Here is a 57,671-nt window from a genome sequence, read left to right on the forward strand (position 1 = left end):
TTCGCAATCTCTTATCTTATAATCATAAGTATAATGGTTATGATTAGCTGAAGTGGTTTTAAATCCATCTATCTCAATTGCTTTTGTGGTTGTTCTAACATCAAGATTTGTATCAAAAATATTTAAATATACATTAGCTTTGCTTGTTCCTATAACTGATTGAGATTTAGGGTTTATTTCTATTTTATAATTATGTCCATTAAACGAATATAAATTCTTTTTAATTAATATGCTTCCACTACATAACAAGTATTCAAAATTGAATTGTTCAAGCTTATTATTTTCAGAATTACCATTAATAAATTTATCTTTTGAAATATCTATTTTAATTATTTCACTATTGAAATAACTAAAATTTTCTTCAATATAATTTTTATATTTATAAAGTGATTCAGTTGCTTCTCTCCTATCATTATTGCATGATGAAGATAATACAATTGTTGAAAAAGTTAATAAGATTGGTGTAGCAAAATAAAATATTTTTTTAAGTTTTTTTATCATTCTTCCTACTTTTACTTTAATAATTTTACTATATTCTAATAAAGGATATTAATAAAAATAGCAAGTTAAATTCAGCTATTACACGAAATTTAACTTGCTATTTTAACTTTTATGGTGGCCCCGGCAGGAATCGAACCAGCGACACACAGAGCTTCAATCTGTTGCTCTACCAACTGAGCTACAGGGCCAATAATGGCGGTCCAGACGGGAATTGAACCCGCGATCTCCTCCGTGACAGGGAGGCGTATTAAACCACTTTACCACTGGACCATGGTTGCGGAGATAGGATTTGAACCTATGACCTTCGGGTTATGAGCCCGACGAGCTACCAACTGCTCCACTCCGCTATGTAATGTGTAAACAGATGGCGGGTGATGAGGGATTTGAACCCCCGCGGGACTTGCATCCCCTGCTAGTTTTCAAGACTAGTCCCTTCAGCCAGACTTGGGTAATCACCCGTGGTGGACCTAACTGGATTCGAACCGGTAACCGACCGGTTATGAGCCGGTTGCTCTAACCGTTGAGCTATAGGTCCATTTATTTTAACAGTTAAGCTTCCGTATGGTAGCACCGATGAGATTCGAACTCATGACCTTCCGGGTATGAACCGGATGCTCTAACCAACTGAGCTACAGTGCCGAATGGTGGAGAGTATGGGATTCGAACCCACCGCCTCCTGCGTGCAAGGCAGGCGCTCTAGCCAAATGAGCTAACCCCCCAAAAAATGGTGAAGAAGACAGGATTTGAACCTGCGACCACTACGTCCCAAACGTAGCGCTCTGCCAAGCTGAGCTACTTCTCCAAACCAATTAATTTATTTTGCATATATATTTTAACTTATTTTTTTAAAAATCAAAATATTTTTTCAAAGATTTTTATAAAAAAATATCCTTACTGGATACAATCTTTGAAAACTGAATAGTTGTTTAATAGTTTATTAAAAAGTCTATAAATTCATCCACTTTTAAACCAATCAATTTATTAGTAATGGTCAGCTGAATGTATTGCTACACTTACACTTCCATCCTATCAACCTCGTCGTCTACAAGGAATTTCAAGGGAATACTTATCTCTGAGGAGGCTTCCCACTTAGATGCTTTCAGCGGTTATCCTTTCCACACTTGGCTACCCTGCTATGCTTCTGGCGAAACAACAGGAACACCAGTGGTGTGTCCACTCCGGTCCTCTCGTACTAAGAGCAGCTCTCATCAATATTCCAACGCCCACATCAGATAGGGACCGAACTGTCTCACGACGTTCTGAACCCAGCTCGCGTACCGCTTTAATTGGCGAACAGCCAAACCCTTGGAACCGACTCCAGCTCCAGGATGCGATGAGCCGACATCGAGGTGCCAAACCTTGCCGTCGATGTGATCTCTTGGGCAAGATAAGCCTGTTATCCCCAGGGTAACTTTTATCCGTTGAGCGACTGCCGTTCCATGACGTACAGCCGGATCACTAAGTCCTGCTTTCGCACCTGCTCGACTTGTAGGTCTCGCAGTCAAGCACACTTCTACCTTTGCGCTCTACATACGGTTTCTGACCGTATTGAGTGTACCTTTGAACGCCTCCGTTACCTTTTAGGAGGCGACCGCCCCAGTCAAACTACCCACCACGCACTGTCCTCCCACCGGATAACGGCGGCAAGTTAGAAACTCAACATACCAAGGGTGGTATTTCAACGGCGACTCCATTAGGGCTAGCGCCCTAATATCACAGTCTCCCACCTATCCTACACATGTTAGGCCAAGTTCCAATACGAAGTTGTAGTAAAGCTCCATGGGGTCTTTTCGTCTTGATGCGGGTACCCAGCGTTTTCACTGGGACCATAATTTCACCGAGTCCAATGTTGAGACAGTTGAGAGATCATTGCGCCTTTCGTGCAGGTCAGTATTTAGCCGACAAGGAATTTCGCTACCTTAGGACCGTTATAGTTACGGCCGCCGTTCACCCGGGCTTCACTTCAACGCTTCGCTTAAAGCTAACGCATCCGCTTAACCTTCGGGCACTGGGCAGGCTTCACCCCCTATACATCACCTTGCGGTTTAGCAGAGAGCTGTGTTTTTGATAAACAGTTGCCCCTCAAAATTTACTGTGGCCCATTTACATGGGCGCCCCTTCTTGCGAACTTACGGGGTCAATTTGCAGAGTTCCTTAACATTGGTTTTCTCGCTCGCCTTAGAATACTCATCTAGGGGACGTGTGTCCGTTCTCGGTACAGGTGATAAGTAGATTAAAGTTTAGAAGCTTTTCTTGGAAGCATGAAATCACAGAATTCGTTACTTGTTGCCGTTCACTATGCATCATAACTCCCGGTTATACAGTGCGCATTTAACTACACTGACCAGTTGCTATTTACCCCCAAATCCAATAATGGGTACTGCTATCCTTCTCCGTCACTCCATCACACTACTCTCAGTACAGGAATATTAACCTGTTGTCCATCGAATACGCTTTTCAGCCTCTCCTTAGGTCCTGACTAACCCTGGGTGGACGAACCTTGCCCAGGAAACCTTCCCCAATAGGCGTCGTGGATTCTCACCACGAATCGTTACTCATACCGGCATTCTCACTTCTTAACGCTCCACATGTCCTCACGGTCATGCTTCAATGCTGATAAGAACGCTCCTCTAACGTACAAATGTACCCGTAGCTTCGGTATCGTGTTTTAGTCCCGTTAAATTATTGGCGCAAGATCTCTTGACTAGTGAGCTATTACGCACTCTTTAAAAGATGGCTGCTTCTAAGCCAACTTCCTAGTTGTTTATGAAATCTCACAACCTTTCTCACTTAACACGATTTTGGGACCTTAGCTGACGATCTGGGTTGTTTCCCTCGCGAGCCGGGACGTTAGCACCCCGGTTCCGACTGCATGATAATACATAATGGTATTCGGAGTTTGATTATAGTCAGTACCGCTAGGCGCGGCCATTCCATATTCAGTGCTCTACCACCAAAATTTAACATCACACGCTAGCCCTAAAGCTATTTCGAGGAGAACCAGCTATCTCCAAGTTCGATTGGAATTTCTCCACTATTCACAAGTCATCCGGGCACTTTTCAGCGTACTACGGTTCGGTCCTCCACTTGGGATTAGCCAAGCTTCAACCTGCTCATGAATAGATCACATGGTTTCGGGTATATATCAACATACTAAACGCCCTATTAAGACTCGATTTCTCTACGGCTCCGCTTTTTTCCACTTAACCTCGCATGTTAACATAACTCGCCGGTCCATACTGCAAGATGTACGCCATCACCCATTAACGGGCTCTGACTAATTGTAAGTAAATGGTTTCAGAATCTATTTCACTCCCCTCCCGGGGTTCTTTTCACCTTTCCCTCACGGTACTAGTTCACTATCGGTGTCTGGTTAGTATTTAGCCTTACCGGATGGTCCCGGCAGATTCAGACAGGGTTTCACGTGCCCCGCCCTACTCAGGATACAGCCATAAGATTATAATATTTCGCATACAGGAGTTTCACCTTCTATGCTAAACTTTTCCAAGTTTTTCTGCTATATTATAATTTTGTAACTTAAAGAGGCTGTCCTACAACCCCAACATGCGTTGGTTTGGGCTCTTCCATTTTCGCTCGCCGCTACTAATAGAATCATTATTTATTTTCTCTTCCTGTTGCTACTAAGATGTTTCAGTTCACAACGTGTCTCGTCTATCTGACTATTTTATTCATCAGAAAGCAACTAGACTTTACTCTAGTTAGGTTCCCCCATTCGGAAATCCCCGTTTCATAGCGCATTTCCAGCTCCACGAGGCTTATCGCAGGTTATCACGTCCTTCATCGACTTCCAGACCCAAGGCATCCACCATAAACTCTTACTTATTTAAAAGTACAATATTTACCTATTGTTGATGTATTTTAAGACATTTTAATAAATTAAATTTATTAACTCGGTATCAAAACAAATAAGACATAATCTTTATTTTGTTTAATGATGTCGTTGTTATATTAAAAATGTATAACTATTCAGTTTTCAAAGATCATGAGAGAAAGTTCTCTCAAAACTAGATATACGCTAGTGGACTAAAAACATTAGCACATAACATAAAATATTTAGTCATTGTTATCAGTACTTGTTGTACTAAGGTGTACTCCGTAGAAAGGAGGTAATCCATCCCCACGTTCTCGTAGGGATACCTTGTTACGACTTCACCCCAGTCACCAGTCCTGCCTTAGGCAGTTGTCTCCGTAGTTAACAAAACCGACTTCGGGCATTACCAGCTCCCATGGTGTGACGGGCGGTGTGTACAAGACCCGAGAACGTATTCACCGTAGCGTAGCTGATCTACGATTACTAGCGATTCCGACTTCATGTAGTCGAGTTGCAGACTACAATCCGAACTGAGAACGGTTTTTTGAGATTTGCTCCACGTCGCCGTATTGCGTCTCTTTGTACCGTCCATTGTAGCACGTGTGTTGCCCCACTCGTAAGAGGCATGATGATTTGACGTCGTCCCCACCTTCCTCCCAATTACTCGGGCAGTCTCCTTAGAACATTTAACTAAGGACAAGGGTTGCGCTCGTTGCAGGACTTAACCGAACATCTCACGACACGAGCTGACGACAACCATGCACCATCTGTCATTCCGTTGACCTCCACTATATCTCTATAGCTTTGCGGAAGATGTCAAGAGTGGGTAAGGTTCTACGCGTAGAATCAAATTAAACCACATGCTCCACCGCTTGTGCGGATCCCCGTCAATTCCTTTAAGTTTCACTCTTGCGAGCATACTACTCAGGCGGATGATTTAATGCGTTAGCTGTGCCGATGAGTTCCCCATCAGCTAATCATCATCGTTTACAGCGTGGACTACCAGGGTATCTAATCCTGTTTGCTCCCCACGCTTTCGTCTCTCAGTGTCAGTGTATGCCCAGTTAGCTGCCTTCGCCAAATTGGTGTTCTTCCTTATATCTACGCATTTCACCGCTTCACAAGGAATTCCGCTAACCTCTTCATAACTCTAGTTCGCCAGTATCCAACGCAATTTGGGGTTGAGCCCCAAGTTTTCACGTCAGACTTAACAAACAACCTACAGACGCTTTACGCCCAATAATTCCGGATAACGCTTGCAACCTATGTATTACCGCGGCTGCTGGCACATAGTTAGCCGTTGCTTTCTGACAAGGTACCGTCAAGATAAAGTCATTTCCTACTTTATTTTTTCTTCCCTTATAACAGCAGTTTACAACCCGAAGGCCGTCATCCTGCACGCTGTGTCGCTCCATCAGACTTTCGTCCATTGTGGAAAATTCCCTACTGCTGCCTCCCGTAGGAGTCTGGGCCGTATCTCAGTCCCAGTGTGGCGGATCAGTCTCTCAACCCCGCTAAACATCATAGCCTTGGTAGGCCATTACCCTACCAACTAGCTAATGTTACGCACCCCAATCCTCTAGCGAAGCAAACGCTCCTTTTATATATTTTTCATGCGATAAATATAAGTATCCGGCATTAGCGATCATTTCTAATCGTTATTCCAATCTAAAGGGTATGTTAAGTACGTGTTACTCACCCATTCGCCGCTAAGTTCCGAAGAACTCCGCTCGACATGCATGTATTAGGCACACAGCCAGCGTTCATCCTGAGCCAGGATCAAACTCTCGAAAAAATTGACTGTCATGTTTGTATATCTAGTTTTCAAAGAACTTTAATTAAGTTGTGCGAAACAATTATAACATAAAAAATTTTTTATTTAATATTTTTTTATTTTTTATTTTAACAATAAATTTGTTGATTTGTTTGCTATGAAAGTATAGCATAAAAATAAAAAAACAAAATTATTTAATTAATTTTTTTTATTTTTTTATGAATATCTCTAATTATCTTATGATAACTGATATTTTCTTTAATTGAATTTAGTTTAATCGGTTTATATGAATTAAATAAAAAGTTGAATATTTCATTATTTCGATAGTTTTCTATATTTTCTATATATGTTTTATCTATTTTATTATTAATAATTATTTGAATAATATCTGTTAAGTATGTATTATTGAATTCAATTTTTTCAATAATTTTTGCTAGGATATATTTATTAATATGTTCATTACTTTTTTCGGACTCAAAAACAGTGTCCATAATTATTTTATTTAATTCAATTTTAATTTCTTCTATTTTATTAATAAAATTATCTAATTTCCCTGAATCATATATTTTATTTAACAATGTTAATGAGTCAATTACCAATTTTTTATCATTCAAATATTCATTGTTAAGAGTTTGAAATCTAATGAATAAATTATATTGCATGAATATATATTTTATTAATGAATCATCTTCATCATCATTTAACATACCAATTGAAAAATCAGGTATTCTAAAATCAGCTCTTTCTTCGCAAAATTCAACAAAATTTTTTCATTGAAGTTCTAATATGTCTAAATTACTTATATCCTTTTCACTACTAAAAAATATTTTGTTGTTTTTTATAAAATAATTTTTAATAATAAATTCATTATAGTTAAAGAAAACGTTACTTTTTTCATAAGATAAAATTGAATTTATGAAACTAATAAATGTATTTCAAAGTCCAAATTGAATAAGTTCTTTATAAATTTCTTCTTTTTTCTTAGTGTTAGGGCTATATTCGTCTCATAAATCAGACAAATATTTATATTTTTTATTCCTTGCTTTAAAATCATTAAAATCTTTAATAAATTTTTCTGGACTGAAATCAACTATATTATCCCTAATTAGTTCAAGAAACCAAGTATATAGATTTTCAACTATATCATAAAAATCAATATGTGGTTTATTAGAACGTTTTACAATAAACTTGGAAGTTTTGATATATGGTTCACTGTATAAATACCATTTTCTTTTTGTAGTATAAATTGTGGAATATTCATCATCTCTTAAATTCATATAATTAGATAAATAATTGTTTCAACTATGATTTTTTATTTCGTCAATTGTTAAGTAGACCTTTTTAAGTATGGTATTCTTATATTTATAAATAATATTTATTTGATATTTTTCATTTGTTTGTTTTGGTATTGAAGAATTAAAATTCATTTCTAATAATAAAGAATTAAATTTCTCAATCAGTTCATCAATTTCTTTATTGATTTTAATTTCAATTTTCTCATATGTAAAACCTTCATTTTTAAGAAGGTGTTGTTTTTCTTTTAATATTAAATTATTATTTTCAAATCTAGGCACTTCTACATTTTTAAAGTTACATGCGAAATATTTTAGAAATTTCATATAATCTTTATCTTCTAGTAATACAGAGCTAGTATTTAAAAAATTATTAAAAGTTTTGTCATCTAATTTATTAATTTTTATCTCCTTTGTAAAATTTATAAAATAAAAAAAGTCCATGACGGACGAAATCTTTGAAAACTGAATAGTTGTTTAATAGTTTATTAAAAAGTCTATAAATTCATCCACTTTTAAACCAATCAATTTATTAGTAATGGTCAGCTGAATGTATTGCTACACTTACACTTCCATCCTATCAACCTCGTCGTCTACAAGGAATTTCAAGGGAATACTTATCTCTGAGGAGGCTTCCCACTTAGATGCTTTCAGCGGTTATCCTTTCCACACTTGGCTACCCTGCTATGCTTCTGGCGAAACAACAAGAACACCAGTGGTGTGTCCACTCCGGTCCTCTCGTACTAAGAGCAGCTCTCATCAATATTCCAACGCCCACATCAGATAGGGACCGAACTGTCTCACGACGTTCTGAACCCAGCTCGCGTACCGCTTTAATTGGCGAACAGCCAAACCCTTGGAACCGACTCCAGCTCCAGGATGCGATGAGCCGACATCGAGGTGCCAAACCTTGCCGTCGATGTGATCTCTTGGGCAAGATAAGCCTGTTATCCCCAGGGTAACTTTTATCCGTTGAGCGACTGCCGTTCCATGACGTACAGCCGGATCACTAAGTCCTGCTTTCGCACCTGCTCGACTTGTAGGTCTCGCAGTCAAGCACACTTCTACCTTTGCGCTCTACATACGGTTTCTGACCGTATTGAGTGTACCTTTGAACGCCTCCGTTACCTTTTAGGAGGCGACCGCCCCAGTCAAACTACCCACCACGCACTGTCCTCCCACCGGATAACGGCGGCAAGTTAGAAACTCAACATACCAAGGGTGGTATTTCAACGGCGACTCCATTAGGGCTAGCGCCCTAATATCACAGTCTCCCACCTATCCTACACATGTTAGGCCAAGTTCCAATACGAAGTTGTAGTAAAGCTCCATGGGGTCTTTTCGTCTTGATGCGGGTACCCAGCGTTTTCACTGGGACCATAATTTCACCGAGTCCAATGTTGAGACAGTTGAGAGATCATTGCGCCTTTCGTGCAGGTCAGTATTTAGCCGACAAGGAATTTCGCTACCTTAGGACCGTTATAGTTACGGCCGCCGTTCACCCGGGCTTCACTTCAACGCTTCGCTTAAAGCTAACGCATCCGCTTAACCTTCGGGCACTGGGCAGGCTTCACCCCCTATACATCACCTTGCGGTTTAGCAGAGAGCTGTGTTTTTGATAAACAGTTGCCCCTCAAAATTTACTGTGGCCCATTTACATGGGCGCCCCTTCTTGCGAACTTACGGGGTCAATTTGCAGAGTTCCTTAACATTGGTTTTCTCGCTCGCCTTAGAATACTCATCTAGGGGACGTGTGTCCGTTCTCGGTACAGGTGATAAGTAGATTAAAGTTTAGAAGCTTTTCTTGGAAGCATGAAATCACAGAATTCGTTACTTGTTGCCGTTCACTATGCATCATAACTCCCGGTTATACAGTGCGCATTTAACTACACTGACCAGTTGCTATTTACCCCCAAATCCAATAATGGGTACTGCTATCCTTCTCCGTCACTCCATCACACTACTCTCAGTACAGGAATATTAACCTGTTGTCCATCGAATACGCTTTTCAGCCTCTCCTTAGGTCCTGACTAACCCTGGGTGGACGAACCTTGCCCAGGAAACCTTCCCCAATAGGCGTCGTGGATTCTCACCACGAATCGTTACTCATACCGGCATTCTCACTTCTTAACGCTCCACATGTCCTCACGGTCATGCTTCAATGCTGATAAGAACGCTCCTCTAACGTACAAATGTACCCGTAGCTTCGGTATCGTGTTTTAGTCCCGTTAAATTATTGGCGCAAGATCTCTTGACTAGTGAGCTATTACGCACTCTTTAAAAGATGGCTGCTTCTAAGCCAACTTCCTAGTTGTTTATGAAATCTCACAACCTTTCTCACTTAACACGATTTTGGGACCTTAGCTGACGATCTGGGTTGTTTCCCTCGCGAGCCGGGACGTTAGCACCCCGGTTCCGACTGCATGATAATACATAATGGTATTCGGAGTTTGATTATAGTCAGTACCGCTAGGCGCGGCCATTCCATATTCAGTGCTCTACCACCAAAATTTAACATCACACGCTAGCCCTAAAGCTATTTCGAGGAGAACCAGCTATCTCCAAGTTCGATTGGAATTTCTCCACTATTCACAAGTCATCCGGGCACTTTTCAGCGTACTACGGTTCGGTCCTCCACTTGGGATTAGCCAAGCTTCAACCTGCTCATGAATAGATCACATGGTTTCGGGTATATATCAACATACTAAACGCCCTATTAAGACTCGATTTCTCTACGGCTCCGCTTTTTTCCACTTAACCTCGCATGTTAACATAACTCGCCGGTCCATACTGCAAGATGTACGCCATCACCCATTAACGGGCTCTGACTAATTGTAAGTAAATGGTTTCAGAATCTATTTCACTCCCCTCCCGGGGTTCTTTTCACCTTTCCCTCACGGTACTAGTTCACTATCGGTGTCTGGTTAGTATTTAGCCTTACCGGATGGTCCCGGCAGATTCAGACAGGGTTTCACGTGCCCCGCCCTACTCAGGATACAGCCATAAGATTATAATATTTCGCATACAGGAGTTTCACCTTCTATGCTAAACTTTTCCAAGTTTTTCTGCTATATTATAATTTTGTAACTTAAAGAGGCTGTCCTACAACCCCAACATGCGTTGGTTTGGGCTCTTCCATTTTCGCTCGCCGCTACTAATAGAATCATTATTTATTTTCTCTTCCTGTTGCTACTAAGATGTTTCAGTTCACAACGTGTCTCGTCTATCTGACTATTTTATTCATCAGAAAGCAACTAGACTTTACTCTAGTTAGGTTCCCCCATTCGGAAATCCCCGTTTCATAGCGCATTTCCAGCTCCACGAGGCTTATCGCAGGTTATCACGTCCTTCATCGACTTCCAGACCCAAGGCATCCACCATAAACTCTTACTTATTTAAAAGTACAATATTTACCTATTGTTGATGTATTTTAAGACATTTTAATAAATTAAATTTATTAACTCGGTATCAAAACAAATAAGACATAATCTTTATTTTGTTTAATGATGTCGTTGTTATATTAAAAATGTATAACTATTCAGTTTTCAAAGATCATGAGAGAAAGTTCTCTCAAAACTAGATATACGCTAGTGGACTAAAAACATTAGCACATAACATAAAATATTTAGTCATTGTTATCAGTACTTGTTGTACTAAGGTGTACTCCGTAGAAAGGAGGTAATCCATCCCCACGTTCTCGTAGGGATACCTTGTTACGACTTCACCCCAGTCACCAGTCCTGCCTTAGGCAGTTGTCTCCGTAGTTAACAAAACCGACTTCGGGCATTACCAGCTCCCATGGTGTGACGGGCGGTGTGTACAAGACCCGAGAACGTATTCACCGTAGCGTAGCTGATCTACGATTACTAGCGATTCCGACTTCATGTAGTCGAGTTGCAGACTACAATCCGAACTGAGAACGGTTTTTTGAGATTTGCTCCACGTCGCCGTATTGCGTCTCTTTGTACCGTCCATTGTAGCACGTGTGTTGCCCCACTCGTAAGAGGCATGATGATTTGACGTCGTCCCCACCTTCCTCCCAATTACTCGGGCAGTCTCCTTAGAACATTTAACTAAGGACAAGGGTTGCGCTCGTTGCAGGACTTAACCGAACATCTCACGACACGAGCTGACGACAACCATGCACCATCTGTCATTCCGTTGACCTCCACTATATCTCTATAGCTTTGCGGAAGATGTCAAGAGTGGGTAAGGTTCTACGCGTAGAATCAAATTAAACCACATGCTCCACCGCTTGTGCGGATCCCCGTCAATTCCTTTAAGTTTCACTCTTGCGAGCATACTACTCAGGCGGATGATTTAATGCGTTAGCTGTGCCGATGAGTTCCCCATCAGCTAATCATCATCGTTTACAGCGTGGACTACCAGGGTATCTAATCCTGTTTGCTCCCCACGCTTTCGTCTCTCAGTGTCAGTGTATGCCCAGTTAGCTGCCTTCGCCAAATTGGTGTTCTTCCTTATATCTACGCATTTCACCGCTTCACAAGGAATTCCGCTAACCTCTTCATAACTCTAGTTCGCCAGTATCCAACGCAATTTGGGGTTGAGCCCCAAGTTTTCACGTCAGACTTAACAAACAACCTACAGACGCTTTACGCCCAATAATTCCGGATAACGCTTGCAACCTATGTATTACCGCGGCTGCTGGCACATAGTTAGCCGTTGCTTTCTGATAAGGTACCGTCAAGATAAAGTCATTTCCTACTTTATTTTTTCTTCCCTTATAACAGCAGTTTACAACCCGAAGGCCGTCATCCTGCACGCTGTGTCGCTCCATCAGACTTTCGTCCATTGTGGAAAATTCCCTACTGCTGCCTCCCGTAGGAGTCTGGGCCGTATCTCAGTCCCAGTGTGGCGGATCAGTCTCTCAACCCCGCTAAACATCATAGCCTTGGTAGGCCATTACCCTACCAACTAGCTAATGTTACGCACCCCAATCCTCTAGCGAAGCAAACGCTCCTTTTATATATTTTTCATGCGATAAATATAAGTATCCGGCATTAGCGATCATTTCTAATCGTTATTCCAATCTAAAGGGTATGTTAAGTACGTGTTACTCACCCATTCGCCGCTAAGTTCCGAAGAACTCCGCTCGACATGCATGTATTAGGCACACAGCCAGCGTTCATCCTGAGCCAGGATCAAACTCTCGAAAAAATTGACTGTCATGTTTGTATATCTAGTTTTCAAAGAACTTTAACACGTTGTTTATTCGTGTGTCTAAACTATTATAGCAAAGATTTTTTTTAAACAAAGAAAAAAAAAAAAAAAAAAAAAAAATAATAGTTTTATTAAATTAATCTTTTACCATATTTAATTTAATAATTTTATTATTTTCTTTATATATAGTATTTAGTTCCATCACAACACCGTTAAACTGTTGTTTGTTTTTTGAAACTTCGAATTTTGACGGTTTATCAAATCTCATTTTTTCATATACTGATTCAAAATCTGCACCAATCGCAGAATTACTTGGGCCAGTCATCCCGACGTCTGTAATATATAATGTAAAATTCGGTAATTTTTTATCGTCATTTGTTTGAACATGCGTGTGTGTGCCACAAACTGCATCTACTTTACCATCAAGATATAATCCTAGTACATTTTTTTCGCTAGTTGTTTCTGCGTGAAAATCAATAAAATGAAAATCACACTTTTCCTTAAATTTAATAATGTTATCTATTGAATCAAAAAAGTTATCAGCATACTCTTCGTTTCAAGGAGGTGATAATTTATTAAAAGTAATGCCCATTAATTGAGTTACTCTTAAACTTTTACCATCCACGTCAAAAACTCTCGAACCTTCGCCAGCATATTGAGGATTAATATTTGCAGGTCTTATAACATCATCATTGTGTATTATTTCTAATATTTCTTTTTTTGCTCAAACATGATTACCTAATGTGAATGCATTGATTCCTGATTTTTTTAATCTTAAATAATCTTCTTTTACAAATCCTTTTCTCCCAGAAACGTTTTCTGCTTGTGCGATCACAAAATCTATTAAATATTCTTTCTTAATGAGAGGAAGAATTTCTTCTACGAATTCAACGCCAGGTTCACCAAAGATATCTCCAATGAATAATAATTTAATTTTTTGATTTGTCATTTTCCCGTTTTCTACACATAAATACAAGTTAATTAAATTATATATTTATTTATACTATTTTGTTTTCGATTTCATTTAATAAATTTTGATCCGATATCAACAATTCTCTTAATGTTTTTTTGCCTTGAGCTAAATTTTTGCCTTCGTATGAATACCAGGAACCTTTTTTGATTAGAATATCTTTTTCAACGGCTTCATCAATAATTTCTCCAACTTTGTCTATTCCACATGAAAAAATTAATTCAGTATCCATCTTTTTGTATGGAGCTGCTAATTTGTTTTTAACTACTTTAATTTTTAACTCATTACCAACAGTATCTTTACCATCAACTATAGGTTGCCCTTTTCTAACATCTAATCTTATCGAAGCATAAAATTTTAATGCTCTACCACCCGTTGTTGTTTCTGGATTTCCATAACACACACCGACTTTTTCTCTTATTTGGTTAATAAATATAATTGTTGTCTTGTTTTTGTTTGATACTGAAGTTATCTTTCTTAATGCTTTTGACATTAATCTTGCCTGTGAACCAATTTGTTGCTCTCTCATATCTCCGTTTAGTTCTGACTCAGGCACCAAAGCTGCTACTGAATCAACAACTATTAAATCAATATTTCCTGTCTTGGATAATGTATCAACTATTTCCAATGCTTGCTCTCCAGAATCAGGTTGACTAATTAATAATTTTTCAACATCTACACCAATTTTTCTTGCATATACGGGATCTATCGAATGCTCAGCGTCAATAAATGCAGCAATTCCACCTTTCTTTTGTATTTCAGCAACCGCATGAAGACATATAGTTGTTTTTCCTGAACTTTCAGGACCATAAATTTCAATAATCCTTCCTTTTGGTCAACCTCCAATACCTAAGATATTATTTAGTTTAAAACTACCTGTTGAAAATGTGTCAATATCTGCTTGAGGTACATCACCCAAATACATAATTGACTCATTACCGAATTTCTTACTAATTTCTGATATAGCTTCATCAATAATTTTTTTCTTATCGTTCATATAAACCTCCATAATAATATGAATGTCTATTTAGAAGTGAACAAAAAACAAACAAAATTAATAAAAAAGCCTTTCGGCTTTTATTATTTACGTAAATTAAGTTCTTTAATACATCTATTGTATTCTTCTAAATTTTTTGACTTTAAGTGATCAAGTAATACACGACGTTTGTTAATCTTAGCCATAAATCCACGACGTGAGTGTTTGTCTTTTGGATTCTTTAAGAAATGTGGTTTTAATGATTCGATATCTTCGGTTAAAATAGCAATTTGTACAAAAGTGTTCCCTGTATCTTTTGCGTTTTTTCCGTATTTCTTAACTAATCCTAATTTTGTTTCATTAGAAATCATAATTTTTCTCCTATTTATATAAATTATGTTTTATCCAAGCAGTAAACTTATTTACCACCTAGTATAAAATTGCAATTAAGAAAATGCTTATAAATTATATACTATTATCATCAATAATGAAATTTTTTGATTTGACTATATCTTCTTCAGTTAATTTGTCGTTTTGCGATGTTGTAATTAATCTAATTTCAGAATATATTTTTATTTTGGCTGATAAATTTTTAATGTCTAATACATCAATATCAATTAATTTGAAGTAATTTGTTTTATTTTGACTTATATGTAAAACACAATAATATTGAATTCTATTTACAATTAATGAAGCAACATAAATTCCTGGATGGATTTGGGTGATATCGTTATTAATTTTTATTTCTTTTTCAGAAACTATTTCACAACTTAAAAGATACTCCCTTGTTAAAAATGAATTAAGAAATTTTAATTGTCCATAATTAAGTAATTCTTTTAATTTTCTTGTTCCTATTTTAATATTTTTATATTTAAATAAGTTAATGTCAATAACCTTGATACTTTGAAAATTATTTTTTAATTTTATAACATCTCACTTCGCAAATTTTCCAAACTTAAAGTCTTGTCCACAAACAATAGATATATTTTGAGAGTTACCAACTAACTTATTTATAAATTCATCACCTTCAAGTAATGAAATTTTGCTAAAGTCTAGTTCTACAGCTTTATCAATCTCATTAAATGTACTAAAAATGTACCTCTTTGCCTCATTATCAGTAAATAGACCATCTTTCATTTTTGCCATATTCATGTCATTTTTGAAATATACAAAAACTATTTCTTGATTATTGCTTATTTCTATTGCTTTCTTTAATAGTTGATAATGTCCTAAATGAAAAGATTCAAAGGCACCAATTACATAAATTATGTTATTTCTTGGTTGTCAATTATTTAAATCATAAATTTCTAATGGTTTCATTTTATATTAATTTTAATTCTTTAAGTTTTAAATATGCACCATCATATTCACAATCTAGCGTTATATCGGTTGCTATATTTTTAATTCTTCAACTAGCTCTCTCCATCGCAACACCATAAACCGCATCTCGAATCATTTCAAAATCATTTGAAGAATCACCAAAAGCAATTAAATTATCATTTGAAAATCCAATTTTTCTAGTTAATAACTTCAATGTTGAACTTTTCGTAATTTTTTTGGGACCTATAAAAATTCCTCTGCTTCATGTTGAATTGATTTCCATATCTAAATCATTATCTTTAATAAATTTATCAATTAAATCAGCTTTTTTAGAAATTTCATTTCCACTAAGAGTAATTACATATATTCTATTATCAATTATTTTGTTAAAGTCTAATTTATCATATTTGCTTATATTTGGTCTAATAAATCAAGTGTCTAAATTAGTATTTTCTGAATAATAAGATTTATTAATGTCTGTAATTATAAAATTACAATCATCACTATAAAATTCATCATATAGCTTTTTAACTTCATTTAATTTCATACCAATTTCATAAATCATTTCATTCTTATTACAATCTAAAATAAATGATCCATTAGCTCCTATGAAATAATCAGGTTTAAGTTGTTCTAGAAAATCACCTATTGTAGAAAATTCTCTTGCTGTAGCTAAAATTGAAACGATATTATTTTTTTTAAGTAATGAAAATAGTTCAATAGTTTTCTCGCTAAATTTTGTGTTACCGTTCGGAAGAATAGTTCCATCAATGTCAAAAGCTGCACATTTTATAATATCTTTTAGATTTTTCATAACACCTCACTTTGGGATATAAATTATATCCTATTAGGAAAGATCTTTTTAACAATAAGAGTATTATTCTCAATTTTTCCCACACCACCGATTTGGCTAGTGTCTATGTTAATAAGTAAAACGATTTCTTGATCATCTAGTTTTATATCTTTTAATGGATTACCATTCATTAAATATTTTCTCTGATTTTGATTATATTTGAAAATTGGTAATTTTAGTATTTCGGTATAGTCAATTTTTAAATATTCTAAATTTTGAAGCATTTCTAACTTTAAATCACCTATTCCTATTCTATTTAGTGATGTCATGGTTGAAAAACTACCGCACATTATACCTAAATCATATATTAAACTTCTAATATAACAACCTTCAGATACATTAAAATATATTTTATATGTTTGTTTTTCCAAATTAAAATCTATCAATTTATAGTCTAAAATTTTTATTTCCTGATCATTTATTTCAAAATTTACATCTTTTCTAGCCAATTCATATGCTCTAACACCATTAATTTTCTTTGCTGAAAATTTTGGGGGAATTTGTTTAGTGGTTTTGGATAGTTTTTTTAAGTTTTCCTTTAAAACTTCTTCTGTTACTTTAATGCCTGACTTATTTATAATTTTTCCTAGAATATCATATGTGTCAGTCTCAAACCCGAATGTTGCTTCGACAATATATTCTTTTGTTTTATTTGGAATATATTCCAAAAGCTTAGTATCATCATCAGTAGCCACAAGCAATAAACCTTCAGCAAGTGGGTCTAAAGTACCATTGTGTCCAATTTTTTTAATTTTGTTTTCTTTTTTAAAATTGCTAATTGCACCAAATGAGCTTATCCCACTTTTTTTATGTAGTAAAAAAAACATATTCTCCTTTTAATTATATATATTATAAAGAAAACCACCAGATTTGGTGGTTAGCATTTCTATAAAATTTATAAAATTTTTAATTAAACTAATTCAATGATTGCCATACGTGTATTATCACCTAAACGTGTAGGTAATTTGATAATTCTTGTGTATCCACCATTTCTTTCTTGGTATTTAGGTGCGATATTTGAAAATAAATGTGTAAGGACTTCGACGTTTTCTTTTGTTTTAATTGGACGTAAATAAGCAGCAACTGCACGACGATTTGCTAATGTTGGGTTTTTAGCTTTTTGGATCATTTTTTCAGCGTGTTTACGTAATTCTTTTGCTCTTGTTAAAGTTGTTGTTATTCTTCCATTAGCAAATAATTCACTTGTTAATGAACGCATAACTCCATTTCTTCATTTAGTATCACGTGAGTAAATTTGTTTTGGGTTAGCCATTATTCATCTCCTTTTTTAAGTGTAAATCCAAACTCTTGAAGTTTTTGTACTATTTCTTCTAATGATTTTTTACCTAAGTTCTTTGTTTGTTCCAATTCATCATATGTCATTTCGATAATATCTGAAACTTTTGTTTTGTTTATTCTTCTTAATGCATTTAATGAACGTACAGAAAGATTTAGTTGGTTAATATCAAGATCTGTTTCGTTTTCTTGTGGTTCTTCTTCAACTTCATCAGCAAAAACATCTACTTTCATTTCATCAGTATTTCCAATAACCATAAAATGTGCTATTAAAATTTCTGACGCTTGTTTAATAGCTTGTTCTGCTTTTACAGTACCATCAGTAATCAATGTAAAATCAAGTCTTTCTTCAACTTTAGCACTAGATGAGTTTAATTCTTCAACTTTATAGTTAACAAGTTTGATTGGTGAGAATTTAGAATCAACAGCAATAAATTTACCTTTTTTAATTTTAGAATTAGCTGCTAATTCTCCTTCTAATTTATTAACAATTAATTTATTTTCTTCACTAGATAAGAAACCACGACCTGGTCTAATAAACATTTCAATTTTTAATGAGTTAGCTGCACTAACATCAGCAATATGAATATTATGGTCGATGATTTCAACATTTGGATTATCAACTACTGTTAAATATCTAGATGTAATTTCTCCAACTTCATCTGCTTTAAGCTCAACTTTAATAATTTCATCGTCATTAACTAATTCTGAATCATATTTGAATCTAACTTCTCTTAAATTCATGATTAATGATGGAACATCTTCTACAACACCAGGAATACCTTGGAACTCATGATTAACACCTTCGATTTTAATACAAAATGGTGCTAATGAAGTAATATTAGATAATAATACTCTTCTTAACGCCACTCCAAGGGTATTACCAAATCCTCTTTCCAATGGTTGTAAACTAAATGTAGTTTCAAAGTCGCTTACTTTGTTTAATGAAGGAACTTTAAGATAATCTAATCTTTTCATCTTTTCCATTTAAGATACCTACTTTCTTATCATTAATAATAGTACTTTTTACTTCTTAGCACGTTTTAGAATACGTTTAGGAGGTCTTGTCCCGTTGTGTGGAACAGGTGTAACATCCTTGATCTCTGTAACAGTGATACCTGAAACTTCTATTTGTTTTCTTGCAGCATCTTTACCTGCTCCAAGACCTTTAAGTTCAACTTTAACAGATTTAACACCATGTTCTTTAGCTGCTTCGGCTGCTGCTTGGGCTGCTAATCCCGCTGCATAAGGTGTCTTTTTCTTTGTTCCTTTGTAACCAATAGCACCAGCTGATGATCATGCTATAACATTACCTTGTTCATCTGAAAAGGTAACAATTGTGTTTTGGTTAGTTGAATGAATATGTGCAATACCTGTTGTAATATTCTTTTTCTTAGTTTTACGAGCCATATATTATTTACCTTTCTTTCCAGCAACTGTTTTTCTAGGTCCCTTACGTGTACGAGCATTCTTTTGAGTTGATTGTCCACGTACTGGTAATCCTTTACGGTGTCTAATTCCACGATAACATTTAATTTCCATTAAACGTTTGATGTTTAAGTTAACTTCTCTACGTAAATCACCTTCTGTTGTATAGTGTTTTGCTGCTTCACGAATTTTTGATAATTCATCTTCTGATAAATTTTTTACACGAGCATCTTCGCTTATCCCTGCTTCGGCACAAATCTTTTTAGCCAAGCTTGGTCCGATACCATAAATATATGTTAATGACACAACAACACGTTTGTCATTAGGAATTTCAACGTTTAAAATTCTGGCCATATTGTCTCCTATCCTTGTCTTTGTTTGTGTTTAGGTAATTCACAAATTACTCTAATAACACCTTTACGTTTAATAATTTTGCAATCTTTACACATTCTTTTAACACTAGCTCTAACTTTCATTTTAGCTCCTTTAATTATTTGTGTCTATATACAATACGCCCTTGTGTTAAGTCATAAGGACTAATATCTACATCAACTTTATCACCAGGTAAAATTCTAATGTGATTTACTCTCATCTTACCTGAAATATAAACTTTCATAGTCATGCCGTTTTCTAATTCTACTTCGTATGAATCTGTAGAGTAAACAGTTTTAACCACTCCAGTCATCTTTATTGCATCTTTAGCCAATTTAGATTCCTTTCGTTAAAACTACACCTTTTCCATTTTTGATTAAAACAGTATGTTCATAATGTGCTGTATTAGAACCATCTGTAGAAACTACTGTTCAACCATCTTTTAGAATTTTGATTTTTTTTGTTTGTGTAATCATAGGTTCAATACAAATTACCATCCCATCTTTGAGTAATGGTCCAGTATTTTTTTTACCTCTATTTGGAATATTGGGATCTTCATGTAATTTAAGACCTATTCCATGTCCACAAAAATCATCAGGTGTGAAAAAATTATTTTTTTTAATTACCTCTCAAATGGCAGCTGAAATATCACCTACCCTTGCACCAGGTTTTATTGCGTTGAGACCTGCTTCAAAAGATTGTTTAGCAACTAAGATTAATTTTTTATCAATTTCGCTAATCTCTCCTACACCTTTTGTAAAAGCACTGTCACTGTTGTATCCTTCTCAGATACAACCTAAATCAACACTTACTAGGTCTCCTTCTTTGATAACATAATCTGAAGGAATACCGTGGATCAATTCATCATTAACAGATATACAGGCAGTTGCAGGAAACCCATATAATCCTTTAAATGCCGGAATGGCACCTCTTTTTACTATTTCTTTAAAAGCTAATTGATCAACTTCTTTTAAAGAAACCCCTGGTCTTACGAAATCTCAAACAATTTGTTTGACTTCTGCCAAGATTTTGCATGATTTGGTAATTTTGTCTATTGCACTTTTATCTTTTATCAAACTAATAATGAAATCCTAAAATATGTTAGTAATTATGTTTTAAATTGTATTACTATTTTATTTTTTTTAAAACACTATCTGCAACATTTTCAGGAGTATCAATAGCTTCAACCACAATCAATTTATCCTTGTTTTTGAAATATTCAATTAAAGGATTAGTTTGCTCATTATAAATTTCTAATCTTTTGATAATAGAACTAGGTTCATCATCTTTACGTTGTTCTAAAATTCCATCACAATTTTCACATTTATCACCTTTAGAACTAGGTTTAAATTTGATGTGATATCCTGCTGCACACTTCGAACATGTTCTTCTACCAGATAATCTTTCTAAAATTATTGATTCTGGAGCATATAATTCAACAACTTTATATTCAAAGTTTTCTATTGTTTCTAAAAATTTTGCTTGGTCAATTGTTCTAGGAAATCCATCAAGAATAATTTTTGTATTAGTTTTGATTGTCTCGTCAATTTTATTCTTAACAATTTTATTTGTAATTTCATCAGGAACATATCCACCAGTTGTAACAATTTCCTGTACTTTTATACCTAATTCAGTTTTATTCTTGATTTCATTTCTAAAAATATTACCAGTAGATACATGCTCTAAATTCGTTAGATTAGCAATTATTGAAGCCACTGTACCTTTTCCAACACCAGGAGCTCCTAAAAAAATTAAATTACAATTTTGTTTTATCATAGTAAACCATCTCCATTTACATTCTTAGAGTTAAAGTTAGCTTTAGTAACCCTTTTTGCTTTAGCTAACTTAACAGTTTTATTTCTTGCTTTTAACTGAGTAATTGTTTCAATCGCAACAGAGACTAAAATCATTAACCCTGTTCCACCAAAAGCAATTTGTGCAGGAAGAATGCCCAAAATAACTTGAATATGCTGCATACTTGCTAAAATAACAAGATAAAATGCACTAAACAAACTTAATCTAAAAACAACTCCAATTAAATAATCTTGAGTTTCCTCACCTGGTCTAACACCTGGTATAAATGTAGAATTTTTTGCAAAATCTTCTGCTATCTTATCCACTCTAGATTGTTGAATCCCCATTAAAAGAGAAAATACAAATGTAATAGCAACTAATAACGACAATCCGAATGGTTGAGTAAATTGTAAATTATGTTTAATTCATCAAGCTCCATAATTATCTTTAGGTAAAATATTTGCAATCATTGTAGGGAACGAAATTACCATCATCGCAAAAATAACAGGCATAATTCCACCAGGATTTAATTTTATAGGCAATTTCCCCATTTCTTTTGTATTTTTTGACCTTCCTGCTCCAACTTGCTGAATTGGAACATGTCTTTCACTATTATATACAATCGAAATAATCAAAATAACTAAGAAATAACAAATTACATAGAAGCTAAAATTGATTAAACCTATTAGTGAACCACTTACTAAAAAATCGTTAGATAATTCCTTAAACGCAGATTGAAATTGAATAGGCAATCTCATAGCAATACCTGTAAAAATAATTAAACTAGTTCCATTACCAATTCCTTTATTTGTTATTTCTTCAGATAAGAATAAACAAAATAATGTTGCTCCAACCAAAATCATTGGAAGTATAAAATATACTATGACATTTTCGTTCATTCCGGTTGGGGAAACTATATTGATAAACGCACTTGATATACCACCAGCAGTTAATGATTTTGTTAAGAAAATTGCTTGTGGAATAGCTATTACTAAAGTTATACCTCTAGTTATAATATTAATTTTTTTTCTTCCATGAGGGCCACTCTGACTCAATTTATAAATTGGTGGAAATAGTTTAGATTGAAGAATCATCATTATAAGTGAAGCATTAATAAATGGACTAATTCCTAATGCAAAAATTGAGAATCTTGATAACCCACCACCACCTACAAGGTTTAGAGTATCAAAAAATGAATCACTATTGATACTTCTTGATGAATTTATTTTAACAAATGGGGCGGTTATTGTTGTACCAATTATGTAGATACTTAATAAAAGTAAAGTAAATAAAACTTTTTTAGTAATATCTTTGGTGCTTCAAAAATTTATAAAGTTTCTTTTTATATATTTCAATAATAAAAAAAGCTTATTTGATTTCCTTCTAAAAAAACTCATTTACCCTCACTTTTTATTAAATATAAATTGTATTTTAATTATATTAAATTTAGTGTTTTTTTAAAGCAATTATGCTTGGGTTATTATTTAACTTAAAATAAGGGATATTAATTAAAAAATTAATCAATGTCAGTCTTGTATTTCAGAAAAAGTCTTACCATAATCTTCTAAATTTCTTTTTTCAAAATCGAAGCTATTTAATAATTGTAATGCAGGAATTATATATCCACATTTATTATGCACAAACATTTTTTGACTTTTATAGTAGTTAAATTTTGGATTTTTTTGTGTACATTGTTTACATACATCAACTTCCTCAATTATAAATTTAAATAACATTGTTTCAAGTTCATCCATCAACTTTTCTCTCTTGTTAAAGGGTGTGCTATTAAAATTTTCATTGATAAATTTGATCTTATCATTTATTTGTTCTAACTTGTAAATATTCATATAAACCTCCATACTAAAAATGAATATTTACTTTTAGTTGAACTAAAAAAGAACAAATAAAAAAAGTTGGTGAACTATCACCAACAATTTGTATTATTCTAAAATTTTTCCACCAGCAGCTTCAACAGCTTTTCTAGCTGATTCAGATACTTTGTGAATATTAATTGTTAAAGTTTTAGTTAATTGACCATTTCCTAATAATTTAATAGGTAATGTTCTCTTAATTAAACCTTTTTCAAATAATGTTTCTACTGACACTTCATCATTATTTTCAAAACATCTTTCAAGATCTTTAAGATTGATTACTTGATATTCAACATGGTTAACATTGTTAAATCCACGTTTTCCAATACGACGGAATCATGGTGTTTGACCCCCTTCGAATCCTAATCTATGTCCTTTACGTTTGTTTTGTCCTGATTGACCTTTACCTGCTTGTTTACCTTTACCAGCTGCATGACCACGACCTTTACGGTGTTTTTCTGGTCTTGAATCTTCGGTATATTTAAGATTGTGTAATTTAATTCTATCCATTATAATAGTTCCTTTACATCTTTATCTCTAATTTCGGCAATTTTTTCAGGTGTTCTTAATGTCTTAAGTGCTTTTACAGTAGCTTTAACAATGTTTGTTTTTGAACGCGATCCGTATGTTTTAGTAACGATGTTATTATATCCTGCTAACTCAGCAACAGCACGAACAGATCCTGAAGCAATAAGTCCTTTACCTTCAGGAGCTGGTTTTAACATAACTTTTGATGCTAAAAACTTAGCGTTTGTTTCATGTGGAATAGTACCATTGTATAATGGAACATCAACAAGGTTGTTTTGAGCATCCTTAATAGCTTTTTTAATTGCATCAGGAACTTCGTTTGCTTTACCATGTCCATAACCAACACGACCTTTTTTATTTCCAACCACAACAAAAGCTGAGAAGCTAAATCTTCTTCCACCTTTTACAACTTTTGTTACACGAGCAATGTCAACAACTTTTTCTGAAAATTCAGAAAATGCATCATTAACTTTTTTATCCTTTAAATTATTTCTTCTAGGTTTTTCTGAGTTAATTTTACTTTTTTCATTATTGTTTTCAGCATTTTTAGCAGCAAGTTTTGTATTTCTTTTCTTAAGAGTTACATTTTTGTTCCTGTTTCTTCAACAGTTTTTTCGATTTTCTTTTGGTTTTCCATTAGAATTTAACTCCTTTTTCTCTTACAGCCTCAGCGAATGCTTTAACACGACCATGATAAATATATCCACCACGGTCAAACACAACTTCTTTTATTCCTAAATCAACAATTTTTTGTCCCATAACTGCACCTAATTCACCAGCAGCTTTAATGTTACCGCTATATTCTTTATTTGATAATGTTGAAGCACTTGTTAATGTAACTCCTTTAGAGTCATCAATTAATTGAGCATATAAATTTTGGTGAGACTTAAAAACATTTAAACGAGGTTTAGAACTAGTTCCAACGATGTGTTGACGTAAACGAACATGTTTAACTTTTCTAGCTTGATTTCTTGATAATTTTGACATATTTTATACCTTATACTTCTGTTATTTAGAAGCTGTTTTCCCTTCTTTACGTCTAATTTTTTCACCTTTATATGAGATTCCTTTTCCTGAGTATGGATTAGGTTTTCTGATTGCTCTAACATTAGCTGCAAATTCTCCAACAGATTGTTTGTTGATTCCTGAAACAATAACTATAGTAGGTTTAGGAACTTCAACTTTAACATCAGATGGAACATTTAAAATTACATCATGTGAATAACCAGCAGAAACATGAAGTTGATTATCTTTGTAAACTGCTTTATACCCAACACCATTAATTGCTAATTCTTTTTGGAATCCTTTTGAAACACCAATAATCATATTTGATATATGAGCATTGGTTGTTCCGTGTAATTGTTTTGTGTGTTTTTCTTCATTAGCACGAACTGTTGTAACTTGATTATCTTCAACTTTTACTGAAATTAATGGACTGAATTGTCTTTCTAATTTTCCTAATTTTCCATTTACTGTAACTAATGTTCCATTTACAGCAACTGTTGTTCCAGCTGGAATATTAAGAACTCTATTTCCAACACGAGACATAGAATTTACCTATCAAATGTAGGCGATAACTTCACCACCAACATTTTCCTTTCTAGCTGTTTTATCAGTCATAATTCCTTTTGAAGTTGAAATGATTGCTGTTCCATAACCTGACAATACTTTAGGTAGCTCGTCAGCTTTAACATATACTCTTAATCCAGGTTTTGAAATACGTTTAATCCCTACAATAGCTGATTGTGAACCTTTATATTTTAATGTAACTACTAATGATTTTTCAACACCTTCACCTTCCACTGCATAAGATGAAATGTATCCTTCGGCTAAAATTAAGTCTAGAATTTTTGCTTTTTTATTTGAGTAAGGAATTGAAACAGTTTTATGTTTTCTTTGATTAGAATTTTTGATACGAACGATCATATCTGAAATAGGATCTGTAATAAACATTATCAACTCGCTTTCTTCATACCTGGAATTTTACCTTCGTTAGCTAAGCCTCTGAAGCAGATACGACAAATTTTATATTTTCTTAAAACTGAATGTGGACGTCCACATAATTCACAACGTGTATATGCACGTGTTGAGAATTTAGGGTGACGTTTAGCTTTTTCAATTAATGCTTTTCTAGCCATTATTTATCTCCTTTTTTCTCAAATGGTACACCAACTAATTCTAGTAATGTTCTAGCTTCATTGTTTGTTTTTGCAGTAGTTACAATTAATACATCAAGCCCCTTAATACGACGAATTTTATCAAACTCAATTTCAGGGAAAATAATTTCTTCTTTAATTCCTAAAGCAAAGTTACCTCTACCATCAAATGCTTTAGGGTTTGCTCCACGGAAATCACGGATACGTGGCATTGCAACGTTGATTAACTTTTCTAAGAAATCTCACATTCTTTCTCTACGTAAAGTTACTTTTCCACCCATAGGCATTCCTTCACGTAATTTTCATGATGCGTTAGATTTTTTAGCTTTTGTTTGGAATGGTTTTTGACTTGTGATTTGTGTTAATTCATTTAAAACTTCTTCAATAGCTTTTGAGTTAGAAACTTCTTTACCAGCTGTCATGTTAATAACAATTTTTTCGATTCTTGGAACTTCCATAATAGATGAGTAATTATATTTTTCTTTTAAAGCAGGAACTGCTTTTTCTAAATAAACTTGTTTTAAATTCATAATTAAATTTCCTTTTGAGTTTTCTTAGCGATTCTTACTTTTTTACCATCTTTATTTACTTGGAATCCAATTTTTGAGTATTGAGCATTTGAGTTTTTACCAGCTTTTTTAACTAAATACGCTACATTTGAAACATGGATTGGAGCTTCGATATTTGTGATTGAACCTTCTGTGTTCATTTGTGATGGTTTGTTGTGTTTTGTAACCATATTTAAATCTTTAATAATAACTGCTTGTTTTTTAGAATCTATTTTTTCAATTCTACCTGTTTTACCTTTTTCTTTACCAGCAATTACAATAACTTCATCACCTTTTTTAAATTTAATTTTATTCATGAATGACTCCTTATTATAATACTTCAGGTGCTAGTGAAACGATTTTTGGGAATCTTTCACGTATTTCACGAGCAACTGGTCCGAACACACGTGTTCCACGTGGTGATAAGTCTTCTTTTAGTAAAACAACAGCATTATCATCAAAACGAATATATGAACCGTTTGAACGTTTGATTCCATAACGACTTCTTACAACAACAGCTTTAACAACTTGTCCTGCTTTAACTCCACCATTAGGAATTGCTTTTTTAACAGAACATACAACAATATCACCAATTTTTGCCACTTTCTTTTTACTTCCACCTAAAATACGAATAACACCGATTTCTTTTGCACCAGAGTTATCTGCAACATTAGCTCTTGATAATTCTATTAACATTAATTATCTCCTTGAGAAGTTTGGGCTTTTTCTTTGATTGAAACTAATCTAAAGTGTTTTGTTTTTGAAAGTGGTCTAGTTTCCATGATTACAACAATATCGTTTAATCCAGCTTCTTGTTTTTCATCGTGTACCGCAAAACGTTTTGTAGATTTATAACGTTTTGAATATAAAGTATTTTTCTTGTAAGTATCAACTGCAACAATAATTGTTTTTTGACTTTTACCTGCAGAAACTACTTTACCAACACGTACTTTTCTTGCGTTTCTTTCCATAATTATTTAGCTCCTTTTTCATTTAAAGCTGTCAACACTTTAGCTATGTCTTTTCTCATAGCATTAATTTTGTGTGTTTGATCTAAACTTCCAGTAGCATTTTTGAATTTTAATGTTCATAATTCAGCTTTTAAATCATTAACTAATTTTTGTAATTCTTCAACTGACTTATCTTTAATATCTTTGTATAACATTATTCTTCTCCTTGTGTTTTAGCTACTATTCTTCATTTAACTGGTAATTTGTGTCCTCCAAGACGAAGAGCTTCACGAGCTATTTCTTCTTTAACTCCACTTACTTCAAACATCATTGTATTAACTTTAACTGCTGTATATCATTTTTCTGGTGATCCTTTTCCTGATCCCATACGTAACCCAATAGGTTTAGAAGTTTTAGCAAAGTGAGGGAAAATTCTAATAATAACTTGCCCTTCACGTCCCATACGTCTTGTAATAGCAATACGAGCACTTTCGATTTGACGTGCATCTACTCAAGCACTTGTAACTGCTTGTAAACCAAATTCTCCAAAAGCAACTGTGTTACCTTTTTGAGCACGTCTTTTATCGTGTTTTTGTAAGAATGGTTTACGATATTTAGTTCTCTTTGGTTGAAGCATTATTTGTTATCTCCTTCCAAAATTTCTCCTAATGAAACTCAAACTTTAACACCAATAGCTCCGTATGTTGTACGAGCTGTTGCTGTAGCATAATCAACATTTTGTCTTAATGTATGAAGTTTCATTTCTCCCTCTGAATATCCTTCAGTACGGGCCATGTCAACACCATTTAAACGACCACTAACAGCGGTTTTTATTCCTTTCGCTCCTGAACGCATTGCATTTCTAATAGCCATTTTTTGTGCTGTACGGAATGATTCACGATTTTCTAACTTAATTGCAATTGACTCAGCAAGTAATCTAGCATTTAAATCAGGTTTTTTAAGTTCTACAACTTGAATATTTACATTTAGGTTTTTGTTTTTAATTGATTTTGTTAATTTAACTGTTAACTCAGCAATATTTTTACCTTCTTGTCCTAACATTGCTGCTGGTTTAGCTGTATGTACAATAACAGTTACTTTGTTGTCTTGAGTTCTTCTAACTTCTACTTGTCCAATTTGGTATTGACGCACTAAAGCATCAAAGAAATTGTAAATTTTAGCATCTTCAACAAGTTTTGAACCGAAGTCTTTTTTGTCTTCATATCATGTTGTGTTGTGTGCTTTAGTAACTCCATAACGGAATCCGTTTGGATTAACTTTTTGTCCCATTAGTTTCTCTCCTCTAATTTAACTGTTAAGTGTGATGTACGTTTGAAAATAGAATATGCTCTTCCTTGAGATCTAGGTTGAAATCTCTTTAGAGTTGGCCCTTCATTAACTAAAACTTCTTTAACAAATAATTTTGATGCGTCCATTCCATGATTGTTAGTTGCATTAGCAATTGCTGATTGGATTAATTTAATAAATAAAGGAGATGCTTTTTTATTTGTATTATATAAAATACCAAGTGCTTCTCTTACGTCTTTTCCTCTGAATAAATCAGCAACTAAACGAGCTTTACGAGCACTTACACGTTGCATTTTAACGTGTGCTACTGCTTGTACTTTATCCATTATTTTTTCTTCCCTTTATCTGCACCATGTCCGGTGTATGTACGAGTTGGTGAAAACTCTCCCAATTTGTGTCCAACCATATCATCTGTTACGTACACATCAATAAATTGTTTACCGTTATGTACTTGGAATGTTAACCCTACAAAATGTGGGAAAATTGTAGAACGTCTTGATCAAGTTTTAATAGGTTTTTTAGGTGCTTTACCTTCAACTATAGCATCTACTTTTTTAAGTAAATGATCATCAGCGAAAGGTCCTTTTTTAAGACTACGTGCCATTATTTAGCATCCTTTCTTCTTCTAATAATTAATTTGTTTGAAGATTTCTTAGTTTTTCTAGTTTTAACTCCAAGAGCTTTTTTACCTCAAGGTGTAAGAGGAGCTTTACGTCCAACAGGTTGTTTTCCTTCTCCCCCTCCATGTGGGTGGTCTACAGGGTTCATTACTGATCCACGAACTGTAGGTCTAACCCCCATGTGTCTATTTTTACCAGCTTTACCAATATTTACTAATAAGTGTTCTTCATTACCAACAAAACCAATTGTTGCACGACAACGAGCTAAAACACGTCTTGTTTCACCAGATTTCAATCTTAAAACTACGTATTTACCATCATCATCTTTACCTAAAATTTGTGCAGAAGTACCAGCACTACGAGCGATGATACCTCCACCTCCTGGTTGCATTTCAATGTTATGAATAAATGTACCTTCAGGAATATTACTTAATGGAAGTGAATTACCAATAATAATATCAGCATTTTCACCCGAGACAACTGTTTGTCCTACTTTAATCCCTTTAGGTGCTAATATATATCTTTTTTCTCCATCAGCATACGCTAATAAACAAATATTTGCTGATCTGTTTGGATCGTATTCAATTGTTTTAACAATAGCTGGGATATTGTCTTTATTACGTTTAAAATCAATGATTCTGTAATATCTTTTTACACGACCACCATGGTGACGAACTGTAATTTTACCTTGGTTATTACGTCCTGCATTATTTTTTAAAATCACCATTAATGATTTTTCAGGCGCATGACCACTTAAGTTTTGTCTGTAGTCGAGAATTGACATATTACGACGACCATTGGTTGTTGGCTTATAGTATTTAATAGCCATGTCTTTTCTCCTTTGCTTAAAAATAGTTGCGGATCTTTCTTTTAAGCATGATTATTCCGCTTATATATCATTTAATTAATAAGTTGTGGTATAACTATTCACCACCAACTTTTCTAGTTGTTGTTGTTTTTTTAACATTAGATTTTGTAGCTGTTTTTGTTGCGTTTTTAACATTAGCGTTTGCTTTTTTAGCAGCGATTTTTTCTGCAGCTCTTTTTTCAACATCAGAAACTTCTTTTTTATTTGCTTTTTTAGCTTTTTCTTCTTTATCTTCTGTCTTAACTTCATCAGTTGGATAGAAGTTAATTGAATAACCTTCAGCCAATTTTACAATCGCTTTTTTGTAACGGTTTGTAAATCCGTGGTAACGTCCAATGTTTTTTGGTTGTTTTTCAAATTTCATTGTGTTAACTTTTTCAACTTTTACTTGAAAAATAATTTCGATTGCTCTAGCAATTTGAAATTTATTTGCATTATATGCAACTTCAAATGAATATGAATTATTTGCAAATGTTTGAGCATTACTTTTTTCAGTAATTATAGGTCTTCTAATAATATCTGTTAATTGCATTATTTAAATTTCCCTTCTAAAATTGAAAGTGATTCATTTGAAATAACCATTAAATCAGCTAAAAGTAATAATTCAACTGAAATTGAATTTGCTTTAACTGTGTAAACATATGGAATGTTTGCTGTAGATTTGAATACTGTAGCATCTTCAGTAACAACTAAAACACGTCTGTATTCTTTTTCGTTTACTAATGAATCTAATTTTGTAACAAATTCTTTTGTTGAAACTTTAGATAATTTTAAATCATCAACTAAAACTGCTTGATCTTGTGCTAAAAGTGTTAATGCAGATTTGAATGCTGCTAATCTAACTTTTTTATTAACCTTTAATGAGTAATTCTTTTCCGATTGAGGACCAAAAGCTCTTCCCCCGCCTACAAATTGCGGTGATCTTAGAGAACCTTGACGTGCTCTACCTGTTCCTTTTTGTCTTCAAGGTTTTTTACCTGTACCACTTACTTCAGCTCTATTTTTAACTTGGTGTGTACCTTGTCTTCTAGATGCTCTTTCTGATAAAACTGTATCAAAAATTGCTTGTTCGTAAATTTTTTCACTAGCAAAAAGATTTTCAGGAAGTTTTACATTAGCGGTATTTAATTTTTTATCAGCCATGATTATTTATCTCCTTCTTTTGCTTCAGCTTCTTCAGCAGCTTTAATTAAAGGTAATAATTCTGAAGAGTGCATACCTGCCTTAACTTCGATACCGTATTTTTTAGATTTTTCAACTAATTCATTCATTAACATAACTTCTTTAACATCAACTAATTTAATAGCTTCATGGTTTGGAAGTCCTTTTACAGCTTGTTTAATCATAACGAATGATTTTTTAGGTCCAGGAATTGATCCTTTAACTAAAATCATATTGTTTTCAACATCAACTTTAACAATTTCTAAGTTTTGAACTGTTGTTTTAGTATTTCCTAATTGTCCAGGCATTGTCATACCTTTAACAACTTTATTTCCACTAATGTCCCCTAAAGAACCAGTTTGACGGATAGGTTGAGACCCTCCACCTCCACCATGTGATTTAGGTCCAATGTGTTGGTTTCATCTTTTGATTGTACCAGCGAAACCTTTACCTTTAGAAATACCTGTTACATCAACAAGTTCTCCAGATGCAAATATACTTGCATCAACTTTTTGTCCAAGTTCATAACCAACCATGTCACGAACTTCTTTAACGTAGCGCTTAGGTGTTGTATTAGCTTTTGAAAAGTGTCCAATTTCAGGTTTGTTTGAACGTTTTTCTTTTTTGTCAAAAACAGATAATTGTGTTGCTTCATATCCGTTTTTTTCTTTTGTTAAAACGCTTGTTACAACATTTGGTTCAACTTCAATAACAGTAACTGGAACTGATAATCCAAATTCTGTATAAATTTGAGTCATACCAATTTTACGTCCTAAGATTCCTTTCATAAATTCTCCTTAAATTTAACTATTTGATTTTTATTTGAATTGCAACTCCACTTGGCAATTCTAATCTTTTAATCTTGTCTTGTGTTTCTACTGTTGGATTAGTAATAACAACAAGTCTTTGGCTTGTTCTAGATTCGTATTGTTCACGACTTTTTTTGTTAACATGAACTGATCTTAAGATAGTGATTTCTTCTCTTTTTGTAGGGAGAGGAACTGGTCCACTAACTTTAGAACCTGATTTTTCAGCTAAAAGATAAATTTTTTTAGCTGCATCATCAACCAAAGCATGATCAAAACCTTTGATTTTAATGCTTAATTTGCTCATCGTTGTCTCCTTTGTTCATTTTTCGAACACAGCTCTATATGAAAACCCGTTTCAACCTCAACAACTAATTTTGCTGTAACGACAACCTCATATGTCTTCGCTGTAGTTTCTAATATATTATATAGATGTTTTAAAATTAACAAAACGAATAATAAGGATTTTTTAGGTAGTGAAATTTCTAACAACTAATTTTGGTGTATCATAACAAATTTTGATTAAATTTTGGTTGTTTTTTATGGATGTTTATAATATATAATTTTATTAATGGAGTTTTATGACAGAAAATAATATTTATAAAAAATGAATAAAAAAAGTTTGAAATAAAGAATTTTGAAACAAGTTTCATAGCTTTTTTTCTACACTTAGTGAAAGTCAAATAAATTCTTATTTTAACGAAAAGATCAAAATTGATAAAAGTAATATTATTTTAGAATTGGGTATTGGAACTCATTTGGCTAATGAGTTTACGATCACAGCAATTTCAGAAGCTTTTTCGAAATTTATAAGTGTAAACAATAAAACAAATAAGAATAAAATTTTGGTAAGTTGCCCTGATAGTGATGACTTACTTGTTATATCAAACATTTTTTCTCGTGTGCTTTATAAAAATAAAAATGATATTTTATTTTATGAGCAAAAAGAGAATACTCCACTAAATCTAATTAGTTATTTTGCTCAAGAAAATAATTTTGATTATATTATTGACATTACAAACTATAATAACTCTAAAAAATTTATTCAAATTCGTCTTACCGATTCTAAAGGAGTAAGTTTTTGCGAAAATGATATTAATAAATTAAATAAATATTTACAAGATATCGATCTTACAGATATCGAGGTTCCTATTTCACCAATAGAATTTATTGATTTAAACATTGAAAATAATAACTATATTGATATTTTTAGTAAACAACGCTTTAATAATGAAACCACTAGTAAACTTAAATATAACATTTCTTTCCAAGAACCAAAAAATATTGAATTTTATAAAGAAGTTTTTAAAAAAGCAAATTCTAATCTTGAACTTTTAACTAATACAAAAATAGGAAAGAACTTAACTATTAGTGATAATAGTTCTTTTAGAAAAATGAATGTTATTTCTATATTTAAGAGAAATGATATAAATTTCATTATATCAGAGTTTGGAGATTCATTTAATATCTCAGTTAAACACAAAGGAACATTTAAATACTTTAAGCCAGATGAAATAGCTGGATTATACTTAGATTACTTGTTAAATAACTTTAATATCAATGAAAAATATTACATCGCTAAATCTAAATTGACTGGAGAATTCATTAAGTCAATTGCAAGTTTAAAAAACATTGATGTTTTAGAGTTTAATAATTGGGATGAGTTGAATCAAATCATAAATGCTTCACCCAATAAAAAATTACTTTTTGCATATGATGAATTTAATAGGTTTATTCCTTTTGATTCTGACTATATATATAATGATGGGATTATCATGATTTTGGATTTCTATAAAATGTGTGAATTGTATAGAAGCCAAAGTATGACCTTGTATGATAAATTAATCGAAATCAAAAATAAATATTCTAATTTTTATCAATTTTCCAAAACCTATGATATGAGCTTCGAACAGTCAATTAGATTTTTCAAAAGAATTAACGATAAAGATAAAGTTGGTGAGTTCGCTGTTGTAAAAAAACAAATATATAATTTTGATTTTGAAAAGAATAAAACTTTTTGTGAACTAAAGTTAACTGGTAGAAGTAATATTAAGATAATTTACGATAAATTTACAAAAAAAATAACAATACATGTAGAAACTCAAGGTAAAACTTCTAATGAAAAAAATAGTGAAGACTATTTAAAACTAATTGTCCAAGCAAAGGAAATTCTAGATACAATTAATGAATTTAGAGAGGATTTTGTTATTAAAAAATTCAGCCTAAGAGGTTTCTTAAAATATGGGTTCTTAGTATCATTAACAATCGCTATATTTATTTTCTTATTTTATGTAGTTTACAATATAAAGCTAGAAAACAACACTTCAGCATCTGCTTTGTTTGTTCTTCGGACTATTTGAATGTTTATAAGATATGATAAGATGACGAGATTTTTATTTGTGTTTATCTTTATATTCATACTTTTTGAAATGTTTATAAATGCTCTAATTTTTAAACGATTGTTTATGTTTCAGAATGAAAAAGTAAGTTTTTGAAATCTTTTTGTAGGTAGTTTTATTGGGATAATTATTCAAAATATCACACCTAAATCTATCGGTTCAGACATTGCAACATATTGATATTTAAGAAGAAAAGGTTTAAATCGCTCTAAATTAATTAGTTCAGTAATATTAAACACTTTTATATGACAACTTACAAACATATTTTTAAGTATTATAGTAGTTCCTGTTGGTTTAGTATTTTATAAAGAACTATTTTCAAATGGTTCATCAAATAATGTTTTTTCATTTACTTTCTTTTTAGTAATAAGTTTATTATTCGATACCTTATTTTCAATATTTTTCTTGACATTAGCAGGATGAAAAAGAATTCAAACCCCTATTTTAAAGGCTATTATCCGAGTTCTTGAATGATTTGGATTTATAGGAATAATCAAAAGTGATGAAATTTATGCAAACTGAAAATATGAATTATATAAAGTGAGCAATGGTATTAGCGTAGTCTTTAAAAAGTGATGAAGAATTTTTGAATTAGTATTTTATAAATCATCTATTTGATTTTTAGCACCAATTTCTTTATATTTACATTATATGAATATGCTAGATGAAAATTTAATTGGTGGATGATACTTCAACATGACTATTTCGCAATTTTTAGTAAGAAATGTTAATTCCTTTAGCCCAACACCTGGAGGAACTGGAACCTCAGATTATTTCACTAAGATAATTTATAGAATAACTCTATCAAATAAGATCGACCAATTCGGTTTTGATCTAGAGAATCGTGCTTCCATAATAACTGCTATCAAAACACTTGGTACAATTGTGATACCTTCTATTTTATCTGCTATTGCACTATTTATAGTATATATTGGTGAAAAAAGAATTCAATTTTATAAACAAAAAAATAAAAATGATTTGCTAATTAATAACAAAAAAATTATTAATACTAAAACAAAAAGTAACTTTAATATTATAACTACACCAATATTTATACTTTCAGTTTTGACTTTAATACTTTTATTTATTTTTATTTAGAAATATAGGAGAAAAATGCAATTTTCTAGCCATCCTTCATTACAGGTTAATATTGATAAAAGAAAAAAAAGAAATTTAGAATTACTACTAAAAATTTCTAAATTTTGCGAAGAAAATAACTTGTTTTATTCTTTATATTTTGGTACTGCCTTAGGAGCAGTTAGAGATAAAAAAATAATAGAGTGAGATGCAGATATTGACATAATTATAAATTTAGAAACTTATCAAAAGCTTTTAGCTAATTTTCCTAAAAACATCATAAATAACGACAATACCAAAAATTATTGTTATCAATTTCCTCGTTTTGTTGATTCTTATGATGAAACCGAGCCTAATTCATCATTTATTGATTTGTTTATTTTAGTTGAGAGTGATTTTGATAAGATAAATAAATATTCTAAGTCAAAGTTTAATAAATTAAGAGCTTTTAAGGGATATTTTAAAAATTACAGAAAATTCTACACACATAAATATATACAAAATCTAATTGTCTCATTTGTTAAAATATTTCTATTTTGAGTTAAACCATTAACCATTGAAGAAGCACACAAACAAATTCAAACAACAAAGCAGACTGAATTATATTTTATTGTTCATTGACCTAACTCTAAGGAAAAATTAATTAATGATCATATTATTCTAAAAAAAGATATTCAAGAAGTTGTTAAAATCGAATTAAACGGATACATGTTTAATATAATTAAAAACATGGAATTCTACCTGGAAAAAATTTATGGTAGTTCCTGAAAAATTCCTATAAGAACGGACAATTTTGTTTTTTATGGCTACTATGAAATGGGCAAAAAACAAAGCGATAAAAAAATCAACAATAAGTAGATTTTATCTACTACTGTTGATTTTTTAATTATTTAACTAAAAGTGAAACTCCGTCCATTTCTTTAGGTTGTTTAATACCTATGTAGTCTAAAATTGTTGGAGCTATATCAGCTAGTTTACCATCTTTAAGTTTTAAACTTTTATCACTTGAAATAAGCATTACTGGACTATTTGTATGTTTAGTTGCTGGTTTTCCATTTTCATCTTCAGTAATTTCAGCATTACCATGATCAGCGGTTATAAAAACAGTAATATCATTTTTTTCAGCTCAGTCAAAAATTCTTTTAATTTGTGTATCTAAGAATGAAACAGCTTCAATTGTAGATTTAAGATTCCCAGTGTGCCCAACCATATCAGGGTTAGCAAAATTCATGATTGTAACGTCAAAATCACCACCAAATTCAATAAGTTTATCTGTAATTCCTTCAGCAGACATATGTGGTGCATCAGCATATGATTCAACTTTTAAGGAATCTACTAAAATTCTTTTTGAATTTTTAAATTCAATATCATTACCACCATCCATAAAGAATGTAACATGTGCATATTTTTGAGTTTCAGCAATTCTTAATTGTGTTTTACCTTCGATTTCTAAAACTCTACCTATTGGCATTGAAATTTCCATTTCATCAAATGCAACTATAGTGTTTAGTCCTTCGTATTTCATCATTGAAATAAATTTATTTATTTTAACAGGTTTAGCTGGTTTGTACTCATATAATGATGATCCAATAAATAAGTGTGTTAACTGTCTTGCTCTATCAGGACGGAAGTTAAAGAAAATAATCGAATCACCGTCCTTAACAAAATCATCTTTTAAACAATTTGAATTAATTGATGGAACGAAAAATTCATCTGAAACTTCATTTTTATAAGACTCATCAATAAATTCTAAAGCTGAATTATATGTTGATGAACTATTCCCAAGTAAAGCTTCATAGTGTTTTTCAACTCTATCAAACATCTTGTCACGATCCATTCCATAGAATCTTCCACCCATTGAGGCAATTTTGTATCCAAATTGATCTGTTAATTTTTGTAATTTTTCAACAGATTGTTTGATTGAACGAGGCGCAACATCACGACCATCTCCAAAGGCATGAACCGAAACCTTTTTTAAACCAAATTCATGTGCTTCTCTAAGAATTTCAAATAAATGATCTTCAAGTGAGTGAACACCACCTGGACTTAAAAGTCCCATAACATGCAATGTTGAATTATTTTTCTTAACATCATTGAAAGCTTCTAAAAATGCTTTATTCTTCCCGAATTCCTTATTTTTTAATGCTTTTGCAATTAAAGAAAGTCCTGTGTAAACGATTGTACCCGCACCAATATTTAGGTGTCCAACCTCTGAGTTTCCCATTTGTCCACTTGGTAGTCCTACAAATTCACCACTTGCTTGAATAACACTATTAGGATATTCATTAAATAATTTATCAAATGTTGGAGTGTTTGCAAGTGCAAAACCGTTTCCTTGAGTTTCTTTTCTAAGACCTAAACCATCAATAACTATTAATACAGTTTTCTTCATAAGTTTTTCTCCTATATTGTTTTTAAATTTATTCAATTATACTCTAAAAGCTTTTTTATATTTTTTGACTTGTTTGCTTTGAATTTTAAATATTGGTAATGTATCTATTTTTAAAAAAAGACTAAAACACATTTAGTCTTTATCCGATGTTTTTAAATCCTTCGTTATATAAATTAGCATATATTCCATTTTTTGCCAATAGCTCTTCATGGTTCCCGCTTTCAAGAATAAGTCCATGGTCCATAACTAAAATATTTGTGGCTTTCTTAATTGTCGATAATCTGTGAGCAATTATTAACATTGTCTTATCTTTCATCATTAACTTAATGCAATTTTGAATTTTTTGCTCGGTTATACTGTCAATATTACTTGTTGCTTCGTCCATAATTATTAATTTCTTCTCAGATGCTAATGCCCTAGCTATTGAAACTAATTGTCTTTGACCTTGAGAAAGTTCTTCAGCATTATGAGTTAATTTTGTGTTATATTTATCTTTTAATGTTTGAATGTATTCATCAAGACCAATTTCACGACAAATTTGGATCACTTTTTCTTCAGAAATATTTTTATTAGAATTTTTAATATTGTTCATCAATGTATCTTCAAACAACATAACATCTTGAGATATTAGTGCAATATTTTCTCTTCAACTTTTGGCATTATATTCAATAGCATTTTGATTATCAATAAGCACTTGTCCATCATTTGTTTCATAAAACTTCATTAAAATTTTACTAATAGTTGTTTTACCGCAACCAGTGTGTCCAACCAGAGCTAGTGACTCACCTGGATTTATTGTAAAGTTGATATCCTTTAGAACTTTTACATCAAGATTTGAAGGATAAGCAAAATTTACAGATCTAAATTCAACTTTACCTTCTTTGAATTCTAAATTTGGTTTTTTCTTGTCTTCTTTATCATTAGAAATTTTTAGAAGGTTTTCAATTCTATCTCAACTTGAAATTCCTTGTTGCAATTCAGCAGAAATATTCAATAAGTTAGATATACTGTTAGTAAAAGTTTTACCATAAACATTAAATGAAGTTACTACACCTATGGTGTAAACTCCATAAATTCCATATGAAGGATATGATTTTGTTATGAATGTAATACCAATGATAATGATTATTAATTCTGAAATAACCTTTAATGCTGAATAAGCTGGATATGCAATTGTTTGATATAAAAATGCTTTTTTTGTAACTTCTCTGTGATGATTATTGTGTTGATCGAATTTGTTTTGAATTTTGTCTCATTGTCTATGAACTCTAACGAGGGGTAAGATGTCCAATGTTTCTTCTAAATAAGCATTTAATGCTCCAAATGCATCCCTTGATTTTTTTCACTGTTTTCTACTTTTAGAGACCAAATAAATGAATAAAATTGAAACAGGTGGAATAATTAAATAAGTTATTAATCCTAAAATAGGGGCAAGTAACATCATTCAAAATGTAGATAATAAAATATCAAAAACAAAGTCGCATAAACTTAAAAGGACACTATTCATGCTTGTAAAAGCTGATACAGTATCTTCAGTTACAACAGCCATGAAATCCCCAGTTTTTTCAGTTTCAAAATTAAAAAAACTCATTTCCTGGATATGTCTATATAAATTACCTCTCATTTCTCGTTCAAAACGAGTTGTTATTTTTGTCATAAAATATGTTGTTAATCCAACAAAAGTTCTATGAATTAAATAAACTAGTAAGAAAACAATTAATACAACTAAAAAAGTTGTTAAATCAAAATTACCTATATTTTCTTTAGAAAAAAATCTATCTAATATTCAACCGGTTCCAAACCCGATCGCACTCCAACTCAAAGCTTTAATGAACGCAAATGTAATAAAAGTCATTCAAGCTTTAGGTTTAACTTTAGCAGCATATATCATTCTTAAGAAGGTTTTTAATGAACTACTACTCTTCATGATTCTCCTTTTGTACACTTGCGAATTCTTTATAAATCTCACATCTAGATAATAACTCACTATGAGTACCTTGGTCAACAATTCTCCCGGCATCTAGAACAATAATAGTGTCAGCATTTGAAATTGAGTTAATTTTTTGTGAAATTATAAAAACAGTAGTATTAATTAAACTATTTGCTAGATTTTTTCTAACAATTAAATCAGTTTTGTTATCTAAAGCACTTGTTGTATCATCTAAAACTAATATCTTTGGATTTTTTAGTATCGCTTGAGCAATTGCAATTCTCTGTTTTTGCCCACCACTTAAGTTAATACCTCTTTGCCCGATAACTTGATCAAATTTTTTATCATAGTTATTAACAAAATCTAAACAAGCTACTTTTGAAGACTTTTCAATAATTTCACTATTATAATCACGTGTAGAAAATTCTATATTTTCTTTAATAGTACCACTAAAAATCAACGGTTTTTGAAACACTTGGCTAACCTTCGAGTGGAAATCATCATAATCTATATCATTAATATTATCTCCACCAACAAAAATTTCACCTTCAGTTGGTTTTAATTCTTTAACTAAAAGTAATGCTAATGTACTTTTACCAGAACCAGTTTTACCAATAACACCAACAGTTTTATTTGATGGAATTTTAAAACTTATATTTTTTAATGTATTTTGCTCAGTATCAGAATTGGAATATCTAAAACTTACATTTTTAAATTCTATTTCATTGCTTACTAACTTAATGTCTTTAGCACTATTTATCTCTTCGCTTTCAATATTTAAAACTTCTAAATATCTTTTAGCACTAACTTGAGAACGAGTTAAACTATTTATTGTCTGCGATAAGCTGAAAATCGAGCTCGAAATAATTCACATATATGAGTTAAATTGATAAATTTTCCCCACTTCAGATATCGACTTCTCAGCTCCAGTTAAATATATTAATAAACCACCGACTAAGAAAACAATTATTGTTGCAATATCATTTGAAAAGTCATTAAATCTTCAAGCTGTTATATTTAATCTATTAGCTCTAAGCGATATGTCATAAAGTCTGTTGTTTGACTTATTAAAGATCTCGTATCTATCATCCTCTAGATTGTAAGATTTAACTAGTTGAATAAGATTTATATCTTCCTTAACTTTATCATTAATTTCTTCGAAAATTGCATTTTCTTTTCTAAAAAGAGGGAAAATTTTATAGATAATAATTGAGGAAATTATAATTATTAATGGTATCAAAACAAATATACTTATTGAATATAGGATACTTAAAGTTATTGAAAAAACTAATCCTCAAATTAAGTTAAAAATATTTTGTAATATAGATTTAGTTACAAAATAAATACCATCAACAATCTTTCTTATGTCATTACTAAAAAGAGTCATAATTCTTGCGTAACTTAACGAATCGATTTGTTCCTTTTTAAGCTTAATTATCTTATTGAACATTATTTTTCTTGTTTCATACCTTGTTTGATTAAGGATATAATTGTTTAATAACGAAGGAATTAAGTTGCACACAAATAATAAAAATGCTGAAACCAAAGTAATTATTATTAATAAATTATAGTTGTCTATTGCTTGGCTATTGCTAGTAAATTTCCATAAAAAAATTTCAATATATTTAATTTCCTTAGTATTAGCATATTCTATAAATTGTCTAATTAATGAAGGAATTAACATAATAACAAAACTTGGAATAAAGTTGAAAACAACTGTAATTAAGATTGTAAATTTCAATTTTGTACTAAATAATTTAATAATCCTTAGCATAATTTAAATTATAATTTAATATATTAATTTATAGTGGTAAAAGGAAGAAATGTTGATAGGTCAAAATTTTATAATTAAATCTCACAAGGAATTAGAAAAAATAGCTAAAGAGATACTAAAAATAAAACCCAAAATTAAATTTATTTTATTAAGTGGTGATTTAGGTGCTGGAAAAACAACTTTTGTAAAATACCTAGCATCAGAGCTTGGAATTAAACAAACCATTACATCCCCAACTTTTAACTATATGAAGAATTATGATGGATTAATTCATATTGATGCATATAATTTAAATGGTGATTTAGATGAATTTGAAGATTTTTTTGAGGATAATATAATAGCTATAGAATGATTTGAGAACTTGAATATGGAATTTCAAGACGCGATAAAAATTAATATTGAAGTAATTGACGAAAACACTAGAAAAATTTACATTGAAAGGGTATAATGAAAGCTTATTTAGATACTGCGACTGAAGATTTTTATGTAGCTATTTTTGATACGAATAATTCATTAATAGATCAAATTTATTTGCAAAATTATCGTAAAAAAGTTTCATTAATTCCCGAGCAATTTAATGAATTGTTAGAAAGAAATTCAATTAAAATTGATCAAATTAGTGAATTTATTACAAATATAGGTCCAGGGTTTTTTACCGGTGTTCGTTCGGGTATGGTCTTTTTTAGAACTATATCGATGCAACTTAATAAACAATTTTCAACTATTTCTACTTTTGAAATTTTGCATGAACAAAATCCAAATTCAAATATTTTATATCTTGATGCTCAAGGTAACAAGATATATAGATTTGATTCAGGACATTATGGACAAGTGAACATAAAAGATTTGATTGATGTTATTGATAATCCAAGTAATATTACATTAAACAAGATAGATTTTGATCATTTATCAAAAAATTTCAATAATTATGTTAAATATTTTAATCAACAAAAAGCTATAGAACAAGAAGTTTTATACATTAAAAAACCCCAAATAGGAGAGAAAAAGTAATGAAAATTTTAGGGATAGAAACTAGTCACGATGATACTTCTATTGCAATATTAGAAAATGGTAAAGTTGTTGATATGTTTACAATTTCACAAGTAGATATTTTTAAGGAATTTGGAGGTACTATACCTGAAATTTCTTCAAGAGAACATGTGCAAAATATCTCAATAATTCATGATTTATTATTAAAAAAACATGATTTAACAACTATTGATTATATAGCATATACTAAAGAGCCTGGTTTGATAGGGACATTACAAGTAGGTTTTTTATTCGCTAATGCTTTGAGTTTATCACTTAATAAACCTTTAATTCCAATCAACCATCTTGAGGGTCATTTTTTTAGTGCAACAATTACTAATGAAGTTACATTTCCTGCTTTATGCTTATTAGTTTCAGGAGGGCACACTCAACTAATATATGCAAAAAACTATTTTGAGACAACTATAATTGGAGAAACTCTTGATGATGCCGTCGGTGAAGTATTTGATAAAGTGTCAAGAAGACTTAATACTGGTTTTCCTGGTGGACCAGCAATTGATAAAATTTTTAACTTATATAAAGGTGAATATATTCACTTTACACAACCCCATACTGAAAATAAATATGATTTCTCGTTTAGTGGTTTGAAGAGTCAAGTGTTAAATTACTGTAACATAACAGAGATGAAAAATATTAAGTTAAATAAAGAGCAAATTGCAAGCTCATTTCAAAAAACTGCAGTTGAATATTTAATAAGTAAAACAAAATTAGCTTTAAAAGAATACAATGTCAATTCATTAATATTGGGTGGTGGCGTTAGTGCTAATTCATTTTTAAGAAATGAGTTTAAAAATCTACATACTAATGTAATTATCCCGGACATGAAATATACTACTGATAATGGAGCGATGATCGCGCAAGTAGCTTATTTAAGGTTAATTAAAAAGGAGTAAAAATTGTCTAATATACCTAAAATTTTCTTTGTTGACCTAGATGGTACATTAATCAATAAAAAGAATAAGAAATTAATTTCTAAGAAGAATTTAATGGCTGTTAATTGAATAAATCAAGAGTCAAAATTTATTATAACCACCGGTAGAAGTTTTTCTGATAAAAAAGTTAAGAAAATCTTAGAAATGACAAATTCAAATACAGCGATTCTCAGTTCAGGGGCACAAATTTTATACGAAAACAAATTAATTCATGAATACTTTTTTGATATTGTTGATGTAAATAAAATAATCAGTATTGCTAAAGAAAATAAAATAAATTTTGCTTTGTTTACTAATGAGCAAGAGTACCTAATTACACAAAATAGTTTATATAAATTATTAGCACGGATTACACAAAGAAAAAGATTAAAAGCCTATCACATTAAGGAAATAGAAAAAATCAATTTAAACAAAGTATTAAAAACCGCTTTTATTGTTTACCCCTTCCAAATAAACAAAATCCTAAAAAAACTAAGATCTACAATTAGTGGAGTTAATTATTTTTCAGCTCATTATAACTGAGTTATTGAGATAACATCTTCAAGTGTTTCTAAGGCTTCTCAAGCATTGGAAATTTGTCAGAAATTTAACATAGACCCTAAAGATTGTATAAACTTTGGAGATTCAATGGCTGATGAAGATTTATCAAGAATCTTGGGGAAATCAGTAGCTATGCAAAACGGAGATTTTGAATATATAAAGAATGCAACGTTTATAGCTCCTCATTATAAATACGACGGTTTTTATCATGTCGTAAGTGAATTATTAAACAAAAACGAAAGGAAATAATGGACAAGATTATTAAAAAACCAAAAATCATTTTTATCGATTTAGACGGGACTTCATTAGACATAAAAGATTCTTCGCATTCCAATTTTAGCTTAGAAAACATCAATGCCATTGAAGAAGTTTCTAAGGAAATACCGATTATTGTGTCAACTGGTAGAGGATATAATAGCGAAACATTAAGAATACTCAAAACTATAAATGCAAAAAATTTTATCTTATGAAATGGAGCTAAAATATTCATAGACAATAAAGAGGTTGTTTCCAAAAAAATTGATGAACAAGTTTTACACAATCTATTATTAGATATTTCAAAAAGTAAAGTTCTTGGGATATTAAACTCTGACCTAAAAAAAAGTTTTACAAACTCTATTATTTTTAAAATTATTGATGTTTTTAAGGGCTTTAAAAATAATGATAACTATCTTAATACAGTACCGTTTGATACTTTTAAAGTGTTAGTTTTTGCAATATCAAAAAGAAAATTGTCTAAGTTGAAAGCAGAATGGTCTGAAAAATACAAGGGTGTTTTACAAATAGCATTTTGCGGTAAACAAAACTCAATTATAGAAATTACATCAGTCACTGCAAGTAAAGGTATATCTGAAAAAGAATATTGTGAAATGTTCGGGATAGATCCAGAAAATGCTATGCATATTGGCGATTCTATGAATGATGCATCTGCTAAAAATATGCTTGGAACTGTAGTTGCGATGAAAAATTCTTCAGATTTATTTAAGGATATTGCTGACATTGTGCTAGATTTTGATTATAAAAATGCCGGATTAGCCAAATTTATACGACAATTTGTAAATTCAAAAAAATAGTTTTAGTGATTTTATCCGCTTAATAAAAATTTATTTTAATATATAATATTGCTTATAGCGCGCACAAATTAAATGCATATTTATAAAAACTATTTTTTGGTAAAATATATATGCTAATTTATACGGATAGGTTCTAGCTGAAAGACTAGACTTAGGTGGTTTTAGCGCTAAAACATAGTTAAATAATAATGAAAGGAAATGACAATGGCAAAATTAGATTTTGATCGTAGTAAAGAACACGTTAACGTTGGTACAATCGGTCACGTTGACCATGGTAAAACAACTTTAACAGCTGCTATTGCTACAGTTTTATCTAAAAAAGGATTATCAGAAGCTCGTGATTATGCTTCTATCGATAATGCTCCTGAAGAAAGAGCACGTGGTATTACAATTAATACATCACACATCGAATACCAAACAGAAAAACGTCACTATGCACACGTAGACTGTCCAGGTCACGCTGACTACGTTAAAAACATGATTACAGGGGCTGCTCAAATGGATGGTGCTATCTTAGTTGTTGCTGCAACAGATGGACCTATGCCTCAAACACGTGAACACATTCTTTTATCTAAACAAGTTGGAGTACCTCGTATCGTTGTATTCTTAAACAAATGTGATATGTTAGAAGGTGAAGATGAAATGATCGACCTTGTTGAAATGGAAGTTCGTTCACAACTTTCAGAATACGGGTTTGATGGAGACAACGCTCCAGTTATTCGTGGATCAGCTTTCCAAGCTCTTCAAGGTGATGCAAAATACGAAGAAGCAATTATGGAATTAATGGACGCAGTTGACACATACATTGAAACACCTATTAAAGAATTCGATAAACCATTCTTAATGGCTGTAGAAGACGTTTTCACAATTACAGGACGTGGAACAGTTGCTACAGGACGTGTAGAACGTGGTAAATTAGAATTAAACCAAGAAGTTGAAATCGTTGGATTAAAACCAACTAAAAAAACAGTTGTTACAGGAATTGAAATGTTCCGTAAAAACCTTAAAGAAGCTCAAGCTGGGGATAACGCTGGATTATTACTTCGTGGTGTAAACCGTGAAGATATTGAACGTGGGCAAGTTTTAGCTAAACCAGGTTCAATTATTCCTCACACAGAATTTGAAGCTGCTATTTATGTACTTAAAAAAGAAGAAGGTGGACGTCACACACCATTCTTCAAAAACTATAAACCTCAATTCTACTTCCGTACAACAGACGTTACAGGTGGAGTTGAATTCGAAGCTGGACGTGAAATGGTTATGCCAGGTGAAAACGTTAACTTAAAAGTTAAATTAATCGCTCCTATCGCTGTAGAAGAAGGAACAAAATTCTCTATTCGTGAAGGTGGACGTACAGTTGGTGCTGGTTCAGTAACAAAAATTATTAAATAATTTAAAAAAACACAGGATTTGAAATCTTGTGTTTTTTATTTAATCTTTATCATAACATCATAATCAACACTAATATTATTAGCATTATATTTTAGAACACCTAAAACAACGCCACCTTGTTTTTCTTTGTCATAAATAATATCTTTAATATCGATTGATACTAAATTCTTGTATTCTTCTTTAATGCTTATTGTCAGATTATCTTTAGTTAATTCATCATAATTATCATTCTTTAAAGAGACTTGAATAAAATTATTAGCAAAATTATTAATGTATGAATTGATGTAATTTTCAAAAATATCATCACCCTTAGAGACTGCTAAATCTTGATCATTTTGATTGATTCACATTTCTTTAATATCATAAAATTGGTTTTTGTGATTTACTATTCCTGAAACCGCACCTGAAGTAGGATCACATAATACTCAAGCATCAAATCAAAGAGATCTTGTTTCATCTTTTAAATTAGCATGATTGGTTGTAAATTCTTCTGAAGGTATTTGACTTTCCAAAGTTCTTATAATATCGTTTCTATTAACAACAATTTTTTTATTTTCACCATTGCTATAGTCTTTGTAAAATATAATTTTTTGCTCTTCATCTTCACTGAACTTAAAGAATTCCTCAATTTCATCACTTAATTTATTATGTCCTGGATGTCCTTTGTAATAGATATTATATTCATCTTTATATTTGTCCACAACATGCATAACGAAGTTTCATTCACTTTCTAATGATGTTCCTAAAATAATCATTGACTTTTTATTATTATGATTTTTATCAACATTAATACTATCTCTAATTTTTTCTCAATCCAATCCAATAATTTCTGGTCAATATGAAAACATTCTTGAATTGTTTTTTGTTCTATATTCAAAGATATAATCTTTTATTTCTTTATTTTCTTTAGATAATAATTTAATGTTTTCATAACCCATCAACTTTAATTTATCTACATCGTTTTGGTAACTAAAATAATAGTAAATATTTTTATATATTTTTGGTAATAAATAATTTTCAGAACGATTTACATAAAAACTATTTTGAACATATTTTTTAATTTGTTCATCACTCTTTCCAACATCTTCTAATTCATATTTTAATCAGTCGCTTAATTTAATGTGTAAATTATCAGATATATATTTACCAATAATATTAGAATCCTCAAGACCTCTTATGATTAAATTGTTAACTTGTGCTAATTCAATTAAAGGTAAGTAAAATCTTAAATTATCAGAATTTATTCAAAGATTAATTTTTTTATCCTTATTAGTGGTCATTATATCTTTAACATTTTTAATTAATTCATCTATATAAAATATTCCTAATTTACGGACTGATGAAACATTTCTTATTTCTGCTTCATAAGCTTTTAGTTCAGTTGAACTATCGTTATTGATTTTGATTAGTTCATTTTCTTTATTTCTATAATAAATCGATCTTTCATTTTTAATAAAATTCTCTAATTTTTCAAAATTTATGTTTTTTACTAATGGAGAATTTGAAGAATAAAAATAATGTGTTTCGGTTTTAGAAAGCATTGCTAATCTTAAATTATTATAAAATGGTTGAACACCATCATGTACAAAGAAAATATTTATATCAGACGAATTTAATGCATTAATTGCGTCATTTGTCTCATCGTCCACAAATTCAACATGTTCATTTCTATTAAAATTCTTCTCAGCAGCTAATTCAAAATCATAAATGAATCTATCACCATAATATTTACTAACTACAGTTCCACCAGCAATCATACCACATACAACAACTATAGATACAAGTCAAAGACTATTTTTGATTCATTTTTTCATAATATTCCTCAAATTATTTTTTTACTTACTAACTATTTAAAGCAAAGCTCACAATATCTTACTTCTTTAATCAGATTGAATTTATTAAAATATTTTAATATCACCTTCATACTTAGAAGAAATAACACTTAAAATAACTTCATCAGCAATATTTATTGTTTGCAAATAAATTGATAATCCACCACAAATATAAATATCGTTATTATTATTTTTCATTTTTTACAAAATATATATTGTTTATTAATCTTTCATTTTTTCTATCAACTTGAATAAAAAGATCATTAGTCAAAATGTATACATTTTTTGCTCTTGAAAGACCATTTTTAATTGATAAAAAGTTCTTTTACCTATTAGGATATTTTGGTTTGAAATAGTTTTTTTGAAAAAATCCATTTCATATTTTATTTTTCAAGATAATTTATCTTTATTATCTATAAAGCTATTTTTATCGCAAGCTAATATAAACTTTTATCACTATGAAATTATAACAAAAGCAAAAATAAAATTGCCTATTTAGTATAAGCAATTTTAGTAAAACAATTATTTTTTAAGGTTGTAGAATGTTTCACTACCTAAGAATTTACTTACTGACCCTAATTCTTCTTCAATAGCTAATAAACGGTTGTATTTTGCAATACGGTCTGTACGCGATAATGAACCAGTTTTAATTTGTCCTGTATTCATAGCAACAGCAACATCAGCAATTGTAGAATCTTCTGTTTCACCTGAACGGTGTGAAACAACTGCTGTCATATTAGCTTTTTGAGCCATTTGGATTGCTTCAAATGTTTCAGAAACTGTTCCGATTTGATTTAATTTAATTAGAATTGAATTCATTGATTTTTCTTTAATTGCACGTTCTAAGATTTTTACGTTTGTAACGGTTAAATCGTCACCAACAACTTGAACTCTATCACCATATTGAGCAGTAAATTTCTTAAATCCTTCTCAATCACTTTCAGCAAAACCATCTTCAATAGAAATAATTGGGTATTTATCTACTAAACTTCCTAAGTATTGAATCATTTCATCGCTTGTATAGCTTAATTTAACATTTCCTAAGTTTTCAAATCCAACACGTTTTTCGTCGATAGCTGCTTTTAATTTTTTGAATGTGTATGCGTTATTTTCATATAATTCACTACATGCTGCATCCATTGCGATAGCAACTGCTTTTTCTCCTGAACGAGCTGGAACATATCCAGCAGCTTTAATAGCTTCAACTAAGAAATCTAAAGCTTCTTCATGTGATCTGAAGTTTGGAGCGAATCCACCTTCATCACCAACTTGAATACCATGACCTGCTTTTTTCAATAATTTAGCCAAGTTGTGGAATACCATATTAGCCATTTGTAAAGCTTCTCTAAATGATTTTGCTCCAACAGGCATAATCATAAATTCTTGGAAATCTAATGTATTTGAAGCGTGTTCACCACCATTAATAACGTTTAACATTGGTAATGGTAATTGATGAGCATTAAATCCACCTAAATATTTATATAATGGTAAATCTAGTTCATCAGCTGCAGCTCTAGCAACTGCTAAAGATACACCTAAGATAGCATTAGCACCAAAGTTTGATTTTGTTTCTGTACCATCTAATTCAATCATTTTGTAATCGATTGCACGTTGTTCAGTAACTTCCATTCCTAAAAGTTCTGGAGCAATATCGTTGTTAACATGGTCAACAGCTAACATAACACCTTTGCCACCAAATCAATTAGATTCATATTTAGAACCTTTATCTCTTAATTCTAAAGCTTCTCTTGAACCAGTTGAAGCTCCAGAAGGAACCATCGCTGAACCATATCCACCTAATTCTGTTTCAACTATAACTTGAACAGTAGGATTACCACGTGAATCTAAAACTTCACGAGCATGAATTTTTGTAATTGCTGACATTTTTTCTCCTTTTTCAATATATTAAAAAAATTATAGCATTATTAAATTGATGTTATCTTATTTAATTTACTAAGAGAAAAATTTATGTAAATATTTCACAAAAAAAGTAGGCCTAACCTACTTTGATTAATGATTTTACTTCGATATCTTTGTCAAAAATTTCTCTACCGTTCAAATCACATAATTCCATTAATAAAACAATTTTTTTAACTTTAACACCTTGAGACTCTAATAATTTTACTATCGCCTTAGTTGTTCCTCCAGTCGCAAGCACATCATCAACAATCGCAGCTGTTTGACCTGGTTTAACAAATCCCTTTTGTAATTCTAATTTATTTGAACCATATTCTAAATCATATTCCATTGAAATTACTTCGCCTGGCAATTTATTTGGCTTTCTAACCATAATAAATGGTTTCTTTAGAAAAGCAGCAACCGGAGTACCAAAAAGAAACCCTCTTGCATCTGGCCCAACAATAATATCACAATCTTTACATAACTCAGCCATTTGTGTTATTGTATAATTTAATACTTCCCCATCAGCTAATAATGGAGATATATCTTTAAATAGAATTCCTTTTTTTGGAAAATCTGGAACATCTCTTATAAATTTTTCTAAATTCATTTTTATCCTTTTTAGTTTACTTGAACATCTTCAAAAAACATTAAAACATCATCTTCTTGAATATCATTAAAGTTTTTTATATGACAACCAAAATCTTTTCCTTTTACAACTTCTTTAGCATCATTTAGCTCACGTTTTAATGAATCTATGCTACCTTCATGTATTAATTTACCTGTTCTGTAAACTTTGATTTTTGAATTCGCTCTAACAACACCTTCATCCATCATCGCTCCAGCAATATTACCAACTTTTGAGTAAAAGAAAACTTTTATAATGTGTGCTTCTCCAACTTTTTTCTCTTCATACACTGGTGCTTTTTCACCTTCAAGCATTTTTTCACATGACTCAATTATTTTATAAATAACATCATGTGAAGAAATTGTAACACCTAAATTAGCGGCTGATTGTTTTTGTGCTGCAGTAGGTTTGTTATTGAAAGTGAAAATTGTAGCATTAGATGCTTGAGCTAGAAGTAAATCACTATTATTAATTGTTCCTGCAGCTCAACTAACTACTTTTATAACTGCCTCATCGTTATTTAGGCCGTCGATTTTATGTTTAATAGCTTCAGCAACGCCATGAACATCAGATTTAACAATTACATTTAATACTTTCTTACCATCTGAATCTAAAGTGGCTTGATTTCTTTGATAAAGTTCATTTTGTTTATCGATGGCATTTTTTTCTGCAGCTAATTTTTTAGCAAACTTTTCATCAGAAAATCCAACAAACTTATCTCCAGCCATAGGAATATAATTTAATCCACTTACTACAACCGGCATACCAGGAGTGGCTTTTGAAATTTCTACACCATTTGTATCAGTTAATAATCTAACTCTTCCATATCTAGAACCAGCAACAATGAAATCCCCTTTAATAAGTGTTCCATTTTTTATAATTAATGTAGATACTGCTCCAATTCCTTTATCTGTTCTTGACTCAATTACTACACCAATTGGATATCTATTTGGGTTAGCTTTTAAGTCTAGTAATTCAGCTAGAGTATTAATAGCATCAAATAATTCATCAAGTCCTTTACCTTTAAGTGCTGAACCTGTAACCAACATTGTGTCACCACCATATTCCTCAATGATAACATCATTTTCTGCTAATTCACCTTTAATTCTGTCTAAGTCTTTATTTGGTTTATCCATTTTGTTAACAAAGACAATAATAGGAACATCAACTGCTTTAGCGTGTTGAATTGCTTCAACAGTTTGAGGCATAACTCCATCATCGGCTGCGACAACTAAAACAACTATATCAGTAATTTTAGCTCCTCTAGCTCTCATAGAAGTAAATGCTTCATGACCTGGTGTATCTATAAATGTAATTTTATTCTTTTTATATTCAATTTGGTATGCACCAGTGTGTTGGGTAATTCCACTTGACTCTGTTGCCACAATATTTGAATTTCTAATTTTATCAATTAATGTTGTTTTACCGTGGTCTACATGTCCCATAACTGTGATTATAGGAGCTCTTTTTTGTAAATCTTTTTCTTTGTCTTTAAACTCAACCTCATCCAAGAAATTACCTGCGTCAACACTTGTTTCTTTATTAAAATCAAAACCGTATTCCAGACATAATTCAGCAATTTCTTCCTCATCTAAAACATAATTAAGGTTGTAAACTTTACCTTTTAAGAAAAATCTCTTAATAATATCATTAGTATTGATTTTTGTTTTTTCAGCAAAATCGCTTATTGACATTTTTCCTGTGAAGATAAAAACACCATCTTTTAATTCGGTTTTGACAGCAGACATTTGTTTTTTTACTTCTTCAACATTACTAATTCTATTTAACTTTTTTTCCATAAGACCTCCATTAATTCGTTATAAATCTTATTGTAAACTTCTGAATTCACATTTGTTCTAAAAGCTCTATTTAATGCTTTAATTTTAATGAACTGAGACCATAATTCAGGGTCATTTTTCAAATAGCAACCCCTACCATTTTTTGTTTTATTAATATCTAATGAAATTTCATTTCTTTCTTTTTTATAATCAAATCTGATTAATTGAGAAATATCTAAAATTTCATGGGTAACTACACACTTACGTGTATAGCTATTATTTTTCTCACTCATCGTCAAAATCACTTAAATCTAAATTCGAATCAAGACCGTAATTAGCTAGGTCTGAATCAACCTTAAAGTCTCTAAGTTCAATTTTTGCTTTTTTGTATTCTTTATCTACCGATTTCTTTTCTTTTTCAGGTTTTTCGCTCATTACTTCATCTTCGAATTCATCATCGAATTCACTAACTTCATTATCATCGAAAATTTTGTCAAAATCAATATCGTTTAAGAAATCATACTCATCACTATTTTTAGATTCTTTTTCAAGTTCAAGCACATTTTCTTCATTGAAATAATCATCAAGATTTAATTTTTCTGGTTTTTTAGATTTTGGTTTTTCTACCTTAGGTGTTGTTTCAACTTTAGCTTTATCTAAACTTGAAGCTTGTTGTTCCATAAATTCAGAAACATCTTGAGCAAATTCATTAATATCAAAATTAAATCCTGAAAAGAAATTATTACTTCTTGTTGGTTTTTTAGTTTTAACTTTCTTAATTAATGGTTTGTCGTATTCCTTAGATTCCTTAAACGGAATTTCTTTTTCAATCGCTTCTTCAGTAGTGATTGCTTCTAGGTTTACGCCTGTTAAGTTTTTAGCTAATTCAATATTTGAACCTTTTTTACCTATTGCAACAAGAATATTTTCTTTTTTAAGAATAATATATGCTGAATCATTGTCAGGAGTTTTAAATACTACGTCAACAACTTTAGCAGGTGACATTGCATTAATAATAAATTGTCTTAGATCCTCAGAGAATGGAATGACATCCAATTTTTCACCCTCTAATTTTTCACTAATAGATAAAATTCTTAAACCATTAACACCAATTATTGAAGCTGCTGCGTCAATATTTTGATCATGAATAGATCTAACAGCGATTTTTGATCTTTCACCTGGTTGTCTTACTGCCTTAACAATCTCTACCGAACCATCTGAAATTTCTGGAATATCATTTTTAAGTAAATCTTCCACAGCTTTTGGTGAATCCGTAGAAACTAGACATTGACTTAATTTACTTTCTTCGTGAACTTCTTCAAGATAAACATCAATAATTGAACCCGGTTTCATTTGTAAACGTCTATTTACTTTATTATTTGGTAAAAAAGCAGTAACATTGTCTTCGAAAATCATATTATATGAACCATTATTATTCTTAGAAAGAACTCTAGCTTTTAGTCTTTGCCCGATTAAATTAGAATATTTATTAAATACTTTTTGTTTTTGGTTTATTTTTAATCTTTGAATAAATCCATTTCTTATTACAGTTTTGATTCTTTCACTTAATAAATTAAAATCAATAGTGTATTTAACAATATCTCCAACATTACAATTTGGATGCAATGTTGAAGCTTCACTTATTGTAATAAACGAAATTCTTTCTGGATCATTTTCTGACAGAAATTCAAAATCATCTTCAACAACTTCCATATTCTTATTAAAAATAATTACTTTTTCTTCGTCATTATCTAACTCAAAAATAATTTCGGCTTCTGGATCTATATCCCTATTTATAGCTTTGGTTGTTTCTTGTGAGAAAAAATCACAAACTTCTTCTTTTGAAAGATTATTACTTAATGCATAACCTTTAATAACTTTATATCAATCTTTTTTTATTAACTCACTTTTGTTAATAAAAGTTTCATTTACATCATTTATTTTTTTAACAGCCATGATTACTCCTAAAATTTAATGTATTTTTCTATCTTATTAATATCAATTTTTGATAACTTAATTTTTCTAAATTGTCCATGATCATTCCACTTTAATAATATGTCTTCTGGATTATATTCAAGTATTTCACCAATATATGTATCGTTTTTGTTTATTGATTTGTTTAATTTAACTTTGATAAAAGTGCCTATTTTATCGACCAATTCGTCAAATGTATATTCTAATTTTTCACCTTTAGACATAACTGTTAAACCATATTCATCTTTAAATCAAGCAACACTTTCAAGATATTCATTCAATAGTGTAGTTCATGTATTTACTTGATTTAAATCATTTACATTAACTGTTACTTCAAGCATTTGTTGATTAAATTCATTAGTCAATTTTGCATCAATGATCATATCTCCAAAATGTTTTTTTAATTCTTCTTTGTAATTCAATTTATCCTCCAAAAATAACAAAAGTTGCATAAATGCAACCCGTCTATCCTGAATGCTTTTAAATTATAGCATAATCGATTTGATTATCATTTTTAAAATAAAAAAATCATATAGTGTTAATTACACACTACATGAAATATTTATTTATTCATTAATTCATTTTCTTTGTCTTTAACAATCGCAGAAATTTCATTAATATATTTATCCACTTCTTTTTGAACAATTTCTAAAACTCTTTTTTGTTCATCTTCTGAAATGCTATCGTCGCCTTTAATAGATTTATTTACATCTTGTCTAGCATTTCTTACTCCAACTTTTGCTTGTTCAGAGTGTTTTGGAAGTGATTTTGTTAATTCTCTTCTTCTTTCGGTTGTTAATGCTGGAAATGTAATTCTTACTTGATTTCCTTCATCGACAGGTGTTATTCCTAAATTTGCATTATTAATTGCTTTTAAAATGTCTTTAACTGAAGATTGATCATAAGGTTTGATTAATAATTGTTGTGGCTCAGGTACTGAAATATTCGCTAATTCATCTAACGAAGTTGGTGTACCGTAATAATCCACTTTCACTCATTTAACTAATTGAGGATTTGCTCTACCTGTTGAAATTTTTGATAATTCAAACTTAAGATGTTGAATTGATTTTTCAGCAGCTTCTTTGATTTCTAATAAATATAATTCTATGTCCATTATTTTACCACCTCTGTATGAGTTATTTCACCCTTTAATGCTCTAACAATAGCATTGGGTTCTGCAATATTGAAAACAATAAGGGAAATGTTGTTATCTCTAGCCATGCTTGTGGCTGTCAAGTCCATAACTTGAAGTTTTCTTTCAAGAATTTCATCGTAAGTAATTTTATTAAAACGTTTAGCATCAGGGTTTAATTTAGGATCACTATCATAAACACCTTCAACCTTATTTTTACCCATTAAAATAACTTCTGCACCAACTTCTGAAGCATATAATGTAGCTGCTGTATCAGTTGTAAAATAAGGTCTACCTGTTCCTCCAACAAAAATCACAACTTCACCATCTTTTAAGTATTTTAATGCTTTTTCATTTACATAATTTTCTGCAACTTTAGCATCAATATTTATAGAACTTTGAACTCTTGAAGGTAACCCATGTTGTTCAAAACCGCTTCTTAATGCTAACCCGTTCATAATTGTTGCTAGCATACCTATATAGTCTGCACGGTTTCTTGGAATACCATTTTTTGCAGCGGAAGCTCCTCTTCAAAAATTTCCTCCACCGATAACAACGGAAACTTCGACACCCATATCGACGATTTCTTTTAACTGTTTAGCGATATTTGCCACTAATTCATAATCAATAGCTAAATGTTTTTCTTTATTAACTAATCCTTCACCAGAAAGTTTAACTAATATTTTTTTATATTTCATATAATCACATCCTTATAATTTGCTATGTATTGATTATAAATTATTTTAAAGGTTTTTAAATTATATTTTATAATTTATCTAGACAGGGGTATTCACATCTTGTGGATTGAGAAACACTCTTAGAGCTGATCTAGGTAATGCTAGCGTAGCGAGTCAGTTTTTAAGTTCCTTCCTGTCGGAAAGGAATTTTTTATATGCGTTTTAAAAAAACAATTACATCTAGTTTATTAATTTTAAGTAGTTTAACATTTTTAAGTTTATCCTCTTCATGTAATAAAAATAAGGAAAATAATGATGTGATAAATATTTCACTAATTTCTCCTTGGATGGAAGATGAAAATAAACCTGAACAAATAAGAAAGAGTTTCGAAAGCAAATTACAATCAATTATAGGAAACAAAGTAAAAATTAAGGTTTCGTACTCTTCTGATGACTATTTAGTTAATTTACAAAATATTAATAAAGGGGTGGTAGATTTAGCGTTTGTTTCACACTCTAGTTTTGAGAATTATATAAGTGAAAATCAAGATAAAAGTAACAGAATTAAACCAATAATCCAAACATTAACTAAGTCGTTTAAGTATGATACTGATAATTTTATCTATGTAGATGGAACTGAAAATGACAAAATTATCTCTAATGCCAAACTACAAAGTGAATTATTTAATAAAAAAAGATATAGCGAATGAGATTATCCATGGAATGGTTCTGTATATGAATATTTTTATGATGATAAACTTGTAGATTTTCAACGGGGAATAATTTG

Annotated in this window: 60 protein-coding genes, 8 tRNA genes, 4 rRNA genes and 1 riboswitch (2 of these 73 cut by a window edge); of the genes, 9 read left to right on the forward strand and 63 right to left on the reverse strand. The window is 31.2% G+C overall.

Annotated features, from left to right (window positions below):
• From EXC66_RS03690 to rpsJ, 50 genes are all read right to left on the reverse strand, one after another.
• Positions 1 to 501: the 5' portion of a hypothetical protein gene (locus EXC66_RS03690; RefSeq protein WP_112579215.1), read on the reverse strand. 24 nt of this gene lie to the left of the window's left edge; 501 of the gene's 525 nt are visible here — the first part of the coding sequence; it begins with the start codon at positions 499 to 501; its stop codon lies off the left edge, out of view.
• Between the two features lie 112 nt (positions 502 to 613).
• Positions 614 to 689: transfer RNA gene (locus tag EXC66_RS03695), tRNA-Phe, on the reverse strand.
• Positions 690 to 694: 5 nt separating this feature from the next.
• A tRNA-Asp gene (locus EXC66_RS03700) sits at positions 695 to 771 on the reverse strand.
• 1 nt (position 772) lies between these two features.
• Positions 773 to 848 (reverse strand) — tRNA-Met (locus EXC66_RS03705).
• Between the two features lie 18 nt (positions 849 to 866).
• Positions 867 to 959, reverse strand: a tRNA-Ser gene (locus tag EXC66_RS03710).
• A 1-nt stretch (position 960) separates the two neighbouring features.
• Positions 961 to 1,036: transfer RNA gene (locus EXC66_RS03715), tRNA-Ile, on the reverse strand.
• 27 nt (positions 1,037 to 1,063) lie between these two features.
• Positions 1,064 to 1,140 (reverse strand) — tRNA-Met (locus EXC66_RS03720).
• 3 nt (positions 1,141 to 1,143) lie between these two features.
• Positions 1,144 to 1,220, reverse strand: a tRNA-Ala gene (locus tag EXC66_RS03725).
• Positions 1,221 to 1,226: 6 nt separating this feature from the next.
• Positions 1,227 to 1,303: transfer RNA gene (locus tag EXC66_RS03730), tRNA-Pro, on the reverse strand.
• 158 nt (positions 1,304 to 1,461) lie between these two features.
• A 23S ribosomal RNA gene (locus EXC66_RS03735) occupies positions 1,462 to 4,351 on the reverse strand.
• Between the two features lie 270 nt (positions 4,352 to 4,621).
• A 16S ribosomal RNA gene (locus tag EXC66_RS03740) occupies positions 4,622 to 6,128 on the reverse strand.
• A gap of 173 nt (positions 6,129 to 6,301) precedes the next feature.
• Positions 6,302 to 7,726, reverse strand: a complete 1,425-nt coding sequence (locus tag EXC66_RS03745; protein ID WP_129622395.1) for a hypothetical protein — start codon at positions 7,724 to 7,726, stop codon at positions 6,302 to 6,304.
• 184 nt (positions 7,727 to 7,910) lie between these two features.
• A 23S ribosomal RNA gene (locus EXC66_RS03750) occupies positions 7,911 to 10,800 on the reverse strand.
• A gap of 270 nt (positions 10,801 to 11,070) precedes the next feature.
• Positions 11,071 to 12,577, reverse strand: a 16S ribosomal RNA gene (locus EXC66_RS03755).
• The 16S and 23S rRNA genes sit together here with 8 tRNA genes alongside, the layout of an rRNA operon.
• Positions 12,578 to 12,716: 139 nt before the next feature.
• Positions 12,717 to 13,529, reverse strand: coding sequence for a TIGR00282 family metallophosphoesterase (locus EXC66_RS03760; RefSeq protein WP_006886383.1), 813 nt, complete (start codon positions 13,527 to 13,529; stop codon positions 12,717 to 12,719).
• A 49-nt stretch (positions 13,530 to 13,578) separates the two neighbouring features.
• Complete coding sequence (gene recA, locus EXC66_RS03765; protein ID WP_006886384.1) at positions 13,579 to 14,547, reverse strand: recombinase RecA; 969 nt, start codon at positions 14,545 to 14,547, stop codon at positions 13,579 to 13,581.
• Positions 14,548 to 14,630: 83 nt separating this feature from the next.
• A complete protein-coding gene (rpsO, locus tag EXC66_RS03770) occupies positions 14,631 to 14,897 on the reverse strand; it encodes a 30S ribosomal protein S15 (RefSeq protein WP_006886385.1) in 267 nt (88 codons plus the stop codon).
• Positions 14,898 to 14,991: 94 nt separating this feature from the next.
• Entirely contained in the window at positions 14,992 to 15,846 is an 855-nt protein-coding gene (locus tag EXC66_RS03775) for an FAD synthase (RefSeq protein ID WP_006886386.1), read from the reverse strand.
• A 1-nt stretch (position 15,847) separates the two neighbouring features.
• A complete protein-coding gene (locus EXC66_RS03780; RefSeq protein WP_006886387.1) occupies positions 15,848 to 16,660 on the reverse strand; it encodes a YcsE-related riboflavin metabolism phosphatase in 813 nt (270 codons plus the stop codon).
• A gap of 23 nt (positions 16,661 to 16,683) precedes the next feature.
• Entirely contained in the window at positions 16,684 to 17,526 is an 843-nt protein-coding gene (gene truB / locus EXC66_RS03785) for a tRNA pseudouridine(55) synthase TruB (RefSeq protein WP_006886388.1), read from the reverse strand.
• An 83-nt stretch (positions 17,527 to 17,609) separates the two neighbouring features.
• On the reverse strand, positions 17,610 to 17,972 hold the full coding sequence (gene rplQ / locus EXC66_RS03790) for a 50S ribosomal protein L17 (protein WP_006886389.1): 363 nt from the start codon (positions 17,970 to 17,972) through the stop codon (positions 17,610 to 17,612).
• The gene (locus tag EXC66_RS03795) at positions 17,972 to 18,982 is read right to left on the reverse strand and encodes a DNA-directed RNA polymerase subunit alpha (protein WP_006886390.1); all 1,011 of its coding nucleotides are present in this window, start codon (positions 18,980 to 18,982) and stop codon (positions 17,972 to 17,974) included. The genes rplQ and EXC66_RS03795 overlap by 1 nt, the downstream gene beginning before the upstream one ends.
• Before the next feature lie 39 nt (positions 18,983 to 19,021).
• Positions 19,022 to 19,405 carry a 30S ribosomal protein S11 gene (gene rpsK / locus EXC66_RS03800; protein ID WP_006886391.1) on the reverse strand — a complete coding sequence of 128 codons (384 nt, stop codon included), beginning with the start codon at positions 19,403 to 19,405 and terminating at the stop codon, positions 19,022 to 19,024.
• Positions 19,406 to 19,408: 3 nt separating this feature from the next.
• Positions 19,409 to 19,777 carry a 30S ribosomal protein S13 gene (rpsM, locus tag EXC66_RS03805; protein ID WP_006886392.1) on the reverse strand — a complete coding sequence of 123 codons (369 nt, stop codon included), beginning with the start codon at positions 19,775 to 19,777 and terminating at the stop codon, positions 19,409 to 19,411.
• 8 nt (positions 19,778 to 19,785) lie between these two features.
• Entirely contained in the window at positions 19,786 to 19,899 is a 114-nt protein-coding gene (gene rpmJ / locus EXC66_RS03810; protein ID WP_006886393.1) for a 50S ribosomal protein L36, read from the reverse strand.
• A 14-nt stretch (positions 19,900 to 19,913) separates the two neighbouring features.
• Complete coding sequence (infA, locus tag EXC66_RS03815) at positions 19,914 to 20,129, reverse strand: translation initiation factor IF-1 (protein WP_006886394.1); 216 nt, start codon at positions 20,127 to 20,129, stop codon at positions 19,914 to 19,916.
• Between the two features lies 1 nt (position 20,130).
• Complete coding sequence (map, locus tag EXC66_RS03820; protein WP_006886395.1) at positions 20,131 to 20,871, reverse strand: type I methionyl aminopeptidase; 741 nt, start codon at positions 20,869 to 20,871, stop codon at positions 20,131 to 20,133.
• Positions 20,872 to 20,923: 52 nt separating this feature from the next.
• A complete protein-coding gene (locus EXC66_RS03825; protein ID WP_006886396.1) occupies positions 20,924 to 21,571 on the reverse strand; it encodes an adenylate kinase family protein in 648 nt (215 codons plus the stop codon).
• Positions 21,565 to 22,986: a preprotein translocase subunit SecY gene (gene secY, locus EXC66_RS03830; protein ID WP_006886397.1), complete on the reverse strand. Its 1,422-nt coding sequence runs from the start codon at positions 22,984 to 22,986 to the stop codon at positions 21,565 to 21,567. The genes EXC66_RS03825 and secY overlap by 7 nt, the downstream gene beginning before the upstream one ends.
• A 111-nt stretch (positions 22,987 to 23,097) precedes the next feature.
• Positions 23,098 to 23,436, reverse strand: a complete 339-nt coding sequence (locus EXC66_RS03835; RefSeq protein ID WP_006886398.1) for a hypothetical protein — start codon at positions 23,434 to 23,436, stop codon at positions 23,098 to 23,100.
• A 93-nt stretch (positions 23,437 to 23,529) separates the two neighbouring features.
• On the reverse strand, positions 23,530 to 23,970 hold the full coding sequence (gene rplO, locus EXC66_RS03840; protein ID WP_006886399.1) for a 50S ribosomal protein L15: 441 nt from the start codon (positions 23,968 to 23,970) through the stop codon (positions 23,530 to 23,532).
• A complete protein-coding gene (gene rpsE, locus EXC66_RS03845) occupies positions 23,970 to 24,635 on the reverse strand; it encodes a 30S ribosomal protein S5 (RefSeq protein WP_206750138.1) in 666 nt (221 codons plus the stop codon). Before rpsE ends, rplO begins: the two co-directional genes overlap by 1 nt.
• Positions 24,625 to 24,975, reverse strand: a complete 351-nt coding sequence (gene rplR / locus EXC66_RS03850) for a 50S ribosomal protein L18 (RefSeq protein ID WP_006886401.1) — start codon at positions 24,973 to 24,975, stop codon at positions 24,625 to 24,627. The genes rpsE and rplR overlap by 11 nt, the downstream gene beginning before the upstream one ends.
• Before the next feature lie 21 nt (positions 24,976 to 24,996).
• Positions 24,997 to 25,536, reverse strand: a complete 540-nt coding sequence (gene rplF / locus EXC66_RS03855) for a 50S ribosomal protein L6 (protein WP_006886402.1) — start codon at positions 25,534 to 25,536, stop codon at positions 24,997 to 24,999.
• A gap of 9 nt (positions 25,537 to 25,545) precedes the next feature.
• Positions 25,546 to 25,941: a 30S ribosomal protein S8 gene (gene rpsH, locus EXC66_RS03860; RefSeq protein ID WP_006886403.1), complete on the reverse strand. Its 396-nt coding sequence runs from the start codon at positions 25,939 to 25,941 to the stop codon at positions 25,546 to 25,548.
• Entirely contained in the window at positions 25,941 to 26,126 is a 186-nt protein-coding gene (locus EXC66_RS03865) for a type Z 30S ribosomal protein S14 (RefSeq protein WP_006886404.1), read from the reverse strand. The genes rpsH and EXC66_RS03865 overlap by 1 nt, the downstream gene beginning before the upstream one ends.
• Positions 26,126 to 26,674 (reverse strand): 50S ribosomal protein L5, encoded by a 549-nt coding sequence (gene rplE / locus EXC66_RS03870; RefSeq protein ID WP_006886405.1) that lies wholly within the window; start codon positions 26,672 to 26,674, stop codon positions 26,126 to 26,128. The genes EXC66_RS03865 and rplE overlap by 1 nt, the downstream gene beginning before the upstream one ends.
• Positions 26,675 to 26,676: 2 nt before the next feature.
• The gene (gene rplX / locus EXC66_RS03875; protein WP_006886406.1) at positions 26,677 to 27,009 is read right to left on the reverse strand and encodes a 50S ribosomal protein L24; all 333 of its coding nucleotides are present in this window, start codon (positions 27,007 to 27,009) and stop codon (positions 26,677 to 26,679) included.
• Between the two features lie 13 nt (positions 27,010 to 27,022).
• The gene (rplN, locus tag EXC66_RS03880; protein ID WP_006886407.1) at positions 27,023 to 27,388 is read right to left on the reverse strand and encodes a 50S ribosomal protein L14; all 366 of its coding nucleotides are present in this window, start codon (positions 27,386 to 27,388) and stop codon (positions 27,023 to 27,025) included.
• Positions 27,388 to 27,663 (reverse strand): 30S ribosomal protein S17, encoded by a 276-nt coding sequence (rpsQ, locus tag EXC66_RS03885; protein WP_006886408.1) that lies wholly within the window; start codon positions 27,661 to 27,663, stop codon positions 27,388 to 27,390. Before rpsQ ends, rplN begins: the two co-directional genes overlap by 1 nt.
• Positions 27,664 to 27,665: 2 nt before the next feature.
• The gene (rpmC, locus tag EXC66_RS03890; RefSeq protein WP_006886409.1) at positions 27,666 to 27,857 is read right to left on the reverse strand and encodes a 50S ribosomal protein L29; all 192 of its coding nucleotides are present in this window, start codon (positions 27,855 to 27,857) and stop codon (positions 27,666 to 27,668) included.
• A complete protein-coding gene (gene rplP, locus EXC66_RS03895) occupies positions 27,857 to 28,279 on the reverse strand; it encodes a 50S ribosomal protein L16 (RefSeq protein WP_006886410.1) in 423 nt (140 codons plus the stop codon). The genes rpmC and rplP overlap by 1 nt, the downstream gene beginning before the upstream one ends.
• Complete coding sequence (gene rpsC, locus EXC66_RS03900) at positions 28,279 to 28,932, reverse strand: 30S ribosomal protein S3 (RefSeq protein WP_006886411.1); 654 nt, start codon at positions 28,930 to 28,932, stop codon at positions 28,279 to 28,281. Before rpsC ends, rplP begins: the two co-directional genes overlap by 1 nt.
• The gene (gene rplV / locus EXC66_RS03905) at positions 28,932 to 29,276 is read right to left on the reverse strand and encodes a 50S ribosomal protein L22 (RefSeq protein ID WP_112579211.1); all 345 of its coding nucleotides are present in this window, start codon (positions 29,274 to 29,276) and stop codon (positions 28,932 to 28,934) included. The genes rpsC and rplV overlap by 1 nt, the downstream gene beginning before the upstream one ends.
• Complete coding sequence (gene rpsS / locus EXC66_RS03910; RefSeq protein ID WP_006886413.1) at positions 29,276 to 29,554, reverse strand: 30S ribosomal protein S19; 279 nt, start codon at positions 29,552 to 29,554, stop codon at positions 29,276 to 29,278. Before rpsS ends, rplV begins: the two co-directional genes overlap by 1 nt.
• Positions 29,554 to 30,399, reverse strand: a complete 846-nt coding sequence (rplB, locus tag EXC66_RS03915) for a 50S ribosomal protein L2 (RefSeq protein ID WP_006886414.1) — start codon at positions 30,397 to 30,399, stop codon at positions 29,554 to 29,556. The genes rpsS and rplB overlap by 1 nt, the downstream gene beginning before the upstream one ends.
• Before the next feature lie 94 nt (positions 30,400 to 30,493).
• Positions 30,494 to 30,970, reverse strand: coding sequence for a 50S ribosomal protein L23 (gene rplW, locus EXC66_RS03920; protein ID WP_006886415.1), 477 nt, complete (start codon positions 30,968 to 30,970; stop codon positions 30,494 to 30,496).
• A complete protein-coding gene (gene rplD / locus EXC66_RS03925; protein WP_006886416.1) occupies positions 30,970 to 31,581 on the reverse strand; it encodes a 50S ribosomal protein L4 in 612 nt (203 codons plus the stop codon). Before rplD ends, rplW begins: the two co-directional genes overlap by 1 nt.
• 2 nt (positions 31,582 to 31,583) lie before the next feature.
• Positions 31,584 to 32,387 (reverse strand): 50S ribosomal protein L3, encoded by an 804-nt coding sequence (gene rplC / locus EXC66_RS03930; RefSeq protein ID WP_006886417.1) that lies wholly within the window; start codon positions 32,385 to 32,387, stop codon positions 31,584 to 31,586.
• Positions 32,388 to 32,406: 19 nt separating this feature from the next.
• Positions 32,407 to 32,712 carry a 30S ribosomal protein S10 gene (gene rpsJ, locus EXC66_RS03935; protein WP_006886418.1) on the reverse strand — a complete coding sequence of 102 codons (306 nt, stop codon included), beginning with the start codon at positions 32,710 to 32,712 and terminating at the stop codon, positions 32,407 to 32,409.
• A 274-nt stretch (positions 32,713 to 32,986) separates the two neighbouring features.
• Here rpsJ and EXC66_RS03940 point away from each other — a divergent pair, with 274 nt between their 5' ends.
• Positions 32,987 to 35,902, forward strand: a complete 2,916-nt coding sequence (locus EXC66_RS03940) for a lysylphosphatidylglycerol synthase domain-containing protein (RefSeq protein ID WP_006886419.1) — start codon at positions 32,987 to 32,989, stop codon at positions 35,900 to 35,902.
• Between the two features lie 15 nt (positions 35,903 to 35,917).
• A complete protein-coding gene (gene mf1 / locus EXC66_RS03945; protein WP_129622401.1) occupies positions 35,918 to 36,739 on the forward strand; it encodes a diacylglycerol cholinephosphotransferase Mf1 in 822 nt (273 codons plus the stop codon).
• A gap of 28 nt (positions 36,740 to 36,767) precedes the next feature.
• On the opposite strand, the gene gpmI is transcribed toward mf1, so the two are convergent.
• The 3 genes from gpmI to EXC66_RS03960 form a co-directional block, all read right to left on the reverse strand.
• The gene (gpmI, locus tag EXC66_RS03950; RefSeq protein WP_006886421.1) at positions 36,768 to 38,273 is read right to left on the reverse strand and encodes a 2,3-bisphosphoglycerate-independent phosphoglycerate mutase; all 1,506 of its coding nucleotides are present in this window, start codon (positions 38,271 to 38,273) and stop codon (positions 36,768 to 36,770) included.
• 139 nt (positions 38,274 to 38,412) lie between these two features.
• Positions 38,413 to 40,200 carry an ABC transporter ATP-binding protein gene (locus tag EXC66_RS03955; protein WP_006886422.1) on the reverse strand — a complete coding sequence of 596 codons (1,788 nt, stop codon included), beginning with the start codon at positions 40,198 to 40,200 and terminating at the stop codon, positions 38,413 to 38,415.
• Complete coding sequence (locus EXC66_RS03960; protein ID WP_006886423.1) at positions 40,190 to 41,944, reverse strand: ABC transporter ATP-binding protein; 1,755 nt, start codon at positions 41,942 to 41,944, stop codon at positions 40,190 to 40,192. The genes EXC66_RS03955 and EXC66_RS03960 overlap by 11 nt, the downstream gene beginning before the upstream one ends.
• 85 nt (positions 41,945 to 42,029) lie before the next feature.
• Here EXC66_RS03960 and tsaE point away from each other — a divergent pair, with 85 nt between their 5' ends.
• The 6 genes from tsaE to tuf all read left to right on the forward strand — a co-directional run bounded on the left by tsaE (position 42,030) and on the right by tuf (position 46,964).
• A complete protein-coding gene (gene tsaE / locus EXC66_RS03965; protein ID WP_006886424.1) occupies positions 42,030 to 42,425 on the forward strand; it encodes a tRNA (adenosine(37)-N6)-threonylcarbamoyltransferase complex ATPase subunit type 1 TsaE in 396 nt (131 codons plus the stop codon).
• On the forward strand, positions 42,425 to 42,988 hold the full coding sequence (gene tsaB, locus EXC66_RS03970; protein WP_006886425.1) for a tRNA (adenosine(37)-N6)-threonylcarbamoyltransferase complex dimerization subunit type 1 TsaB: 564 nt from the start codon (positions 42,425 to 42,427) through the stop codon (positions 42,986 to 42,988). Before tsaE ends, tsaB begins: the two co-directional genes overlap by 1 nt.
• Positions 42,988 to 43,920, forward strand: coding sequence for a tRNA (adenosine(37)-N6)-threonylcarbamoyltransferase complex transferase subunit TsaD (gene tsaD, locus EXC66_RS03975; RefSeq protein ID WP_006886426.1), 933 nt, complete (start codon positions 42,988 to 42,990; stop codon positions 43,918 to 43,920). Before tsaB ends, tsaD begins: the two co-directional genes overlap by 1 nt.
• 3 nt (positions 43,921 to 43,923) lie before the next feature.
• A complete protein-coding gene (locus EXC66_RS03980) occupies positions 43,924 to 44,748 on the forward strand; it encodes an HAD-IIB family hydrolase (RefSeq protein ID WP_006886427.1) in 825 nt (274 codons plus the stop codon).
• On the forward strand, positions 44,748 to 45,572 hold the full coding sequence (locus EXC66_RS03985) for an HAD-IIB family hydrolase (protein WP_006886428.1): 825 nt from the start codon (positions 44,748 to 44,750) through the stop codon (positions 45,570 to 45,572). The genes EXC66_RS03980 and EXC66_RS03985 overlap by 1 nt, the downstream gene beginning before the upstream one ends.
• Before the next feature lie 204 nt (positions 45,573 to 45,776).
• Positions 45,777 to 46,964 carry an elongation factor Tu gene (gene tuf, locus EXC66_RS03990; protein ID WP_006886429.1) on the forward strand — a complete coding sequence of 396 codons (1,188 nt, stop codon included), beginning with the start codon at positions 45,777 to 45,779 and terminating at the stop codon, positions 46,962 to 46,964.
• Positions 46,965 to 46,999: 35 nt separating this feature from the next.
• Here the strand turns inward: tuf and EXC66_RS03995 are convergent, their stop codons facing one another.
• The 10 genes from EXC66_RS03995 to pyrH all read right to left on the reverse strand — a co-directional run bounded on the left by EXC66_RS03995 (position 47,000) and on the right by pyrH (position 56,905).
• Positions 47,000 to 48,778, reverse strand: a complete 1,779-nt coding sequence (locus tag EXC66_RS03995; protein ID WP_006886430.1) for a hypothetical protein — start codon at positions 48,776 to 48,778, stop codon at positions 47,000 to 47,002.
• 84 nt (positions 48,779 to 48,862) lie between these two features.
• Complete coding sequence (locus EXC66_RS04000) at positions 48,863 to 48,994, reverse strand: dihydrofolate reductase (protein ID WP_006886431.1); 132 nt, start codon at positions 48,992 to 48,994, stop codon at positions 48,863 to 48,865.
• 324 nt (positions 48,995 to 49,318) lie between these two features.
• A complete protein-coding gene (gene eno / locus EXC66_RS04005; RefSeq protein WP_006886432.1) occupies positions 49,319 to 50,680 on the reverse strand; it encodes a phosphopyruvate hydratase in 1,362 nt (453 codons plus the stop codon).
• Between the two features lie 112 nt (positions 50,681 to 50,792).
• Positions 50,793 to 51,305 carry an adenine phosphoribosyltransferase gene (locus tag EXC66_RS04010; protein WP_006886433.1) on the reverse strand — a complete coding sequence of 171 codons (513 nt, stop codon included), beginning with the start codon at positions 51,303 to 51,305 and terminating at the stop codon, positions 50,793 to 50,795.
• An 11-nt stretch (positions 51,306 to 51,316) separates the two neighbouring features.
• The gene (gene infB / locus EXC66_RS04015; protein WP_006886434.1) at positions 51,317 to 53,122 is read right to left on the reverse strand and encodes a translation initiation factor IF-2; all 1,806 of its coding nucleotides are present in this window, start codon (positions 53,120 to 53,122) and stop codon (positions 51,317 to 51,319) included.
• On the reverse strand, positions 53,107 to 53,394 hold the full coding sequence (locus EXC66_RS04020; protein ID WP_006886435.1) for a YlxR family protein: 288 nt from the start codon (positions 53,392 to 53,394) through the stop codon (positions 53,107 to 53,109). The genes infB and EXC66_RS04020 overlap by 16 nt, the downstream gene beginning before the upstream one ends.
• Positions 53,378 to 55,057, reverse strand: coding sequence for a transcription termination factor NusA (gene nusA / locus EXC66_RS04025; RefSeq protein ID WP_006886436.1), 1,680 nt, complete (start codon positions 55,055 to 55,057; stop codon positions 53,378 to 53,380). The genes EXC66_RS04020 and nusA overlap by 17 nt, the downstream gene beginning before the upstream one ends.
• An 8-nt stretch (positions 55,058 to 55,065) precedes the next feature.
• Positions 55,066 to 55,497, reverse strand: coding sequence for a ribosome assembly cofactor RimP (locus EXC66_RS04030; protein WP_006886437.1), 432 nt, complete (start codon positions 55,495 to 55,497; stop codon positions 55,066 to 55,068).
• Positions 55,498 to 55,637: 140 nt separating this feature from the next.
• Positions 55,638 to 56,189, reverse strand: a complete 552-nt coding sequence (gene frr, locus EXC66_RS04035) for a ribosome recycling factor (protein ID WP_006886438.1) — start codon at positions 56,187 to 56,189, stop codon at positions 55,638 to 55,640.
• A complete protein-coding gene (gene pyrH / locus EXC66_RS04040; protein ID WP_006886439.1) occupies positions 56,189 to 56,905 on the reverse strand; it encodes a UMP kinase in 717 nt (238 codons plus the stop codon). Before pyrH ends, frr begins: the two co-directional genes overlap by 1 nt.
• 74 nt (positions 56,906 to 56,979) lie before the next feature.
• Positions 56,980 to 57,074, forward strand: a riboswitch (TPP riboswitch).
• 25 nt (positions 57,075 to 57,099) lie between these two features.
• Between pyrH and cypl the strand changes: the two genes are divergently transcribed.
• On the forward strand, positions 57,100 to 57,671 hold the 5' portion of the coding sequence (gene cypl, locus EXC66_RS04045) for an ABC transporter thiamine pyrophosphate-binding lipoprotein p37/Cypl (protein ID WP_006886440.1). The gene runs 523 nt beyond the window's last position; only the first 572 of its 1,095 coding nucleotides appear in the window; the start codon lies at positions 57,100 to 57,102; its stop codon lies off the right edge, out of view.

Source organism: Mycoplasmopsis anatis, from assembly GCF_900660655.1.
In the GTDB taxonomy this organism is placed as follows: Bacteria; Bacillota_I; Bacilli_A; order Mycoplasmatales; family Metamycoplasmataceae; genus Mycoplasmopsis; species Mycoplasmopsis anatis.